The 57,671-nt window shown below is 60.9% G+C and carries 48 protein-coding genes and 1 pseudogene (2 of these 49 only partly in view); 22 read left to right on the top strand and 27 right to left on the bottom strand.

Annotated features, from left to right (window positions below; translation table 11 throughout):
• From NF676_RS02645 to NF676_RS02625, 5 genes are all read left to right on the top strand, one after another.
• Positions 1–44: the 3' end of a gamma-butyrobetaine hydroxylase family protein gene (locus NF676_RS02645; protein ID WP_217864588.1), read on the top strand. It extends 334 nt beyond the left edge of the window; the window shows 44 of its 378 coding nt (coding positions 335–378); its start codon lies off the left edge, out of view; it ends in the stop codon at positions 42–44.
• A 257-nt stretch (positions 45–301) separates the two neighbouring features.
• A complete protein-coding gene (gene phaC, locus NF676_RS02640; protein WP_041477559.1) occupies positions 302–1,981 on the top strand; it encodes a class II poly(R)-hydroxyalkanoic acid synthase in 1,680 nt (559 codons plus the stop codon).
• Positions 1,982–2,196: 215 nt separating this feature from the next.
• Positions 2,197–3,051 carry a poly(3-hydroxyalkanoate) depolymerase gene (phaZ, locus tag NF676_RS02635; protein WP_016772063.1) on the top strand — a complete coding sequence of 285 codons (855 nt, stop codon included), beginning with the start codon at positions 2,197–2,199 and terminating at the stop codon, positions 3,049–3,051.
• A 140-nt stretch (positions 3,052–3,191) separates the two neighbouring features.
• A complete protein-coding gene (phaC, locus tag NF676_RS02630) occupies positions 3,192–4,874 on the top strand; it encodes a class II poly(R)-hydroxyalkanoic acid synthase (RefSeq protein WP_122751640.1) in 1,683 nt (560 codons plus the stop codon).
• Positions 4,875–4,904: 30 nt separating this feature from the next.
• On the top strand, positions 4,905–5,525 hold the full coding sequence (locus NF676_RS02625; protein WP_024011259.1) for a TetR/AcrR family transcriptional regulator: 621 nt from the start codon (positions 4,905–4,907) through the stop codon (positions 5,523–5,525).
• Positions 5,526–5,779: 254 nt separating this feature from the next.
• Here the strand turns inward: NF676_RS02625 and NF676_RS02620 are convergent, their stop codons facing one another.
• The 3 genes from NF676_RS02620 to NF676_RS02610 all read right to left on the bottom strand — a co-directional run bounded on the left by NF676_RS02620 (position 5,780) and on the right by NF676_RS02610 (position 7,600).
• Entirely contained in the window at positions 5,780–6,661 is an 882-nt protein-coding gene (locus NF676_RS02620) for a phasin family protein (protein WP_252877282.1), read from the bottom strand.
• 10 nt (positions 6,662–6,671) lie between these two features.
• Positions 6,672–7,094 (bottom strand): phasin family protein, encoded by a 423-nt coding sequence (locus NF676_RS02615; protein ID WP_016772067.1) that lies wholly within the window; start codon positions 7,092–7,094, stop codon positions 6,672–6,674.
• Between the two features lie 230 nt (positions 7,095–7,324).
• The gene (locus NF676_RS02610) at positions 7,325–7,600 is read right to left on the bottom strand and encodes a polyhydroxyalkanoic acid system family protein (RefSeq protein ID WP_056787308.1); all 276 of its coding nucleotides are present in this window, start codon (positions 7,598–7,600) and stop codon (positions 7,325–7,327) included.
• Between the two features lie 154 nt (positions 7,601–7,754).
• Between NF676_RS02610 and ubiE the strand changes: the two genes are divergently transcribed.
• The 11 genes and pseudogenes from ubiE (at position 7,755) to NF676_RS27680 (ending at position 15,972) form a co-directional block, all read left to right on the top strand.
• Positions 7,755–8,525, top strand: a complete 771-nt coding sequence (gene ubiE, locus NF676_RS02605; protein ID WP_016772069.1) for a bifunctional demethylmenaquinone methyltransferase/2-methoxy-6-polyprenyl-1,4-benzoquinol methylase UbiE — start codon at positions 7,755–7,757, stop codon at positions 8,523–8,525.
• On the top strand, positions 8,525–9,148 hold the full coding sequence (locus tag NF676_RS02600; RefSeq protein WP_016772070.1) for a ubiquinone biosynthesis accessory factor UbiJ: 624 nt from the start codon (positions 8,525–8,527) through the stop codon (positions 9,146–9,148). The genes ubiE and NF676_RS02600 overlap by 1 nt, the downstream gene beginning before the upstream one ends.
• Positions 9,145–10,749: a ubiquinone biosynthesis regulatory protein kinase UbiB gene (gene ubiB, locus NF676_RS02595; RefSeq protein WP_252887190.1), complete on the top strand. Its 1,605-nt coding sequence runs from the start codon at positions 9,145–9,147 to the stop codon at positions 10,747–10,749. The genes NF676_RS02600 and ubiB overlap by 4 nt, the downstream gene beginning before the upstream one ends.
• Positions 10,750–10,869: 120 nt before the next feature.
• On the top strand, positions 10,870–11,271 hold the full coding sequence (hisI, locus tag NF676_RS02590) for a phosphoribosyl-AMP cyclohydrolase (RefSeq protein WP_007899278.1): 402 nt from the start codon (positions 10,870–10,872) through the stop codon (positions 11,269–11,271).
• Complete coding sequence (locus tag NF676_RS02585; protein ID WP_003220849.1) at positions 11,264–11,596, top strand: phosphoribosyl-ATP diphosphatase; 333 nt, start codon at positions 11,264–11,266, stop codon at positions 11,594–11,596. The genes hisI and NF676_RS02585 overlap by 8 nt, the downstream gene beginning before the upstream one ends.
• Before the next feature lie 25 nt (positions 11,597–11,621).
• Positions 11,622–11,903: a twin-arginine translocase TatA/TatE family subunit gene (locus NF676_RS02580; protein WP_016772073.1), complete on the top strand. Its 282-nt coding sequence runs from the start codon at positions 11,622–11,624 to the stop codon at positions 11,901–11,903.
• Between the two features lie 10 nt (positions 11,904–11,913).
• Complete coding sequence (gene tatB, locus NF676_RS02575; protein ID WP_095181038.1) at positions 11,914–12,357, top strand: Sec-independent protein translocase protein TatB; 444 nt, start codon at positions 11,914–11,916, stop codon at positions 12,355–12,357.
• The gene (gene tatC / locus NF676_RS02570) at positions 12,354–13,145 is read left to right on the top strand and encodes a twin-arginine translocase subunit TatC (protein ID WP_252887189.1); all 792 of its coding nucleotides are present in this window, start codon (positions 12,354–12,356) and stop codon (positions 13,143–13,145) included. Before tatB ends, tatC begins: the two co-directional genes overlap by 4 nt.
• The gene (locus tag NF676_RS02565) at positions 13,142–13,849 is read left to right on the top strand and encodes a 16S rRNA (uracil(1498)-N(3))-methyltransferase (RefSeq protein ID WP_041477553.1); all 708 of its coding nucleotides are present in this window, start codon (positions 13,142–13,144) and stop codon (positions 13,847–13,849) included. The genes tatC and NF676_RS02565 overlap by 4 nt, the downstream gene beginning before the upstream one ends.
• A 206-nt stretch (positions 13,850–14,055) precedes the next feature.
• Positions 14,056–15,069 (top strand): annotated as a pseudogene (locus NF676_RS27685) (methyl-accepting chemotaxis protein); the annotation flags it as partial.
• A 30-nt stretch (positions 15,070–15,099) separates the two neighbouring features.
• Positions 15,100–15,972 (top strand): methyl-accepting chemotaxis protein, encoded by an 873-nt coding sequence (locus NF676_RS27680; protein WP_370695128.1) that lies wholly within the window; start codon positions 15,100–15,102, stop codon positions 15,970–15,972.
• 253 nt (positions 15,973–16,225) lie between these two features.
• Here NF676_RS27680 and mdoH read toward each other — a convergent pair whose 3' ends face one another.
• The 15 genes from mdoH to hutC all read right to left on the bottom strand — a co-directional run bounded on the left by mdoH (position 16,226) and on the right by hutC (position 35,998).
• Positions 16,226–18,796 (bottom strand): glucans biosynthesis glucosyltransferase MdoH, encoded by a 2,571-nt coding sequence (gene mdoH, locus NF676_RS02555; RefSeq protein WP_252887188.1) that lies wholly within the window; start codon positions 18,794–18,796, stop codon positions 16,226–16,228.
• Entirely contained in the window at positions 18,789–20,570 is a 1,782-nt protein-coding gene (locus NF676_RS02550; protein WP_162098724.1) for a glucan biosynthesis protein G, read from the bottom strand. The genes mdoH and NF676_RS02550 overlap by 8 nt, the downstream gene beginning before the upstream one ends.
• A 305-nt stretch (positions 20,571–20,875) precedes the next feature.
• A complete protein-coding gene (gene dtd, locus NF676_RS02545) occupies positions 20,876–21,313 on the bottom strand; it encodes a D-aminoacyl-tRNA deacylase (RefSeq protein WP_056787289.1) in 438 nt (145 codons plus the stop codon).
• Positions 21,310–22,281 (bottom strand): prolyl aminopeptidase, encoded by a 972-nt coding sequence (gene pip / locus NF676_RS02540; RefSeq protein WP_056787286.1) that lies wholly within the window; start codon positions 22,279–22,281, stop codon positions 21,310–21,312. The genes dtd and pip overlap by 4 nt, the downstream gene beginning before the upstream one ends.
• Positions 22,282–22,526: 245 nt before the next feature.
• Positions 22,527–23,330, bottom strand: a complete 804-nt coding sequence (gene hutG, locus NF676_RS02535) for an N-formylglutamate deformylase (RefSeq protein ID WP_252887187.1) — start codon at positions 23,328–23,330, stop codon at positions 22,527–22,529.
• 10 nt (positions 23,331–23,340) lie between these two features.
• A complete protein-coding gene (gene hutI / locus NF676_RS02530; RefSeq protein ID WP_252887186.1) occupies positions 23,341–24,546 on the bottom strand; it encodes an imidazolonepropionase in 1,206 nt (401 codons plus the stop codon).
• 244 nt (positions 24,547–24,790) lie between these two features.
• Complete coding sequence (gene hutH, locus NF676_RS02525; protein ID WP_056787278.1) at positions 24,791–26,323, bottom strand: histidine ammonia-lyase; 1,533 nt, start codon at positions 26,321–26,323, stop codon at positions 24,791–24,793.
• Positions 26,324–26,440: 117 nt separating this feature from the next.
• Positions 26,441–27,964 (bottom strand): histidine ammonia-lyase, encoded by a 1,524-nt coding sequence (hutH, locus tag NF676_RS02520; RefSeq protein WP_252887185.1) that lies wholly within the window; start codon positions 27,962–27,964, stop codon positions 26,441–26,443.
• Positions 27,965–28,148: 184 nt separating this feature from the next.
• The gene (locus tag NF676_RS02515; RefSeq protein ID WP_016772086.1) at positions 28,149–28,979 is read right to left on the bottom strand and encodes a quaternary amine ABC transporter ATP-binding protein; all 831 of its coding nucleotides are present in this window, start codon (positions 28,977–28,979) and stop codon (positions 28,149–28,151) included.
• Positions 28,976–29,827, bottom strand: coding sequence for an ABC transporter permease (locus tag NF676_RS02510; protein WP_016772087.1), 852 nt, complete (start codon positions 29,825–29,827; stop codon positions 28,976–28,978). The genes NF676_RS02515 and NF676_RS02510 overlap by 4 nt, the downstream gene beginning before the upstream one ends.
• A gap of 70 nt (positions 29,828–29,897) precedes the next feature.
• The gene (locus NF676_RS02505; protein WP_150638002.1) at positions 29,898–30,866 is read right to left on the bottom strand and encodes an ABC transporter substrate-binding protein; all 969 of its coding nucleotides are present in this window, start codon (positions 30,864–30,866) and stop codon (positions 29,898–29,900) included.
• 71 nt (positions 30,867–30,937) lie between these two features.
• Complete coding sequence (locus NF676_RS02500) at positions 30,938–32,410, bottom strand: purine-cytosine permease family protein (RefSeq protein WP_252887184.1); 1,473 nt, start codon at positions 32,408–32,410, stop codon at positions 30,938–30,940.
• A gap of 148 nt (positions 32,411–32,558) precedes the next feature.
• Positions 32,559–34,247 carry a urocanate hydratase gene (gene hutU, locus NF676_RS02495; RefSeq protein WP_252887183.1) on the bottom strand — a complete coding sequence of 563 codons (1,689 nt, stop codon included), beginning with the start codon at positions 34,245–34,247 and terminating at the stop codon, positions 32,559–32,561.
• Between the two features lie 474 nt (positions 34,248–34,721).
• Entirely contained in the window at positions 34,722–35,291 is a 570-nt protein-coding gene (locus NF676_RS02490; protein ID WP_150741737.1) for a HutD/Ves family protein, read from the bottom strand.
• Positions 35,288–35,998 (bottom strand): histidine utilization transcriptional repressor HutC, encoded by a 711-nt coding sequence (gene hutC / locus NF676_RS02485; protein WP_252883865.1) that lies wholly within the window; start codon positions 35,996–35,998, stop codon positions 35,288–35,290. The genes NF676_RS02490 and hutC overlap by 4 nt, the downstream gene beginning before the upstream one ends.
• Before the next feature lie 146 nt (positions 35,999–36,144).
• Here hutC and NF676_RS02480 point away from each other — a divergent pair, with 146 nt between their 5' ends.
• Complete coding sequence (locus NF676_RS02480) at positions 36,145–37,509, top strand: formimidoylglutamate deiminase (RefSeq protein ID WP_252887182.1); 1,365 nt, start codon at positions 36,145–36,147, stop codon at positions 37,507–37,509.
• Between the two features lie 121 nt (positions 37,510–37,630).
• On the opposite strand, the gene NF676_RS02475 is transcribed toward NF676_RS02480, so the two are convergent.
• Both NF676_RS02475 and NF676_RS02470 read right to left on the bottom strand, forming a co-directional pair.
• The gene (locus NF676_RS02475) at positions 37,631–38,200 is read right to left on the bottom strand and encodes a lipocalin family protein (RefSeq protein ID WP_016772094.1); all 570 of its coding nucleotides are present in this window, start codon (positions 38,198–38,200) and stop codon (positions 37,631–37,633) included.
• A 29-nt stretch (positions 38,201–38,229) separates the two neighbouring features.
• Positions 38,230–38,484 (bottom strand): hypothetical protein, encoded by a 255-nt coding sequence (locus NF676_RS02470; RefSeq protein WP_016772095.1) that lies wholly within the window; start codon positions 38,482–38,484, stop codon positions 38,230–38,232.
• Between the two features lie 282 nt (positions 38,485–38,766).
• On the opposite strand from NF676_RS02470, the gene NF676_RS02465 reads away from it, so the two are divergent.
• On the top strand, positions 38,767–40,659 hold the full coding sequence (locus tag NF676_RS02465) for a methyl-accepting chemotaxis protein (RefSeq protein ID WP_252887181.1): 1,893 nt from the start codon (positions 38,767–38,769) through the stop codon (positions 40,657–40,659).
• 107 nt (positions 40,660–40,766) lie between these two features.
• On the opposite strand, the gene NF676_RS02460 is transcribed toward NF676_RS02465, so the two are convergent.
• The 5 genes from NF676_RS02460 to NF676_RS02440 all read right to left on the bottom strand — a co-directional run bounded on the left by NF676_RS02460 (position 40,767) and on the right by NF676_RS02440 (position 50,298).
• Positions 40,767–41,369, bottom strand: coding sequence for a DUF924 family protein (locus NF676_RS02460; RefSeq protein ID WP_252877273.1), 603 nt, complete (start codon positions 41,367–41,369; stop codon positions 40,767–40,769).
• Between the two features lie 3 nt (positions 41,370–41,372).
• Positions 41,373–42,383 carry a class 1 fructose-bisphosphatase gene (locus NF676_RS02455; protein WP_016772098.1) on the bottom strand — a complete coding sequence of 337 codons (1,011 nt, stop codon included), beginning with the start codon at positions 42,381–42,383 and terminating at the stop codon, positions 41,373–41,375.
• A 270-nt stretch (positions 42,384–42,653) separates the two neighbouring features.
• Entirely contained in the window at positions 42,654–44,018 is a 1,365-nt protein-coding gene (locus NF676_RS02450) for a DUF3999 domain-containing protein (protein WP_252887180.1), read from the bottom strand.
• Positions 44,015–47,596, bottom strand: coding sequence for a DUF2339 domain-containing protein (locus NF676_RS02445; protein ID WP_252887179.1), 3,582 nt, complete (start codon positions 47,594–47,596; stop codon positions 44,015–44,017). Before NF676_RS02445 ends, NF676_RS02450 begins: the two co-directional genes overlap by 4 nt.
• A gap of 251 nt (positions 47,597–47,847) precedes the next feature.
• Positions 47,848–50,298 carry a glycogen/starch/alpha-glucan phosphorylase gene (locus NF676_RS02440; RefSeq protein WP_041477535.1) on the bottom strand — a complete coding sequence of 817 codons (2,451 nt, stop codon included), beginning with the start codon at positions 50,296–50,298 and terminating at the stop codon, positions 47,848–47,850.
• Between the two features lie 259 nt (positions 50,299–50,557).
• Between NF676_RS02440 and NF676_RS02435 the strand changes: the two genes are divergently transcribed.
• Positions 50,558–50,995 carry a YkgJ family cysteine cluster protein gene (locus NF676_RS02435; protein ID WP_252887178.1) on the top strand — a complete coding sequence of 146 codons (438 nt, stop codon included), beginning with the start codon at positions 50,558–50,560 and terminating at the stop codon, positions 50,993–50,995.
• A 216-nt stretch (positions 50,996–51,211) separates the two neighbouring features.
• Here NF676_RS02435 and typA read toward each other — a convergent pair whose 3' ends face one another.
• Both typA and thiI read right to left on the bottom strand, forming a co-directional pair.
• A complete protein-coding gene (gene typA / locus NF676_RS02430; protein ID WP_016772102.1) occupies positions 51,212–53,032 on the bottom strand; it encodes a translational GTPase TypA in 1,821 nt (606 codons plus the stop codon).
• A 139-nt stretch (positions 53,033–53,171) separates the two neighbouring features.
• A complete protein-coding gene (gene thiI / locus NF676_RS02425; protein WP_024011233.1) occupies positions 53,172–54,626 on the bottom strand; it encodes a tRNA uracil 4-sulfurtransferase ThiI in 1,455 nt (484 codons plus the stop codon).
• 327 nt (positions 54,627–54,953) lie between these two features.
• Between thiI and glnA the strand changes: the two genes are divergently transcribed.
• From glnA to NF676_RS02410, 3 genes are all read left to right on the top strand, one after another.
• Entirely contained in the window at positions 54,954–56,360 is a 1,407-nt protein-coding gene (gene glnA, locus NF676_RS02420) for a type I glutamate--ammonia ligase (RefSeq protein ID WP_016772104.1), read from the top strand.
• 329 nt (positions 56,361–56,689) lie between these two features.
• Complete coding sequence (locus NF676_RS02415) at positions 56,690–57,202, top strand: DUF4124 domain-containing protein (protein ID WP_252887177.1); 513 nt, start codon at positions 56,690–56,692, stop codon at positions 57,200–57,202.
• Positions 57,199–57,671, top strand: the 5' portion of a protein-coding gene (locus NF676_RS02410) for a DUF4124 domain-containing protein (protein ID WP_252887176.1). 151 nt of this gene lie beyond the right edge of the window; only the first 473 of its 624 coding nucleotides appear in the window; the start codon lies at positions 57,199–57,201; its stop codon lies beyond the right edge, outside the window. The genes NF676_RS02415 and NF676_RS02410 overlap by 4 nt, the downstream gene beginning before the upstream one ends.

Here is a 57,671-nt window from a genome sequence, read left to right as displayed (position 1 = left end):
AATCCCGCGATCCGAACGAGTCGTTCGTCAAGCTGATGCTCTAGGCCGTGGCTCTCGCTCTTTAGAGGGCATTTTCTAACTTCATCTGTTTGAATGCTCCGCGCATATGGCCCCGGATCGGCCGCTTGCGAAAAAAATTAAACTCGGGTAACCAATGGAGCTGGCAAGTTCCCTGCAGTGCTCTACGACTGTAAAGCAGCTATGCAGAATCAACGGTCACCCGAGCAGTAGTACCCGGCATTGGCTGTGGAAGCGACAGCGTGAAACCGGGTACTCGTCTCAGGACAATGGAGCGTCGTAGATGAGTGACAAGAATAACGATGACCTGAAGTACCAAGCCTCGGAAAACACTCTGGGGCTTAACCCCGTCGTCGGGCTGCGCGGAAAGGATCTGCTGGCCTCTGCTCGGATGGTGCTGAAACAGGCCATCCGACAACCGATTCACAGCGTCAGGCACGTGACCCATTTCGGCCTCGAGCTGAAAAACGTGCTGCTGGGTAAGTCCGCGCTGCAACCGGCCGGTGATGACCGCCGTTTCGCCGACCCGGCGTGGAGCCAGAACCCGCTGTACAAACGTTATCTGCAAACCTACCTGGCCTGGCGCAAGGAACTGCATGCCTGGATCGATGACAGCAGCCTGTCCCCCAAGGACATCGCTCGCGGGCATTTCGTCATCAACCTGATGACCGAAGCCATGGCGCCGACCAACACGGCGGCCAACCCGGCGGCGGTAAAACGCTTCTTCGAAACCGGCGGCAAAAGCCTGCTCGATGGTCTCTCGCATCTGGCCAAGGATCTGGTGCACAACGGCGGCATGCCGAGCCAGGTCAACATGGGCGCGTTCGAAGTCGGCAAGAGCCTCGGCGTCACCGAAGGCGCGGTGGTGTTCCGCAATGATGTGCTGGAGCTGATCCAGTACCGGCCGATCACCGAGCAGGTCCACGAACGCCCACTGCTGGTAGTGCCGCCGCAGATCAACAAGTTCTACGTCTTCGACTTGAGCCCGGACAAGAGTCTGGCGCGCTTCTGCCTGCGCAACAATGTGCCGACCTTCATCATCAGCTGGCGCAACCCGACCAAGGCCCAGCGCGAATGGGGCCTGTCTACCTACATCGAAGCGCTGAAAGAAGCCGTCGATGTGGTCACGGCGATCACCGGCAGCAAAGATGTGAACATGCTCGGCGCCTGCTCCGGCGGCATCACCTGCACCGCCCTGCTCGGCCACTACGCTGCGCTCGGCGAGAACAAGGTCAACGCCCTCACCCTGCTGGTCAGCGTGCTCGACACCACCCTGGACAGCGACGTCGCCCTGTTCGTCGATGAGCAGACTCTGGAGACCGCCAAGCGCCACTCCTACCAGGCCGGCGTGCTCGAAGGCAAAGACATGGCCAAGGTCTTCGCCTGGATGCGCCCCAACGATCTGATCTGGAACTACTGGGTCAACAACTACCTGCTCGGCAACGAGCCGCCGGTGTTCGACATCCTGTTCTGGAACAACGACACCACCCGCCTGCCCGCTGCGTTCCACGGCGACCTGATCGAGATGTTCAAAAACAATCCACTGATCCGTCCCAATGCACTGGAAGTGTGCGGCACGCCGATCGACCTCAAGCAGGTCACCGCCGACATCTTCTCGCTGGCCGGCACCAACGATCACATCACGCCATGGAAGTCCTGCTACAAGTCGGCGCAGCTGTTCGGCGGAAAAGTAGAATTCGTGCTGTCGAGCAGCGGCCATATCCAAAGCATCCTCAACCCGCCGGGCAATCCGAAATCGCGTTACATGACCAGCGAAGAGATGGCGGCGACTGCCGATGACTGGCAGGAAAACTCGACCAAGCACACCGATTCCTGGTGGCTGTACTGGCAGGCATGGCTGGCCGAGCGCTCGGGCAACCTGAAAAAGGCCCCGACGAAATTGGGCAACAAAGCGTACCCGGCAGGCGAGGCTTCGCCGGGCACTTACGTTCACGAGCGTTAACTGACACCACCCATTGTGGGAGAGGGCCTTGTGGCGAGGGGATTTATCCCCGTTCGGCTGCGAAGCAGTCGTGAATCGACTAGCCGCGATCAGTCTGACAAATCGCGGTTTCAGGATTCGGGGTCGCTTCGCAACCCAACGGGGATAAATCCCCTCACCACAAGGCCCGCTCCTACAGGAATACGGGTGGACTTGAAATCTACAGGGCCTCACGCATGCCGCAACCGTTCATATTCCGCACCGTCGATCTGGATGGCCAGACCCTCCGCACGGCGGTGCGTCCCGGCAAGCCTCATTTGACGCCTCTGCTGATTTTCAACGGCATCGGCGCCAACCTGGAGCTGGTGTTCCCGTTTGTCGCGGCGCTCGACCCGGATCTGGAAGTGATCGCCTTCGACGTGCCCGGGGTCGGCGGCTCCTCGACGCCCAACCGGCCGTATCGCTTTCCCGGCCTGGCCAAACTGACGGCGCGGATGCTCGACTATCTCGACTACGGTCAGGTCAATGTGATCGGCGTGTCGTGGGGCGGAGCTCTGGCGCAGCAGTTTGCCTACGACTATCCCGAGCGCTGCAAGAAACTGGTACTGGCGGCCACTGCGGCCGGTGCGGTGATGGTGCCGGGCAAACCGAAAGTGCTATGGATGATGGCCAGCCCGCGCCGCTACATTCAGCCATCCCATGTGATCCGCATCGCGCCGATGATCTACGGCGGCTCGTTCCGTCGCGACCCGACGCTGGCTGCCAGCCATGCGGCGAAAGTGCGCTCGGCGGGCAAGCTCGGTTACTACTGGCAACTGTTCGCCGGCCTCGGCTGGACCAGCATCCACTGGCTGCACAAGATCCATCAGCCGACGCTGGTGCTGGCCGGCGATGACGATCCGCTGATTCCGCTGATCAACATGCGCATGCTCGCCTGGCGCATTCCCAACGCCCAGTTGCACATCATCGATGACGGCCATCTGTTCCTGATCACTCGCGCCGAAGCGGTGGCGCCGATCATCATGAAGTTTCTCGAAGAGGAGCGTCTGCGCGCAGTCATGCACCCGCATCCGACCCCGCTCGGCGGCTGATCGCGGCGGCCTGCTTTATGCAGCACTTTTCAAATCAAGCGCGCGGCAGGACGCCGCGCAGGCAGCAACCGGTAACAGCGTCTATGGTGTTCTGGTTCGGTGAGTGTGTTTTTGCCCTGAAGACGAAGGAGTGTTGAGTCATGCGCGAAAAACCAGCGACGGGCGTGGTGCCCAGCCCCGCCGTGTTTATCAACGCCCAAAGTGCGATCGCCGGTCTGCGTGGCAGGGATCTGCTGTCGACACTGCGCAGCGTCGCCGCCCACGGCTTGCGCAATCCGTTGCACAGCGCAAAGCATGCGCTGAAGCTTGGCGGACAGCTGGGCCGCGTGCTGCTCGGCGAAACCCTGCACCCGACCAATCCGCAAGACAGCCGCTTCGCCGATCCGGCGTGGAGCCTCAACCCGTTCTACCGGCGCAGCCTGCAGGCGTATCTGGCCTGGCAGAAACAGGTCAAGAGCTGGATCGATGAAGGCGACATGAGCCCTGAAGATCGTGCCCGTGCGCACTTCGCTTTCACTCTGCTCAATGACGCCGTAGCGCCCTCCAACACCCTGCTCAATCCGCTGGCGGTCAAGGAGCTGTTCAATTCCGGCGGGCAGAGTCTGGTGCGTGGCCTGAGCCATCTGTTCGATGATCTGTTGCACAACGACGGCCTGCCACGGCAAGTGACCAAGCAGGCGTTCGAGGTCGGCAAAACCGTAGCGACCACCACTGGGGCTGTGGTGTTTCGCAATGAAATGTTCGAGTTGATCCAGTACAAATCGATGAGCGAAAAGCAGTACGCCAAGCCCTTGCTGGTGGTGCCGCCGCAAATCAACAAGTACTACATCTTCGATCTGAGCCCGCAGAACAGCTTCGTCCAGTACGCCCTGAAAAACAGCCTGCAGACCTTCATGATCAGCTGGCGCAACCCTGATGTGCGCCATCGCGAGTGGGGCCTGTCGAGTTACGTCGAAGCGGTCGAAGAAGCGATGAACATCTGCCGGGCGATTACCGGCGCCCGCGAAGTGAACCTGATGGGCGCCTGCGCCGGCGGCCTGACCATTGCCGCCCTGCAAGGGCATTTGCAGGCCAAACGGCAACTGCGCCGGGTCGCCAGCGCGACCTATCTGGTCAGTCTGCTCGACAGCCAGATCGAAACTCCGGCGACGCTGTTTGCCGATGAACAAACACTGGAAGCGGCCAAGCGTCGCTCGTATCAGAAAGGCGTGCTCGATGGTCGCGACATGGCCAAGGTCTTCGCCTGGATGCGCCCCAACGATTTGATCTGGAGCTATTTCGTCAACAACTACCTGCTGGGCAAGGAGCCGCCAGCCTTCGACATCCTCTACTGGAACAACGACAACACGCGCCTGCCGGCGGCGCTGCATGGCGATCTGCTGGACTTCTTCAAGCACAACCCGCTGATCCACGCGGGCGGTCTCGAGGTGTGCGGTACGCCGATCGATCTGCAGAAGGTCAATGTCGACAGCTTCAGCGTCGCCGGCATGAACGACCACATCACGCCGTGGGACGCGGTGTATCGCTCGACCCTGCTGCTCGGTGGCGAACGACGTTTCGTGCTGTCCAACAGCGGCCACGTGCAGAGCATCCTCAACCCGCCGAGCAACCCGAAAGCTGCCTACGTCGAGAACGCCAAACTGAGCAGCGACCCGCGTGCCTGGTACTACGATGCCAGACACGTCGACGGCAGCTGGTGGCCGCAGTGGCTGGAATGGGTCGCCCAGCGCTCCGGCGCCCTGAATGAGACTCGCACCACCCTCGGCAATCCGAACTATCCACCGATGGAAGCAGCACCTGGCACCTATGTGCATGTGCGCTGACGCTCAACCGAAATTTTCTAAGAAGACTGGATGAAAACCCGCGACCGGATCCTCGAATGTGCGCTGCAACTGTTCAACGAAAAGGGTGAACCGAACGTTTCCACCATGGAGGTGGCCAACGAAATGGGGATCAGCCCGGGCAATCTCTACTACCACTTCCACGGTAAGGAACCGCTGATTCTCGGCCTGTTCGAACGCTTCCAGCACGAGCTCGCGCCCCTGCTCGACCCGCCGCCGGACGTTGAACTGGCGCCGGAGGATTACTGGCTGTTTCTGCATTTGATCGTCGAGCGCCTGGCGCAATACCGGTTCCTGTTCCAGGACCTGTCGAACCTCGCCGGGCGCTTGCCGAAACTGGCCAAGGGGATTCGCAATCTGCTCAATGCGCTGAAGCGGACGCTGGCGTCGTTGCTGGCGCGATTGAAGGCTTCGGGGCAACTGGTCAGCGATACCCAGGCATTGGGGCAACTGGTGGAGCAGGTGACCATGACGTTGCTGTTCTCGCTGGATTACCAGCGGATTCTTGATCGTGAGGGAGAGGTTCGGTTGGTGGTTTATCAGATCATGATGCTGGTGGCGCCGCATTTGCTGCCGCCAGTGAAGGTGGCGACAGAGCGAATGGCCCTGCAATACCTTGAGGATCACGACTGACCCGAAAAGCCCCTCACCCTAACCCTCTCCCGGAGGGAGAGGGGACTGATTGGGGGATGTTCGCGAGCTACGCCGACCTGAGCGAGCTTCTTTGAATCGATAATCGACTCGATTTGTTGAGGTCGACGTATGACGCAGGACACCTCGGTCGGCTCCCTCTCCTTGGGGAGAGGGCTGGGGTGAGGGGCCGCTTGGAATGCACAAACAAAAACGCCCGACCTTCACAGGCCGGGCGTTTTTGATTTGCCCTGAAATCAGGACTGACTGGATGGCGTCGACGGTGTCGATGCCGCAGTCGGAGTAGCTGCTGCCGTGGGTGCCGCAGCGGAGTTTGCCGCGTTGGCCAGAGCTGTTGGCGCAGTCGATGGTGCGGCGGCCGGTTTCGGCGCAGCGGCTTTCGGCGCGGCCGGCTTTTTCACTGCTGGCTTTTTCGCCGCAGCCGGTTTGGCCGCAGGCTTCGCAGCGGGTTTGGCGGCAGCAGTTTTCGCTGCTGGCTTGGCCGCTGGTTTTGCTACTGCTTTAGCCGCAGGTTTTGCTGCTGCTTTGGCGGCAACCGGTTTGGCTGCCGCTTTGGCCGCAGGCTTGGCGGCTGCAGTTTTTGCCGCAGCTTTCGCAGCCGGTTTTGCCGCCGCTTTGGCCAGTGGCTTGGCTGCGGTTTTCGCCGCAGGTTTGGCCGCTGCAGTTTTACTGGCAGGTTTCGCCGCAGCGGTTTTCGCCGCTACGGGCTGAGCTTTCAGACCGGTGAGTTTTTCGATCTGCTTTGTCAGCGTATCGACCTTGGCGTTGAGCGCCTTGACCTCATTGCGGCTCGGCACACCCAGGCGCGAAATCGCGCTGTTCAGGCGCTTGTCGAAAGCCCCTTCCAGCTCGTCCCACTTGCCCAGTGCGCGATCTTTCACGCCGCTGATACGCGACTTGGCCGAAGAGGTCGAATCCTCGACTTTCTTGCCGACGGCAGTCTTGGTGAGCTTCTCGGCTTTCTCGCCGTCTTTGACCAATGCATCGAAGAGTTTGCTGCCGTCAGTGTCGATCTTCGAGTACACGCCTAAACCAGCCAGCCAGATTTTGCGGGAGTAGGACTCGACCTTCCCGACCCACGAGCTGCTTTCTTTATCGGTGTTCTTTTTGCCAGCCATCCCGTTCTCCTTAAGATTTTCGCGCGACGCGTTCGAGCAATGCCGTCAGCTCATCGAGCTTAGCAGAGAGTGCCTCAACGTCATGTTTAGACGGAATGCCGATCCGATTCAAGGCGCTGGCCACACGGTTGTCGAAGGCCTTCTCGACCTTGTCGAGCTGAACTTCAACGCGACCCTTGAACGAGCTGACCTGCGTGGCCGCGTCGTCGATCTCGGCGTTGGCCGCGAGGAGTTTTTCGCTGACGGCCTTTTTGCCTTTCTTTTCAACGGTTTGACCGGCGGCGACGAGCTCCTGAAAGTACTCGCTGCCCTCCTGGCCGACCTTGGTGTAGGCGCCCAGGCCTGCCAGCCAGATCTTGCGGGCATAGGATTTGACGTCGCTCAGAGTGGAAGTCGGAGCGTCGATTTTTTTCTTCAAAATGACTTTGGCCATGGTGCACCTCACGCGCAGAAGGTTTGAGGAACTGCCGGACGAGTGTCGGGCTCAGGCACAAAGTAGGGAGAAAAATTAGAAAGGGCACCCTAACCAGCGGGAGCAACTCTAAACAAATGTGGGAGCGAGCCTGCTCGCGAAAGCGGTTTGTCAATCACGGATAATTTGACTGAAAGAACGCTTTCGCGAGCAGGCTCGCTCCCACAGGGGATTGGATTTCAATCTGGAAATCAGGCCAGGGCTTTGTCGAGGGCTTTCTCGATCTCGGCTTTGATCATGCCGCTCATGGCCGACATCATCAGGCCCAGTTCGACGTCGACCCTGATCGAATCGTCCGCCACATGCACTTCACCTTTCACGCCAGAGCGTTTGAGGTTCAGGGTGTCGCCCGACCATTGCGGCTCCAGGCCGTATTGTTCATTGAGCTTTTTGGCCAGTTTGTCGGCCTTTTCGCGGGCGGCTTCCTTGCCCAGGGTGTGGGCGCGCTCAACACTGATTTTGGCCATGGAATGACTCCTGATGATTGAATGGCTTACGTTGAATCTTGACCGCATCTGCGGCAAATCGTCCCGAAGGTTGCCCATCTTACCTTTAGCCATTCCAAGACAAAGCATGGCTTGGGGATTAGAATGTCGCGCATTCTCTTTTGGTGACAGCGATATGACTGATCAGCGCAAAGGCAGCGATGCCGAACCCACCACTCACTTCGGCTTCAAAAACGTTCCGGAAAGCCAGAAAGCGGAAAAAGTCGCTGAGGTTTTCCATTCCGTAGCCGCTAAATACGACCTGATGAACGACCTTCTGTCGGGCGGCATGCACCGTCTGTGGAAGCGTTTCGCGATCGAGCTTTCCGGCGTGCGCAGCGGCAACCGCGTGCTCGACATCGCTGGTGGCACCGGCGACCTGACGCGCAAGTTCTCGAACCTCGTCGGCCCGACCGGCCAGGTCGTGCTGGCCGACATCAACGAGTCGATGCTCAAGGTCGGCCGTGATCGTCTGCTCGATCTGGGCGTTGCCGGCAACGTCGAATTCGTCCAGGCCGACGCGGAAAAACTGCCATTCCCGGACAACCATTTCGACTGCGTGACCATCGCCTTCGGCCTGCGCAACGTGACGCACAAAGAGGACGCGCTGCGTTCGATGCTGCGCGTGCTCAAGCCCGGCGGCCGCCTGCTGGTGCTGGAATTCTCCAAGCCGACCAACGCGCTGATGTCCAAAGCCTACGACGCCTACTCGTTCGCCTTCATGCCGCTGATGGGCAAGCTGATCACCAATGACTCGGAAAGCTATCGCTACCTGGCCGAATCGATCCGCATGCACCCGAATCAGGAAACCCTGAAGTCGATGATGGTCGAGGCCGGTTTCGACCGCGTGACCTATCACAACATGACCGCAGGCATCGTCGCCCTGCACCGCGGCATCAAACCCTGATGTTGCTCACCGGGCTGCTCGCCAGCGTCGAACTCGGCCTCAACCGGGTGCTGCGTCTCGACAGCACGGCGCTGCCGCGCCTGGCGCATCTGACCGGCAAGGTGATTGCCGTCGACTGCCGCAGCCCGGCGCTGCAACTGTTCATACTGCCCAGTGACGAAGGCCTGATGCTGGCTTCGCAGTGGGCAGCGGACGTCGATTGCACGTTGCGCGCACCGGCATCTAGCCTGGTGAAACTGGCCCTGAGCAAGGACAAGACCGCCGTGCTGCATGCACCGGAAGTCGAGCTCGATGGCGACAGCGGTGTGTTGCTGGAGCTGGCCGGCGTGCTGCAGGATCTTGAGCTGGACTGGGAGTACGAACTCTCGCGCTGGCTCGGTCCGGTCGCCACGCAATTGCTCGGCGGCCATCTGCGCAGCCGCGCGCGCTGGTATCAACAAGGATTTGCCAGCCTCAACCAGAATCTTGCCGAATACCTCGCCGAAGAATCGCGCACCCTCGTCGGGCAACGCGAAGCGGAAGCGCGGTTCAGCGAACTGGACCGGATCAAACTTGATCTGGAACGACTCGAGGCGCGTTTCGAGCGCCTTTCCCGATCCCTCGACCCAAGCGATAACGCATGAAGCTGCTTGCCGTCCGCCGTCTGTTGCGCATCCAGCGCGTCGTGATCCGCTACCGCCTCGATGACCTGCTGTTCGATCTGCCACTGCCCTGGTTCCTTCTGGCCGTGCGCTTTTTGCTGCCGTGGCGCTGGCTGCCGCGCAAGCCGCTGGAACTCAATCGTGGTGCGCGCTTGCGTCTGGCGTTGCAGGATCTGGGGCCGATCTTCATCAAGTTCGGGCAGATTCTTTCGACCCGCCGCGACCTGTTGCCGGAAGACATCGCCGATGAGCTGATGCTGCTGCAGGACCGCGTGCCGCCGTTCGATTCGCAAGTGTCGATCAAGCTGATCGAAGAACAGCTGGGCAAGAAAATCAGCGAAGTGTTCAGCCGTTTCGACGTTGCCCCGCTGGCCTCGGCATCGGTAGCGCAGGTGCATGCGGCGCAGCTCAAAAGCGGCGAAGAAGTCGTGGTCAAGGTGATTCGCCCGGGCCTGAAACCGATCATCGCGCAGGATCTGGCATGGCTGTTCATCCTCGCCCGCGCGGCGGAAAAATTCTCCGCTGACGCGCGCCTGCTGCACCCGGTCGACGTGGTGCAGGATTACGAAAAGACCATTTACGACGAGCTCGATCTGTTGCGCGAGGCGGCCAACGCCAGCCAGTTGCGCCGCAACTTCGAGGGCTCGCAGCTGCTTTATGTACCGCAAGTCTATTGGGACTGGTGCCGACCGAAAGTGCTGGTCATGGAGCGCATTTACGGCATTCAGGTCACCGATCTGGCGACCCTCGCTGACCAGCGCACCGACATGAAAATGCTCGCCGAGCGTGGCGTGGAGATTTTCTTCACTCAAGTGTTCCGCGACAGCTTCTTCCACGCCGACATGCACCCGGGCAACATTTTCGTCAGCACCGTCAATCCGTGGAGCCCGCAATACATCGCGATCGACTGCGGCATCGTCGGCAGCCTGACCCCGGAAGACCAGGACTATCTGGCGCGCAACCTGTTCGCCTTCTTCAAGCGTGACTACCGTCGTGTGGCGCAACTGCACATCGACTCGGGCTGGGTGCCGGCGGAAACCAAACTCAACGAATTCGAAGCGGCGATCCGTACGGTGTGCGAACCGATCTTCGAAAAACCGTTAAAAGATATTTCATTTGGCCAGGTGCTGATGCGCCTGTTCCAGACCGCACGCCGCTTCAACATGGAAGTGCAGCCGCAGTTGGTGCTGTTGCAGAAGACCTTGCTGAACATCGAAGGCCTCGGTCGTCAGTTGTATCCGGATCTGGATCTGTGGAACACCGCGCAGCCGTTTCTCGAGCGCTGGATGCGCGAACGCGTCAGCCCGAAAGCCTTGCTGGGCAACGTGCAGAGCCAGCTGGAGCAGATTCCGCACCTGTCGAACATGGCCCGCGATCTGCTCGAACGCATGTCGCAACCCCACGCCAAAGACCCTCCGCCGCCGTGGCACAAACGCAAGGACGACTGGTTCCTGCGCCTGCTCGGCTGCGCGCATCTGGCCGGCGGCGCGATCCTCGCAGCGGGTGGTCCGTTGACCGAGTGGGCGCACTGGCCCGCCGGAATCATGGTGGCGGTCGGTTTGTATCTGGTCGTTCGCCGATAGCACGATTGAGCTGCAAGTTATAAGCTGCCAGCTTCAAGCTTGACGCTACAGGCACGCCGCAACGTGCGTTTACTTGCAGCTCGAAGCTCCTGGCTTGCTGCTGCTTTTCGAGATTTGACGATGAAAAACTGGCTGGACGAGATCAAGTGGGATGCTGACGGCCTGGTGCCGGCGATTGCCCAGGATCACAAGACCGGGCGCGTATTGATGATGGCCTGGATGAACCGCGAAGCGCTGGAACTGACCGCTGCGGAGAATCGTGCAATCTACTGGTCACGTTCCCGTGGCAAGCTGTGGCGCAAGGGCGAAGAGTCCGGCCATGTGCAGACCCTGCATGAAATGCGCCTGGACTGTGACGCCGACGTGATCATCCTGATGGTTGAACAGATCGGCGACATCGCCTGCCACACCGGCCGTCAAAGCTGCTTTTACCGGGTCTTCGAAAACGGCGACTGGAAAACGGTCGACCCGGTTCTGAAAGACCCGCACGCTATCTATTCCGCAGGACACACACATGAGTGACACCCTGACCCGCCTCGCTCAGGTACTTGAAGAGCGCAAAGGCGCAGCCGCCGACAGTTCGTATGTCGCCAGCCTGTATCACAAGGGGCTGAACAAGATTCTGGAGAAAGTCGGCGAAGAGTCGGTCGAAACCATTATTGCCGCCAAGGATGCCGCGATCAGCGGCGATTGCAGTGATGTGATCTACGAGACCGCCGACCTGTGGTTCCACAGCATGGTCATGCTCGCCCAACTGGGGCAGCATCCGCAGGCCGTGCTGGATGAACTGGACCGTCGCTTCGGCTTGTCCGGACACGTCGAGAAAGCCTCGCGTCCGTCCGCCTGAACAACTTTTAGAGAGGAATCGCCACATGGGCATTTTTGACTGGAAACACTGGGTCGTCATTCTGATTGTCGTGGTGCTGGTGTTCGGTACCAAAAAACTGAAAAACCTCGGCACCGACGTTGGCGAATCGATCAAGGGCTTTCGCAAAGCCATGAACGACGACGAAAAACCGGCCGAGCCGAGCGTGACCCCGCCGGCCCAGCCTGTGCCACCGGTGCAGCCGCAAACCACCGCTCAGGCCAACCCGCCGCACACCATCGATGTGCAGGCGCAGAAAGTCGAAGAGCCGATCCGCAAAGACGTGTGAGCACTGACTAATGTTTGGTATCAGCTTCTCTGAACTGCTGCTCGTCGGCCTCGTCGCCCTGCTGGTGCTCGGCCCCGAGCGTCTGCCGGGCGCGGCGCGCACCGCCGGTCTGTGGGTCGGCCGCCTGAAGCGCAGCTTCAACGCGATCAAACAGGAAGTTGAACGTGAAATCGGTGCCGACGAGATCCGTCGGCAACTGCACAACGAACATATTCTGTCGCTGGAGCAAGAGGCGCGGAAGATCTTCAATCCGAACCAGCAGGAGCCGACGCCGGTCGAGCCTGTGGGCGAGCAGACGATTCACAGCGCTGCCGCTCCGACTCCTGCACCTGTTGTAACACCGCCAGGACCGGCGCCGGTTACCACAGACACATCGGTTGAACACGTAGCGCCCTCCGCCGCGCCGACTACACCAGCGCCTCAAGACCCTACACTGCCGCCGCGAGCCCCATGAGCGATCTTCCGGAAAACGACCAGCACATGCCGCTGGTTTCGCACCTCACCGAGCTGCGCACCCGCCTGCTGCGTTGCGTGGCGGCGATCTTCATTATCTTTGCCGGGCTGTTCGCGTTCACCCAGCAGATCTACACCTTCGTCTCGACGCCGTTGCGCCAGTACCTGCCGGTCGGCGCGACGATGATCGCCACCGACGTGTCGTCGCCGTTCCTGACGCCGCTGAAACTGACGATGATGGTTTCGCTATTCCTCGCGATTCCGGTGATCCTGCATCAGATCTGGGGCTTTATCGCGCCGGGCCTGTACAAGCATGAAAAACGCGTCGCGGTACCGCTGCTGATCTCCAGCATCCTGCTCTTCTACATCGGCATGGCGTTCGCCTATTACTTCGTTTTTCCATTGATCTTCAAATTCTTCGCCGCTGCCACCCCGGCCGGCGTGGAGATGATGACCGACATCGCCAGTTACCTCGATTTCGTCATGACGCTGTTCTTCGCCTTCGGCGTGGCGTTCGAAATCCCGGTGGCCGTGGTCCTGCTGGTGTGGATCGGCGTGGTCGACGTCAAATACCTGAAGAAGATCCGCCCGTACGTGATCATCGGCTGCTTCGTGGTCGGCATGATCCTCACTCCGCCGGACATTTTCTCGCAGACCCTGCTGGCCGTGCCGATGTGGATGCTGTTCGAGATCGGCATCCTCTTCGGCGCGCTGGTCAGCAAGCGCGAACGCCCGGACGAAACTACGGCCGACGACCACAACGACCAGCCGCCAGCGACTCAGGCATGAACCTGCTGCTGCTCGAAGAGGCCGACTTCATTGCGGCCGACCGCGTGATCCTGCGCGACCGGCGCCTGACCCACATGCAGGAAGTTCATCGCTCGGAAGTCGGCGACAGCCTGCGCGTCGGGCGCATCAACGGGCTGATGGGTTCGGCCGAGTTGCTGCGCCTCGAAGCGGGCGAAGCGGAGCTGCGCGTCAGCCTCGATCAGCCACCGCCGGCCAAGTTGCCGCTGACCCTGGTGCTGGCCCTGCCCCGGCCGAAAATGCTGCGCCGCGTGTTCCAGACCGTCGCGACCATGGGTGTGGCCAAGGTGATTCTGGTCAACAGTTATCGCGTGGAGAAAAGCTTCTGGCAGACGCCGTTTCTGGAGCCGGAAGCGATTCGTGAGCAGTTGATCCTCGGGCTCGAACAGGCTCGCGATACGGTGCTGCCAGAGATCGTCATCGAAAAGCGCTTCAAGCCTTTCGTTGAGGATCGGCTGCCGGCGATCAGCGCGGGCACCCTCGGCCTGGTCGGGCACCCCGGCCACTTCCCGCCCTGCCCGCGCGCCCTGAACGAACCGGTGACCCTGGCCATTGGCCCCGAGGGTGGCTGGATACCTTACGAAATCGACCTGCTGGCCAAATCCGGCCTGCAACCGGTGCAACTGGGCGAGCGCATCCTGCGCGTCGAAACCGCCGTCACCGCCCTGCTCGCACGCCTGTTCTGACGCGACCCCGATCCTGTGTAGGAGCTGCCGAAGGCTGCGATATTTTGATCTTGTTTTTAAAAGCAAGATCAAAGGATCGCAGCCTCGTTGCACTCGTCAGCTCCTACAAGCCCCTACAGTCGCAGACAAGTGGCGTTACAGATTGCCACCACCCAGCCGATACAACCCCTATAAGTCCAATTAAGTGGTCCGAAGGGAGTGGTCGCATGTACCGTTGGTTAGCCGAGAGTCTTGGAAACGTCAGCGTCAAACGCAAGCTGGGCATCGGTTTCGGCCTGGTGCTGTTGCTGACGCTGTTGATCACGTTCACCGGCTGGACCGGCATGAGCGGCATCATCAGCCGTGGCGACAAGCTCGGCTTCATTTCCAGCCTCAATGAGCTGACCAAAGACCTGCGCCTGGCGCGCATGGACTACGACATGCGTCGTGGTGAACAGGGTCCGGGCGCGGTCAATGAATTGCTCAGCAAACTCGAAAGCGGTTTGCAGTCGGCACGCGGCATGATCGAGCAGCCGTCCGATGTGGCGATGGTCGACCAGCAACTGGCTGCGGTTGCCGAATACAAACGCGCTTTCGGCGAAATGACCCAGGCCACCGTGCACCGTGAAGATGCGCGCAGCAAGCTTGGCGCCAACGCTGACAATGCTGTGGCCAAGGTCGGCGAAGTCGAAAGTGCGCTGCTGCAAGGCGACAGCGTTGCGCAGTACAACGCTGTCATCGAGCTGAGCAAACTGTTGCAGCAGGCGCGCTATCAGGTGCGCGGTTACACCTACAGCGGCAAGGCCGATGCCGAGCAACCGGCGCTGACCGCCATTGACAACGCCTTGAAGAACCTCGAAAGCCTGCCGACCCGCGTGCCAGAGCAGCACATCGCCAACCTGCAGCAAGCCACCGATTCGCTCAAGGCTTACCGCGCCGCTGTCGCTCAGTTCCGTGATTCGCAGGTCAAGAACGCCGCCGCACTGGCCAACATGTCGGCTCAGGGCGACATCCTGATCGCGGCCAGCAAGAAGCTCACCGAATCGCAAACCGTGGTGCGCGACACCGATGCCGCCCATGCCAAGAACATGCTGCTGATCGCCACTGCGCTGGCGCTGGCCTTCGGTCTGATTGCCGCTTGGGCGATCACCCGACAAATCATCATTCCGCTGACCCAGACTCTGAAAGTGGCCGAGCGCGTGGCCGCCGGTGACCTGACCCACAACCTGGTTTCCCTGCGTCGCGACGAACTCGGCCAGTTACAGCGCTCGATGCAAAGCATGACCCAGGGCCTGCGCGAGTTGATCGGCGGTATCAGCGACGGCGTCACGCAGATCGCCAGCGCCGCTGAAGAACTTTCGGCGGTGACCGAGCAGACCAGCGCCGGGGTCAACAATCAGAAGGTCGAGACTGATCAGGTCGCCACCGCCATGAACGAAATGGCCGCCACCGTGCAGGAAGTCGCGCGCAACGCTGAAGAAGCTTCCGAGGCCGCTGTCGCCGCTGACCAACAGGCCCGTGAAGGCGACAAGGTCGTCGGCGAAGCCATCGCCCAGATCGAGCGTCTGGCAATCGAGGTGGGTCACTCCACTGAAGCCATGGGCGAGCTCAAGCGTGAAAGCGACAAGATCGGCAGCGTCCTCGACGTGATCAAGTCTGTCGCCCAACAAACCAACCTGCTGGCCCTCAACGCTGCCATCGAAGCGGCCCGTGCCGGTGAAGCCGGGCGTGGTTTCGCCGTGGTTGCCGACGAAGTGCGCAGCCTCGCCCAACGCACCCAGAAGTCCACCGAAGAGATCGAAGAGCTGATCGTCGGCCTGCAAAACGGCACTCAGCAAGTGGCGACGATCATGGACAACAGCCGCAGCCTCACCGACAGCAGCGTCGAACTGACCCGTCGCGCCGGCGGCTCACTGGAGAGCATCACCCGCACCGTCTCGGCGATCCAGGCAATGAACCAGCAGATCGCCGCCGCTGCCGAGCAGCAGAGCGCCGTGGCCGAAGAGATCAACCGCAGCGTGCTGAACGTGCGCGATGTGTCCGATCAGACCTCGGCGGCGAGCGAGGAGACTGCCGCATCCAGCGTTGAATTGGCGCGACTGGGCACGCATCTGCAGATGCTGGTAGGCCGCTTCAAAGTCTGAGTTGATGCACAACCTCGGTTCGCCTGTAACCGAGGTGATGCCATTCGCGAGCAGGCTCGCTCCCACAGGGAAACGCATTCCAAGGTGGGAGCGAGCCTGCTCGCGAAGGCAGCGGCGCGGTTTGCGCGTCGTAGGTAACGGGCGCGCCAATTCGGCGACGGATGCTTTGCACTGGCTTTAGGTTTGATCGGTGTTTGTTCGCAGCTCAACAGCGGACATAAAAAAACCCCGCTGAATCAGCGGGGTTTTCTCATCAGGCCGGCTGAGCCTGCAGGCTCACCGGTCGCAGCGGCAGCAACGGCGCGTGCGGATCGGCTTTCACCGAAGCGCGCCAGGCGTCCAGCCACTCGGCGTGACCTTCGGCCCAGACCTGCTCGTGCAGGCGTGCCAGTGCGACAGGGTCGCTAAGCAGTTGCAGGCGATCATGGTTGTTCAGCCCGGCCGGGCCGACCTTGATCGCGTGACGCACACGTTCCTGACGCAGCCACTCGATCGGCTCGGCCTGGCCGTGACGCGAGGTCGCCAGCGAGCACGCCAGGGCGTTCTGCTGTGGATCGACCACGGCGCGGACGAAGCCGTCGTTGAGGGCGTGATAGCGGTTCTCGTGGGTGTACTGATCGGTTGCCAGCAAGGCCTGTGGCGGATTGTATTCCTCAGGGATGAGGAACAGGCTCTCGTCACGGGTCTTCAGGCCCAGGCCGACACGGCTGGAGATCACCGATACCGGGATCGACAGCATCAGCGAACCGACGATCGGCACCAGCCACCAGAGGAAGCTCGGGTTCAGCCAGATCACCAGCAGCGCCCACAAGAAGCCCAGCAACGTCTGCGGACCGTGGCGCTTGACCGCTTCGCTCCACGGCGTCGAGTCGTCGTCACGCTGCGGCGAGTTCCAGGTCGCGGCCCAGCCGAGGAACGCGGCGAGGACGAAGCGGGTGTGGAAAATCATCCGCACCGGCGCCAGCAGCATGGAGAACAGCATCTCCAGCAGCATCGACAGGGTCACCTTGAACTTGCCGCCGAACTCTTTCGCGCCCTTGGCCCAGATCAGGATGATGCTCAACAGCTTCGGCAGGAACAGCAGCACGATGGTCGTCGAGAACAGCGCGATGGCCTTGTCCGGATGCCATTGCGGCCACAGCGGATAGAGCTGGCGCGGTTCGAGGAAGTACTGCGGCTCCATCAGCGTGTTCACCGCCAGCAGCGCGGTCGACAACACCAGGAAGAAGAACCACAACGGCGCCGACAGGTAGGACATCACGCCGGTGAGGAACACCGCGCGGTGCACCGGGTGCATGCCCTTGACCAGGAACAGGCGGAAGTTCATCAGGTTGCCGTGGCACCAGCGCCGTTCACGCTTGAGCTCGTCGAGCAGGTTCGGCGGCAACTCTTCGTAACTGCCCGGCAGGTCGTAGGCAATCCACACGCCCCAGCCGGCACGGCGCATCAGCGCAGCTTCGACGAAGTCGTGGGACAGGATCGCACCGGAGAACGCGCCTTTGCCCGGCAACGGCGCCAAAGCGCAGTGGTCGATGAACGGCTTCATGCGGATGATCGCGTTGTGACCCCAGTAGTGCGATTCACCCAACTGCCAGAAGTGCAGACCGGCGGTAAACAGCGGGCCGTACACGCGGGTGGCGAACTGCTGCATGCGCGCATACAGGGTGTCCATGCCCGACGCACGTGGCGCGGTCTGGATGATCCCGGCGTCCGGCGTGGCTTCCATCAGGCGCACCAGACTGGTCAGGCACTCGCCGCTCATCACCGAGTCGGCGTCGAGCACGACCATGTACTTGTAGTCACCGCCCCAACGACGGCAGAAGTCGTCGAGGTTGCCGCTCTTGCGTTTCACACGACGGCGACGACGGCGATAGAAGATCTTGCCGAAGCCCTTGGCCTCGCGGCAGACATCCAGCCAGGCCTGTTGCTCGGCGACGCAGATATCGGTGTCGTTACTGTCACTGAGGACGAAGAAGTCGAAGCGATCCAGATCACCGGTGGCCGCTACCGATTCGAACGTCGCACGCAGACCGGCGAATACACGCGGCACGTCTTCGTTGCAGATCGGCATCACCAGCGCAGTACGCGCATCTTTCGGAATCGGCTCGTTACCCGCGCTTTTCCCGGAGATACGGTATTTATCGTGGCCAGTGAGCAACTCGAGGAAGCCCATCAGTGCGGTCCAGAAACCGGCCGATACCCAGCAGAACAGAATCCCGAACAGAATCAGGATGCTGGTTTGCAGCGCATACGGCAGCACTTGCGTGGCGGTTTGCAGCAGCGGCTGATGCAGGACTTCTTCCAGATCGACGAACGACCAGCCCTGGTACGGCATGATGCCTTTCATGTACCAACCGGCAACGATGGTCTGGCCGAGCATCAGCAGCAACAGAATGTAGCGGCGGATCGAACCGACCGTGCGCCAGCGCGCGGCCGGCAGGACATTGGCGTCCTTCGGTGGCTGCGGCGGGTTGGTGCGCCCGGTCAGACGGCGCCAGCCACGCACCAGGATATTGGTGCGCCATGGCTCCGGCACGACCTTGGTGCGGCGGATCGGCGGGGTCGCCTTGAGGCTGACCCGACCACTGGCGTCGAGCATCAGCATTTCCGCTTCAGCCAGTTCTTCGGCAGTGCTCAGGGTCAGGCGCTTGCCCACCGAAGCCTGGGCGGCTTCGGCAGGGGCGTCGAATGTCGAGGACGACAGGCGTTCATGCAGCTCGCTGAACGACTGGCAACCCGCGAGTTCCGCGCGTTGCTCGTCGGTCATCGGCAGATGCGCCAGATACTCGGACAGAGTCTCTGGCTGTACTGGTGAATTACTCATCGGCAGGCAACTGATAGCTCCAGGTCTCGGTCAGGACTTCTTCAGTCGGCGCCGATTCCGGTGTGGCTGGGGCCGCGTCGGCAGCGACTGGCTGCTTGGCGTCTTTGTTGGCCTTGTCCTTGGCGTCGGCTGCAGGCTTGGCTTCAGCCTGTTTGGCTTCGGCGGCCTTGGCTTCCTTGTCGAGTTTTTCCTGTTGCTTGGCGGCAACCTTGTCAGCCTTGGCGACCGACGAATTGGAGGCCGGGACCGATTTGCCCAGATCCGCGGTGACCACTGGCTGAACCAGGGCGGCACGCATTTCGGTCGCTTTGCTCGGGTCCTTGATCTTCATCCGCAGGGTCAGGCGCCAGCCCTTGGTTTCCGGGTTGTAGCGCACGCTGTTCTCGACCAGTTCGGCGTTGTCACCGACGCTGACCTGACTGCGCACGTCGGCATCCGGCGTCAGTGCCGCCAGCGATGGACCTTCGAAGTCGACCAGATAGGCAACGCTGCCGTCGGGCTGACGGATCAGGTTCGATTGCTTGACGTCACCGGTCGAACGCAGGGTCTGTGCCACCCAGGCGCTATCCGGTGCATGGAGTGCTGCTTCGTCCATGGTCCAGTGCATGCGGTAGGCGAAGTCCAGCGGCTGGCCTGGCTCCGGCATTTTTTCCGGGCTCCAGAACGCAACAATGTTGTCGTTGGTTTCGTCAGCGGTCGGAATCTCTACCAGATCGACAGTGCCCTTGCCCCACTCGCCCTTCGGCTCGATCCAGGCACTTGGGCGCTTGTCGTAGCGGTCGTCGAGGTCTTCGTAGTGGCTGAAATCGCGGCCACGCTGCAGCAGACCGAAACCACGCGGGTTCTCGACGCTGAAGTTGCTCACGGCCAGGTGTTTCGGGTTGTTCAATGGACGCCAGATCCACTCACCGTTGCCGGCATGGATCGACAGACCGCTGGAGTCGTGCAGTTCACGACGGTAGTTGAGGACTTTCGACGGCTGGTTGGCGCCGAACAGGAACATGCTGGTCAGCGGCGCGATACCCAGTTTGCCGACCTTGTCACGCAGGAACATCTGCGCCTTGACGTCGACGATGGTGTCGCTGCCCGGACGCAGGATCAGACGGTAGGCACCAGTGGCACGCGGCGAATCGAGCAGAGCGAAGATCACCAGGTGCTTGTCGCCCGGCTTGGGCTGCTGAATCCAGAACTCGCGGAAACGAGGGAATTCTTCACCCGACGGCAGCGCGGTATCGATCGCCAGACCACGGGCCGACAGACCGTAGGTGTGGCCCTTGCCGACGACGCGGAAGTAGCTCGCGCCGAGCATGGTCATGATCTCGTCTTGCTTGTCGGCCTTGTTGATCGGGTACAGCACACGGAAACCGGCATAACCCAGTTGCTCGGTGGCTTTCGGATCGAATTTCAGATCGCCGAAATCGAAGCGGCTCGGATCGTATTTGATCTCCGAGACGGTATTGGTGGTGATTTCGTTGATTTTCACCGGTGTATCGAAGTGCATACCCTGGTGATAGAAGGAGAGCTTGAACGGCGTCTTCTGATCGGCCCACTCAGCCTTTTCGGTGAGGAAGCGGATCTTCTGGTAGTCCGCGAACTTCATTTCGCGGAATTCGTTCGGCAGGTTGCTGCGCGGGGCTTCGAACTTCTGCCCGGCCAGCTCTTTGGCCTTGGCCGATACGTCGTCAAGATTGAACGCCCAAAGCTGACCGGCGCTGAGCAGGCACAGGAGCGCCGAACCCGCTACCAGAGCACTTCGCATGCGTTTGGCAGACATTTTTGCTGCATTACAGGGACTAACAATCACGAGCAACCCTCGCCGAAAACAGATCAATAAACCAACGGCCAGCTATCTTTATGCCAGGTTGGCGAGCATTGTTCCGACTCCGCCGGGGCAAAATGATTCCCCAATCGGATCCAGACAAGTCTCTACCTAAGTCAAAACGGATCAACGAATGTCGATCCCCGCAGCGCGCGATTATCTAGTAGCCCGGATGACAACGCATCAGGGGTAACAAAGTATTTATCGCGAAAACAGCCTAAAAACAGTCGAAATTTCCGAAAAAGGTGTTTCAGGCACTGTCAGGTCTGTAACAAAAAGGTAACCGGGCCATCGTTGACCAGGTGCACCTGCATATCGGCGCCGAATCTACCTGATGCCACAGTGCCATGCACCTGTTTCGCCTGGCTCAATAAATAGTCGAACAATTCCTCACCCAGTGCCGGCGGTGCGGCCGTGGAAAAGCTCGGGCGCAGGCCGCTTTTGGTATCGGCAGCGAGGGTGAACTGAGAGACCAGCAGCAACCCGCCACCCACATCCGCCAGGGACAGATTCATCTTGCCCTCGGCGTCACTGAATACTCGATAGTTAAGCAGCTTATGCAGAAGTTTGTCGGCGCTGGTACGCGTATCGTCGGGTTCTACCGCGACCAGCACGAGCAAACCCTGATCGATTGCGCCGACTACCTCGCCGGCGACCTCTACCCGCGCGCCGCTTACGCGTTGTAACAGCGCCTTCATGCTTCTTCGAGTGGCAAGTCGAGCAGGCGCTGGGCCATTTTGCTCGCCGCGCGCACCAGCGCATCGGTGATGCCTGGCTCGGACGCGGCGTGGCCGGCGTCGCGGATCACCTGCAATTCGCTGTTCGGCCAGGCCTGGTGCAATTCCCAGGCATTGTCGAGCGGGCAGATCACGTCGTAGCGACCGTGAATGATCACGCCGGGCAGATGAGCGATCTTGCCCATGTCGCGAATCAGCTGGTTAGGTTCAAGGAAGGCATTGTTGGTGAAGTAGTGGCATTCGATCCGCGCAATCGACAGCGCGCGCTGCGGCTCGGAGAAACGATCGACCACCAGCGGGTTCGGGCGCAGGGTCGCGGTGCGCCCTTCCCAGGTCGACCACGCCTTCGCTGCATGCATCTGGGCGATCTGATCGTTGCCGGTCAGGCGTTTGTGGAAAGCACTGAGCAGGTCGTCGCGCTCGTCCAGCGGGATCGGCGCGATGTAGTCCTGCCAGTAATCCGGGAATAGACGGCTGGCGCCGGCCTGATAGAACCATTCGATTTCCTGCGGACGGCAGAGGAAGATCCCGCGCAGAATCAGACCGTGCACGCGCTCCGGGTGGGTTTGCGCGTAGGCCAACGCCAGGGTCGAACCCCAGGAGCCGCCGAACAGCACCCATTTTTCAATGCCCAGGTGTTTGCGGATGCGCTCAAGGTCTTCGACCAGATCCCAGGTGGTGTTGTTTTCCAGGCTGGCGTGCGGGGTGGAGCGACCGCAGCCGCGCTGGTCGAAGGTGACGATGCGATACAGATTCGGATCGAAATAGCGTCGGCTCTGGGCGTCGCAGCCGGCGCCGGGGCCACCGTGGATGAATACGACCGGCAATCCTTCCGGCGAGCCGCTTTCATCGACGTATAGCGTGTGGGTGTCATCGACAGCCAGATCGTGCCGGGCGTGGGGTTTGATCTGCGGAAACAAAGTCTGCATTGCGCGCTCCGTAAGGGGTCGAGGTCATCCCTGGGGGGACTCGTATTATTCTGCCGTTGGGCATCATAAACCCGATTTGCGTCAATGAGCATGCTCCGGGGCCTGATCGTTCCCACGCTCTGCGTGGGAACGCCTCTTGGGACGCTCCGCGTCCAGTGACGCGGAGCGTCACGGGCTGCATTCCCACGCAGAGCGTGGGAACGATCAAACGGACGCCTTCGCGAGCAGGCTCGCTCCCACAGGGGTTAGGCGCTGTAGTGAGATTTTGCCCAGGCCAGATAGCCCTGCAGCAATTCCCTGAGCACCACCCGCGTCGGTTCGGCCAGATCGGCGCGGTAGCGGAACGGTTCGAACTCTTCCATGTAGGTGGACTGGCACAGTTCCAGCTGCACGGCGTGGATGTTCTGCGCCGGATCGCCGTACTGGCGGGTGATGTGCCCGCCCTTGAACCGACCGTTGAGCACATGGGTGAACTGCGCGTGCTGCGCACAGATCGCTTCCAGTTGACTGGCCAGTTGCGCATCACAACTGGCGCCATTGAAGGTGCCGAGGTTGAAGTCCGGCAGCTTGCCGTCGAACAGGTGCGGGATGATCGAGCGGATCGAGTGCGCATCGAACAACAGCGCGTAGCCGAATTCGGCTTTCAGTCGCGCCAGTTCCTCCTGCAAGGTGCGGTGGTACGGCGTCCAGATCTGCTCCAGGTATGTTGCGCGCTCCTCTTTCGACGGCTCCTGCCCCTCCTCAAACAACGGAATGCCGTCGAACAACGTCGCCGGATACAACCCGGTGGTCGCCCCGGCATACAACGGCTTGTCGTCGGACGGCCGGTTGAGGTCGATGACGAAACGCGAATACTCGGCAGCCAGGGTGCTGGCGCCCAGTTCCTCGGCAAAATCGTAGAGCTGCGGGATATGCCAGTCGGTGTCCGGCAAACTCTTCGCGGCGGGGATCAACCCGGCTTCGACCGCCGGGGTCAGACGCACGCCGGCGTGGGGCATGCTGATCAGCAGCGGCACGCGGCCTTGTTTGAAACTCAGAACCTTGTCCACAACCGCCCTCCTAGAAATTCGATTCGACGCCGTGACGCACGACGCGCTTGTCCAGATCGCCACCGAGCCAATAGGCCAGATCCGCTGGACGCTCGATGTCCCACGCCACGAAATCAGCGACCTTGCCGACCTCCAGCGAGCCATGGGTCTGCGCCATGCCCATCGCCTGCGCGGCATGGATGGTCGCCCCGGCCAGAGCTTCTTCCGGGGTCATGCGGAAACAGGTGCAGGCCATGTTCAGCATCAGACGCAACGACAGCGCCGGCGAGGTGCCGGGGTTGAGGTCGCTGGCGATGGCGATCTTCACCTTGTGCTTGCGCAGCGCTTCCATCGGCGGCAACTGGGTTTCGCGCAAGAAGTAGAACGCGCCTGGTAGCAACACGGCGACGGTGTCGGCAGCGGCCATGGCGATGGCATCGTCCTCGTCCATGAACTCCAGGTGATCGGCGGACAAGGCTTTGTAGCGTGCGGCGAGGCTGGAACCATGCAGCGAGGACAATTGCTCGGCGTGGAGTTTCACCGGCAGACCGAGTTGTTGCGCGGCGACGAACACCCGCTCGACCTGCTCCGGCGAAAACGCCAGGTATTCGCAGAACGCATCCACGGCATCGACCAGACCTTCGGCGGCAAGGGCCGGAAGCATCTGCTCGCAGACCAGATCGATGTAATCGTCGGCGCGATCCTTGTACTCCGGCGGCAACGCGTGCGCCGCCAGGCAAGTGCTGCGGACGCTGATCGGCAGCTCTTCGGCCAGGCGCCGGATGACCCGCAGCAGCTTGCGCTCATTGGCCAGATCGAGACCGTAGCCCGACTTCATTTCCACCGTGGTCACGCCGTCGCGCATCAGGCTTTTCAAGCGCTTGGCGGCGCTGGCGAACAGCTCGTCCTCAGTGGCTTCGCGAGTGGCGCGCACGGTGCTGGCGATGCCGCCGCCCTGCGCGGCGATCTCGGCGTAGCTGACGCCTTGCAGACGCTGCTCGAACTCGCCGCTGCGGTTGCCGCCGAACACGGTGTGGGTGTGGCAGTCGATCAGACCGGGGGTGACCCACGCACCCTGCAAATCATTGACCGCCGGGTATTCGCCGGACGGCAATTGAGTGCGCGGGCCGATCCACTCGATCAGCGTGCCGGACGTCACGATCGCGGCATCCTCGATGATCGAATAGGCGCCGTTGGCCATGGTTGCGACGTGGCAGTGTTGCCAGAGGGTTTTCACTGTTGGCCTCCGTTTGGGTTTGTATGGTGAGCAGCCTCAAAAGCCCCTCACCCTAGCCCTCTCCCAGAGGGAGAGGGGACTGACCGTGTTGTTCTGTCGAGATATGCCGACCTGAAATTTCTCAGCCGAACTCACGTTGCGAAAACAATGAAGATCGGCTCCCTTCCCCCTCTCCCCCTTGGGGGAGAGGGCTGGGGTGAGGGGGATCGATTTCACTAACAATACAAATCTCCCCGTAAAGCGCTTACAAACTAGGCAACAACTGCCCAGCAACAAGCTCGGTCAAGCACCGCGAAGCCAGCAATTCAGTCGCCGCATTGATGTCCGGCGCAAAGAAGCGGTCCTTCTCATAGAACGGCACTTCCTTGCGCAAGATCGCCCGCGCCTGTTCCAGCTTCGGCGAAGTCTTCAGGCCGTTGCGCAGATCCAGGCCCTGCACTGCCGCCAGCCACTCCACGGCGAGAATGCCGCGAGTGTTCTCAGCCATTTCCCACAGGCGCTTGCCTGCCGCCGGGGCCATCGACACGTGGTCTTCCTGGTTGGCCGAGGTCGGCAGGCTGTCCACCGAATGCGGGTGGGACAACGCCTTGTTTTCGCTGGCCAGCGCCGCAGCGGTGACCTGGGCGATCATGAAACCGGAGTTCACCCCGCCATTGGCCACCAGGAACGGCGGCAGTTGCGACATGTGCTTGTCCATCATCAGCGAGATGCGGCGTTCGCTCAGCGAGCCGATTTCAGCGATGGCCAGGGCCATGTTGTCAGCGGCCATGGCTACCGGTTCGGCGTGGAAGTTGCCGCCGGAAATCACGTCGCCTTCAGCGGCGAAGACCAAGGGGTTGTCGGAAACCGCGTTGGCTTCGACCGCCAGCACTTCAGCGGCCTGGCGGAACTGGGTCAGGCAGGCGCCCATGACTTGCGGCTGGCAGCGCAGCGAATACGGGTCCTGGACCTTGTCGCAGTTCTGATGCGAGGCGGAGACTTCGCTGCGCTCACCGAGCAGATCGCGGTAGGCCGCAGCGGCATCGATCTGCCCTCTCTGCCCACGCGCGGCATGAATGCGCGCGTCGAACGGCGAGCGCGAACCGAGCACGGCTTCTACGGTGAGACTGCCCAGCGCCACTGCACCGGCAAACAGATCTTCGCCTTCGAACAGGCCGCGCAAGGCAAACGCTGTGGAAACCTGGGTACCGTTGAGCAGCGCCAGACCTTCTTTAGCCGCTAAAGTCAGCGGCGCCAGGCCTGCGACTTTCAGTGCTTCGGTGGCTTCAAGCCATTCGCCCTTGTAGCGCGCCTTGCCCTCGCCCAGCAGCACCAGCGACATGTGCGCCAACGGCGCCAGATCCCCCGACGCACCGACCGAACCTTTCAGCGGAATGTGCGGATAGACCTCGGCATTGATCAGCGCGATCAGCGCATCGATCACCTGCCGACGGATGCCGGAAAAACCACGGCTGAGACTGTTGACCTTGAGCACCATGATCAGTCGCACAAGGTCATCGCTGATCGGCTGGCCGACGCCGGCCGCGTGCGAGAGCACCAGCGAACGCTGCAGGTTTTCCAGGTCTTCGCTGGCGATGCGCGTCGAGGCCAGCAGGCCGAAACCGGTGTTGATGCCGTAGGCGGTGCGGTTCTCGGCGAGGATCTGTTCGACGCAGGCGACGCTGGCCTCGATCTGCGCGCTGGCGCTGTTGTCGAGGGTCAGTGTGACCGGGTTCTGATAGACGTCACGCAGTTGGGCCAGGCTCAGTTGGCCGGGGATCAGGTTCAGCGCAGTCATTAAAATGCTCCTTTTGAGAGTTTGTTATTAACTACCAGTCGCTCCGGAGCATTCCGTTATCCGTCGTTTCTCGTCTTGTGAACGATCCACGCCTTGGCACGCTGGTATGGGTAGTTGTCAGTGCAAATTCGGTAGAACGTTGTGCGGCAGATTCGGGTCTTTCAATACGGTCGCAGCGGCAGCGATATCCGGCGCCAGCCAGCGATCCTGATCGTAGGCGGGGACCGCTTCGCGCAGCAGTTTCCACGCGCGGTCAGTGCCCACGCCAAAGCGCTGTTCCTTGAGGAATTCAAACGCCTGCGCCGCCAGCAGGTATTCAATTGCGAGGATCTGCGTGCAGTTTTCCAGCGCGCGATGCAGCTTCAGCGCGGCGTTGGTGCCCATGCTCAGGTGATCTTCCTGCAGGCCCGAGGTGATGTAGTTGTCGAGTACCGCCGGTTGCGCCAATTGACGGTTTTCCGCACACAGCGAGGCGGCGACGTATTGCACGATCATCATCCCCGAGTTGACCCCGGGATTGGCCACCAGAAACGCCGGCAGACCGCTGACGTGCGGATTGACCAAACGGTCCAGACGGCGCTCGGCGATCGAGCCGATTTCAGCCATGGCAATCGCCAGCAGATCCGCAGCCATCGCCACGGATTGACCGTGCGGGTTGGCCTGCGACATCACCCGGAAATTGTCCGGTGTGCCCAGCAGTAACGGGTTGTCGGTGCAGCCGTTGAGTTCGGCTTCGACCTGTTTGATCGCATGCGCGAGTTGATCACGCGCGGCGCCGTGGACCTGCGGGATCGAGCGGATGCTCAGCGCGTCCTGAGTGCGAATGCCTTTGCTTGCGGCGATCACTTCGCTGCCATCGAGTAATGCACGCAGATTTTCGCCGACCTGCTGCATGCCCGGATGCGGCTTGAGCGCAATGATCTCGGCATCGAAGGCATCGATCTGGCCGCGCTGGGCTTCGAAACTCATCGCACCAATGACATCGGCCCATTGCAACAGCCGCGTAGCATCGGCAATCGCCAGGCAACTGAGGCCGGTCATGCAGGGCGTGCCGTTGACCAGACACAAGCCATCCTTCGCGCCGAGCTGCACAGGTTGCAGGCCCTCTTCGGCCAGCGCCTGTTGCGCCGAAATGATCTGCCCGCGATAACTGACATTGCCAACGCCGAGCAGCGCGATGCCGATGTGCGCCATGTGCGTCAGGTAACCCACCGAACCCTGCGACGGCACCTGCGGGGTGATGCCGCGATTGAGCAGCGCCAGCAGCCCTTCGACCACACGCCGATGCAGGCCGGACTTGCCGTGGCTGTAGTTGTGAACAGCAGCGCAGATGATCGCGCGGGTCTGCTCGTCGCTGAGCACCGGGCCGACACCGCAGGCATGGCTGAGCAAGGTGTTGCGCGAGAGTTGGCTGAGCTGTTCGTCCTGCAGCGAGACGTTGGACAGACCGCCCAGACCGGTGTTGACGCCGTAGGCGCGCTCGCCACTGGCGACGATGCGCTGGACGATGGCCTGAGCATTATCGATGCGCGCCCAGGTTTCGCTGGACAGTTCCAGCAGCGCACCGTGCCGGGCGACGGCGACCACGTCCTGCCAACGCAGAGGGCTGCCTGTGATAACGATTCTTTCAGCCTGGGACATCTCTAACCTCATACCAATTCTGTTGATGCCGGTAACCCAGTGGTGAGGGGATTTATCCCCGTTCGGCTGCGAAGCAGTCGCAAAACCTGTCACAGCGGTCTGCCTGACAGATTTGGTGGCATGGTTTGGGGTGGCTTCGCCACCCAACGGGGATAAATCCCCTCGCCACGACGGCCACTCAGCGTCACACCACCGCCGCGCGCCGCTGCACGAACCGGTCGACATACTCATCGGCCGGCGAGTGCAGGATCTCTCTTGGCGTGCCCACCTGGATCAACCGGCCATCCTTGAGAATCGCGATGCGATTGCCAATGCGCACGGCTTCGTCGAGGTCGTGGGTGATGAAGACGATGGTTTTGTGCAGGGTCTTTTGCAGTTCCAGCAACTGGTCCTGCATCTCGGCGCGGATCAACGGATCCAGCGCACTGAACGCTTCGTCCATGAGGATGATGTCGGTGTCCGCCGCCAATGCACGGGCGAGGCCGACGCGCTGACGCATGCCGCCGGAGAGCTGGTGCGGGTATTTGTTTTCGTAGCCTTTGAGGCCGACGGTGTTGATCCAGTGCAACGCGCGTTCGGCGCAGACCTGCTTGCTTTCGCCACGTACTTTCAGGCCGTAGGCGACGTTATCGAGCACGGTCTTGTGCGGCAGCAGGCCGAAGCTCTGGAACACCATGCTGATCTTGTGCCGGCGAAATTCACGCAGGGCGTCCATGTCGTACTGCAGGATGTCCTCGCCATCGACCAGAATCGCCCCGCTGGTAGGATCGATCAGGCGATTGAAGTGGCGCACCAGGGTGGATTTGCCCGAGCCGGACAGGCCCATGATCACAAAGATTTCACCGGTGCCGATGCTCAGCGACAAGTCGTTCACGCCGACCACGCAACCGGTTTCGTTGAGCACCTGATCCTTGCTCTTGCCCTGGCCGACCATGGCCAGCGCATCCTTGGCGCGGTTGCCGAAAATCTTGAAGACGTTGCGCACTTCGATCTTGCTCACGCTTGCGTTGCTCATTTGCTCACCTCGTGGCGTGGCCGACCGTACGCTTGAGTAATGCGATCGATGACCACCGCGAGAATCACGATCGCCAGCCCGGCTTCGAGACCACGGCCGACGTTGAGGGTCTGAATCCCCACCAGCACGTCTTCACCGAGGCCGCGGGCGCCGATCATTGAGGCGATCACCACCATCGACAGGGCCATCATCGTGGTCTGGTTGATCCCGGCCATGATGCTCGGCAGCGCCAGCGGCAGTTGCACGCCGAACAGTTGCTGCCAGCGGTTGGCGCCGAAGGCATTGATCGCTTCCATGACTTCGCCGTCGACCTGGCGAATACCAAGGTCGGTCAGGCGAATCAGCGGGGGCGCGGCGTAGATCACCGTGGCGAAAATCGCCGGCACCTTGCCCAGGCCGAACAGCATCAGCACCGGAATCAGGTAAACGAAACTCGGCATGGTCTGCATGATGTCGAGCAGCGGCATCAGCACCGAACGCAGGCGATTGCTACGCGCCGAGAGAATCCCCAGCGGGATGCCGATCAGCACCGAAATGATCGTCGCGACCATCATCAGCGCCAGGGTCTGCATGAGTTTGTCCCAGAGGCCGACCGCGCCCACCAGAAACAACAGACCGACAATCACGGCGGTGGTCACGACTTTGCGCGTGGCGTGCCAGGCGATGACACCGACGATTGCCAGCATCAACCACCACGGCGCCGCACGCAGCAAACCTTCGAGACTGACGATGGCCCACAACAGCGTGTCGGAGATATGCCGGAACACGTCGCCGTAGTTGGTCACCAGCGAATCGACCCAACCGTTGACCCAGTCGGCGATGGAAAAGGTAAAGCTTTCGGGAAACATAAGGGACTCTCAATCAAGGGGTTGCGATCAAGCGTCCGGCTGCCGTGGCTGGCAGCCGGGGAAACCTGACCTACAAGGCCGCGTCGATTTTCTTGGCTGCGTCGTCGCTCACCCATGCGTGCCAGACTTCAGGATGTTCCTTGAGGAAGATTTTCGCCAGTTTTGCCGACTCGATGCGTTCCTTGGCCATGCGGCCGAGGTTCTGATTGAGCAGGTCGATCGGCAGGTTGACCTTTTCCAGCACGGCGACCAGTTCCGGGGCTTCGTCGTGGAAGGTTTTCGACAGGCCGACCTTGATGCTGACGGTCTTGTCGACGCCGGGTTTCTCTTCCAGTTTGACTGCATCGATCTGGCCCATCAGCGGGGTCGGCGACCAGTAGTAGAAGAGGATCGGCTCGCCGCGCTTGTAGCTCGACAGCACCGCCGCATCCAGCGCAGGTCCTGTGCCTGGGCGGAAGTTGGTGTAACTGTTTTCCAGGCCATAACTCTTGAGCATTTCGCTGTTGTCGAGCTCGCAGGTCCAGCCGGCCGGGCAGTTATAGAAGCGGCCCTTGGACGGCTCTTCGGCGTCCTTGAACACGGCGGAATACTTGCCCAGGTCAGCGATGTTTTTCAGCTCCGGGGCTTTCGCCTCGAGCTTGCGCTTGGCGTCGCCTTCGATCACGTAACGCGGCACGTACCAGCCTTCGACCGCGCCCACCACCGGTGCACCGACACCGATGACCTTGCCGGCCTTCTCGGCCTTGTTCCAGACCTCGCTACGGCCGACCCACTCTTCGGCGAACACTTGAATATCGTTACTGCTCAGGGCGTTTTCCATGGTGATGGAATTGCCCGGCAGGCTGTCGGTCTTGCAGCCGTAACCTTTCTCCAGCACCACTTGCAGCACGTCGGTCAGGAGCATGCCGCTTTCCCAGTTCAGCCCGGCAAATTTCACCGGTTTGCCCGATTCGCACCAGCCGGCGGCTTGCGTCGCGCCGGCACTGGCCAACAGGCCCATGGACAGCAATGTGGTCAGCAGGGTCTTGTTCGATTTCATTGTCGTGACGCTCCTAATCATGAATGGGCTTACGGCAGTTCAAGAGGCATCCAGCCTGGTCCACGTCCAGATCAGGCCTGCGCCGCAGCGCGACCGGCCCCGCTCGTTTTTGCTTGTAGGGTGCTGTTCTGCTCGACCGGCAGAATCAGGCGATCGGGCACTGCGCTGTGCCATTTCTTTGCGCAGAAGTAATAGACGGCGGCCGGCAGCACCAGGCCGATGATCCAGGAAATGTCGACATCACCGAGGGCGGCCACCAGTGGGCCGGTGTAGAACTTGGTCGAGATGAATGGCAACTGCACCAGCACGCCGAACACGTAGACGCTGATACCGAGCAGGTTCCAGCGGCCGTAGCGACCGTCCGGATCGGCCAGTGCCGGCACGTCATAGCGCTCGCGGGTGATGCAGTAGTAGTCGACCAGATTGATCGCGCTCCACGGGGTGAAGAAGGCGAGCAGAAACAGGATGAACGACTTGAACGCACCGAGGAACGAGTGCTGCCCGAGCAGGGCAATCAGGGTTGCCGCGCCGACGATGAACAGCACGAACACCAGCCGTTGCATGCGGGTAACCGTCAGGTGCCCTTTGAAGCCACTGATGATGGTGGCGATGCACATGAAGCTGCCGTAAGAGTTCAGCGTCGAGATGGTCACCTTGCCGAACGCGATGCTGAAATACAGCAGCGCGGCAGTGGCGCCGGTACCGCCGAGGCCGACGATGTAGGCGACTTCATGGCCAGCGAATTGACCGTTGGCCGACGCGGCGGCAAACACGCCGAGGATCATCGCCACCTGCGCGCCGATCACCGAACCTGCGCCAGCGGCGAAAAAGGTTTTCACCGATGAAGTGGCGCTCGGCAGGTAACGCGAGTAGTCCGCCACATACGGGCCGAAAGCGATCTGCCAGGACGCAGCCAGCGACACCGCCAGCAGAAAGCTGCTCCAGCTGAAATGACGAATCTGCAGGAGCGCACCAACGTCGGTCTGGCTCATCAGCCGCCAGAACAGGAACACGAAAGCGATCACGCCAATCACACTGGCGACGCGGCCGATCCAGTGGATTACCCGGTAGCCAAGCACCGTGACCAGCACGATGACGCTGGCGAAAATCAGGATGCCTACACTGTCGCTGACACCGAACAACTGGCCCAGCGCTTGCCCGGACAGCACCGTTCCGGTGGCGGTGAAGCCGAGGTACATCAGGCACACCAGCACGATCGGAATCGCAGCGCCGTAAACGCCGAATTGCACACGACTGGAGATCATCTGCGGCAGGCCCAGTTTCGGTCCTTGCGCGGCATGCAGCGCCATCACACCACCGCCGAGCAACTGACCGATCAACAGACCGATCAGCGACCAGAACACATCACCGCCGAGCACCACGGCCAAGGCCCCGGTGACGATCGCAGTGATCTGCAGGTTGGCGCCCATCCACAGGGTGAACTGACTGAACAGACGACCGTGTCTTTCCGCTTCCGGGATGTAGTCGATCGAACGCCTTTCGATCAACGGAGTACTGCCTGCACGTTCGTTGTTAACCGCCATGATTCAACCTCTGTGGATTGCTATTCGGGTTCACTGAAATTCCTCTGTGGGAGCGAGCCTGCTCGCGAATCGGTGTATCAGGCACAGCAGTAGCGACTGACACGACGCCTTCGCGAGCAGGCTCTCTCCCACATAAAACCAGAGCGTGTTACCCGCCATTGATCATCGGCAGATTCAGCCCCTGCTCTTTCGCGCAGTCGATGGCAATCTGGTAACCGGCATCGGCATGGCGCATGACGCCGGTAGCCGGGTCGTTGTGAAGCACGCGAGCGATGCGCTCGGCGGCTTCATCGGTACCGTCGCAGACGATCACCATCCCCGAATGTTGCGAGAAGCCCATGCCGACACCGCCGCCGTGGTGCAAAGACACCCAGGTCGCGCCGCTGGCGGTGTTCAGCAGCGCGTTGAGCAACGGCCAATCGGAGACGGCGTCGGAACCGTCCTGCATCGATTCGGTTTCGCGGTTCGGGCTGGCCACCGAGCCGGAGTCGAGGTGATCGCGACCGATCACCACGGGGGCCGACAGCTCACCGCTACGGACCATTTCGTTGAAGGCCAGACCGAGCTTGGCGCGCTGGCCCAGACCGACCCAGCAGATACGTGCCGGCAGACCCTGGAAGCTGATGCGCTCGCGGGCCATGTCCAGCCAGTTGTGCAAATGCGCGTCGTCCGGGATCAGCTCTTTGACCTTGGCGTCGGTTTTGTAGATGTCCTGTGGATCACCCGACAGCGCCGCCCAACGGAACGGGCCGATGCCACGGCAGAACAGCGGACGGATGTAGGCCGGCACGAAGCCCGGGAAATCGAAAGCGTTTTCGACGCCTTCTTCCTGAGCCATCTGACGGATGTTGTTGCCGTAGTCGAAGGTCGGAATGCCTTGCTTCTGGAACTCCAGCATGGCTTTGACGTGCACCGCCATCGACTGCTTGGCGGCTTTGATCACAGCGGCCGGTTCGGTCTTGGCGCGGGCGCGGTATTCGTCCCAGCTCCAGCCGGCCGGCAGGTAACCGTTGAGCGGATCGTGGGCGCTGGTCTGGTCGGTGACCATGTCCGGGCGCACGCCGCGCTTGACCAGTTCCGGGAGAATTTCGGCAGCGTTACCGAGCAGGGCGATGGAAATCGCTTTGCCTTCTTTGGTGTATTTGTCGATGCGCGCCAGTGCGTCGTCGAGGTCTTTGGCTTGCTCATCGACGTAACGGCTCTTCAGGCGGAAATCGATGCTGACCTGCTGGCATTCGATGTTCAGCGAGCAGGCACCGGCCAGGGTGGCGGCCAGCGGTTGTGCGCCGCCCATGCCACCGAGGCCGGCGGTGAGCACCCAGCGGCCCTTGAGGTCAGCGTTGTAATGCTGGCGCCCGGCTTCGACGAAGGTTTCATAGGTGCCCTGAACGATGCCCTGGCTACCGATGTAGATCCAGCTGCCGGCGGTCATCTGGCCGTACATGGCCAGGCCTTTGGCGTCGAGCTCGTTGAAGTGTTCCCAGCTCGCCCAGTGCGGCACCAGGTTGGAGTTGGCGATCAGCACGCGCGGCGCGTTGCTATGGGTCTTGAATACGCCGACCGGCTTGCCCGACTGCACCAGCAGGGTTTCGTCGTCGTTCAGATTAGTCAGGCTTTCAACGATCTTGTCGTAGCACTCCCAGTTCCGCGCAGCGCGGCCGATGCCACCATAGACCACCAGTTCTTTCGGGTTCTCGGCGACTTCCGGGTCGAGATTGTTCATCAACATGCGCAGCGGCGCTTCGGTCAGCCAGCTCTTGGCGGTCAGCGTGTTACCGCGTGCGGCGCGAATCTGCACGTCACGAAACTTGTTGCTGTTCTGGGTATTGTCAGTCACGAAAAAGACTCCTCAGCGATCAATTCAAACCAACCCTGGCAGCGGGCAGCAGCCTGCGCGCTGTGCTGCGCGACAAGCGAATCAGTGGACGCTGCGGAGAGTCTCGACCGACTCATACGCATACGTCTTTACTTGTACATACAAGCATATGCAATCAAGCGGCCAACTTGCTGGAGGAGTGTTCAGGAAAAATCAGGGGTAGGGCTGGAGAGCGCCTGAATCGAGGGTTCTGGCGTGAATGAAATTTTCTTCGCAGTTATTTTGGGGAGGTTGGGATTGGCTACGACAGCGTGGTTTTGCGCCACGCTGGGGCGTTCGGTAACAAGTTGGTGCGTGGAGGGAAACAAGAGTGGGGATGGCTTGTGGCGAGGGGATTTATCCCCGCTGGGCTGCGCAGCAGACCGCTTTTTTTTATCAAGAATGGGGCCGCTTCGCGACCCAGCGGGGATAAATCACCTCGCCACAGGGGTGTGTTCAGTTCTGGAGGAGTTCGATCACGCAGCATGCGGCGTTGGTGGAGACTTCGACCAGCCCGCTGTTGCCGTCCAGCTGCAGGCAATCATGCCGACCGAGCTGTGAAACGCCGTCGCCAACACGCACGTCCATCAGCTCACTGACACTGAACACCAGCAGCGTCGATGCCGAGCTGAAAAACCGCTGCTCACCGTCCAGCCACTGCAATCGCGCGCTGTAACGTTGCGGCGCGTAGATCAGATTGAAGTCGCGAATCGCACCGCCGAGCAAGGTGCAGGACACCTGACTTTCGCCGCTGAAAGCAAACGGGTCCAAGGGTAACAGTGGACGGGTAGCGTCACCGTCGACGCACAGGGTCATGCCGTCGCCCTGCAACACGGTGATCACTCGCTGGTAACCGGCGAATGTCGAGAAACCGCCCGATTCGGTGATGTCGGCAATTGACAGGCGCCAGCCGAAACCGTCCAGGCCAGCGCCGGCATCACGGGTGATTTCCTCGGTGCTGCCGCCGCCGTTTTTCCACGGCATGCGCGGGTAGCCTTCGGCGCGTAAAACCTTTATCTCATTCATTTGTGAAAGCGCCCTTCCAGACGATGGCGGGAACCGGGGTGGATCAAACGTGCCGCCGTCACCGGTTGACGCCCCGACCAAGTCCGCCGACGGATCAGCAGACACGGCTCGCCCTTTTCGATCTGCAGCAACTTGCACTCCGACGGCTCGGCAAGTATGGCTTCGACCACGTGTTCTCCCTCGGTCAGCGGCGCGACCTGATTGAGATAGGCGTAGGGCGTTTGCAGGGTGAAGTCCTGCTTGAGGTATTCCGGCGCGACTAGGGCGTTGACGAAACGGTCTTCGATTTGCACCGGGACGTCATTTTCGTAATGCACGATCAGTGAGTGGAAGACTTTCTGGCCTTCGCGCATGTCCAGCGCCAGCGCGCGTTCGGAACCGGCGGCCTCTTCTTCGAGGGTGATGACCTGACAGGTGTGGCGATGCCCGCGCGAGGCGATTTCGTCGGCAATGTTATGCACCTCGAACAGCGCGGACTGGCTCTTCGGTTCGGCGACAAACGTGCCCACACCTTGCATGCGCACCAGCAGGCCGTCGGCGGTCATCTCGCGCAGGGCGCGGTTGATGGTCATGCGGCTGAAGCCGAGCTGGCTGACCAATTCGCTTTCCGACGGTACGCGGTAGTGCGGCGGCCAGTTACCGCTGTCGATCTGCTGGGTGATCATCTGTTTGACGCGGGCGTACAAGGGCGCCGGACTGTCGCCCATGTTCGCGGCCAACGGAGAAACTGGAGGCGGAGTCGGCACGGTTGATCCCTGTTCATTGGATGAAAGTGACTAGCTTGCCGGAGTTTACCGGGCAGGCAAACGTCTGTATATGTATATACAAATAACACACGATGGGGTGCCGAACGATGTCCGCCTTCTTTGCCGAACGCGCACTGCTGCCTAACGGATGGGCCAACAATGTACGTCTCGAGGTCAGCGCCGATGGCGTGTTGACCCGAATCCAGGCCGATTCCAGCGCAGACGAAGCCGAGCGGCTGCGCGGGCCGTTGCTGCCGGGGATGCCCAATCTGCACTCCCACGCCTTCCAGCGTGCCATGGCTGGATTGGCCGAAGTGGCCGGCAACCCCAACGACAGTTTCTGGACCTGGCGCGATCTGATGTACCGCCTCGTCGGAAAAATCAGCCCGGATCAGCTCGGCATCATCGCCCGTCAGCTGTACATCGAAATGCTCAAGGCCGGTTACACCTCGGTCGCCGAATTTCACTACGTGCACCACGACAGCGACGGCCAGCCGTATGCCGATCCTGCCGAACTGGCACTGCGCATCAGTCAGGCCGCCAGCGAAAGCGGCATCGGTCTGACCCTGCTGCCAGTGCTCTACAGTCATTCCGGATTCGGCGGGCAGACGCCAAACGATGGCCAGCGTCGCTTTATCAACAGCACTGAAAACTATCTGAATCTGCAAGCGCGGTTGCAGCCATTACTGGCGCAGCAAAAGGCGCAATCGCTGGGCCTGTGTTTCCACTCGCTGCGGGCGGTGACGCCACAACAAATCAGCGAAGTGTTGGCGGCCAGTGACAAACAATGCCCGGTGCACATACACATCGCCGAACAGCAAAAGGAAGTCGACGATTGCCTGAGCTGGAGCGGTCGTCGTCCGCTGCAATGGCTTTATGAGAATACTGAAGTCGATCAGCGCTGGTGTCTGGTCCACGCAACCCACGCCAATCCGCAAGAAGTCACGCTGATGGCCAACAGTCGCGCGATCGCCGGGCTGTGCCTGACCACTGAAGCGAATCTGGGTGACGGGATTTTCCCGGCGGTGGACTTTCTTGCCCAGGGCGGGCGCATGGGCATTGGCTCCGACAGCCATGTGTCGCTGAGCGTGGTGGAAGAATTGCGCTGGCTGGAATATGGCCAGCGTCTGCGTGACCAGCGGCGCAATCGCTTGTATGGCGCGCAGCAGCCGATGGTCGGCCGCACACTATATGACGCCGCGCTGGACGGCGGCGCGCAGGCGCTGGGGCAGCAGATTGGTGCGCTGGAAGTGGGCAAGCGTGCGGACTGGATTGTCCTGGACGGTAGCGATCCGTATCTGGCGACGGCTGCGGGGGACGGGATTCTCAATCGCTGGTTGTTCGCCGGCGGCGATCGCCAGGTGCGCGATGTGCTGGTCAATGGTCAATGGGTGGTGCGCGATGGCCGGCATGCCGGCGAAGAGGAAAGCGCCCGAGCCTTCACCCAGGTCCTGCGCGATCTCTTGGGCTGACCCAAAACCAAACTGTGGGAGCGAGCCTGCTCGCGAACGCGGTGTATCAGTCAATATTCATGTCGACTGATACACCCTCTCCGCGAGCAGGCTCGCTCCCACATTTGATTTGTATAGCGGCTTAATTAGACGTCTTGGCCATCTGCCGATCCGACGCGCGCCAGATCAGGCGTGTGGTGTCGTAACCCTGTTGACGCGCCTTGCTCAGCAATTCTTCACGCACTACACCGTTGACGGTCGGTGTGCGTGACAGCAGCCACAAGTACTTGCGACTCGGATCGCCGACGATGGCGGTCTTGTAATCGTCGCTGACATACAACACCCAGTACTCGCCCTTCGCCACACCCGGCACCAGGCGCGAGAACCAGTTATCGAATTCGACCCAGAGCTTGTCGGTCTTGCCCGGCACTTGTGGATAAGCCGTGCCCTTGGCTTCTTCCCACTGCCACTCCGGAGTCAGGCAACGGTTGAGCACGCCGACATTACCGTCAGGCTTGAGGGTGTAATGGGCTTCGGATTGCGCGCAGTGGCGCTGGAAGTACATCGGCAAGCGTGCCAGTTCATACCAGGTGCCCTGATAACGCTTGAGATTGACGCTGTTGACGGTCTTGGGCGCCAACGGGTCGACGCCGGAAGTGGCGCAGCCAGCCAGTACCAGGCCAGCAAAAAGGATCAGCAATAACCGCTTCATTTTTTTCTCCGTGGGCGCGAAGCCCCGGTTTACTTCAGGCCTTGGCCGGAAAACATCAGCACTTTGTCACCGGCGTATTGCACGCTGATAAAGCTGTTCTTGTCGCCCCAAGTGCAGCTGGACATACCGAGCGCGCCCGAGCAATCGGTGGGCTTGCCGAGAAGGGTTTCCACTTCGGACTTGGCCATGCCGGCCGAGAGCTTGGAGTAGTTTTCCTGATTGACCTTGCTGCATGCGGCCAACAGCACGCAAAACGACAGCAGGGCGATAGATCGCAGCGACATGGTGAAACTCCTGGAACGAGGGGGGATGGCATGGTGCCAACCAGAAGCTTAGAAGAGAAAAGTGTCATCTGGTTCCGTGACCGAACGCCTATTTATCAGCCCGCCCGTCCGGCTTTTGTCGGTAAATCAAAAACTTTGTGAAGCCGTCGAGCATTTCGTCGACTTTCCCTGCAAACGCCTAATCTTTGGCGCGGCGCGGTCGAAAATAAGAGCAGCGCAACGCTGCCGAATATGGCAAATTGCCGCCCTTTCCTGACCAGCCCCTTCGCGGTAGTTCATTCGATGACCAGAAACATGAAATTCAGCCACAAGATTTTGCTGGCTGCTGCCCTTGTGGTGGCCGTTGCGTTCGCCTGTTTCATCTTCTTCAACGACTATCGCCAGCGTCAGGCCTTGAGCAGCAGCACCGAGGCGACCATGCAGGAGCTGGGAAGCCTGACCACCAGCAACATCCAGACCTGGCTGGAAAGCCGCATTCAACTGCTGCAATCGCTGTCGCAGCAAGTCGCCGTCGACGGCAACGCGCCCGCCAGCCTCAAGCGCATCATCGACCTGCCCGCCTACACCGGCAATTTCCAGCTCAGCTATTTTGGCGGTGCCGACGGCGTGATGTTCTCGGTGCCGGCCGGCAACCGTGCGCCGGACTACGATCCACGGGCGCGCGGCTGGTACAAAGCGGCCAACAGCGCGCAGCAGACCATCGTCACCGAACCGTACATAGCCGCTTCGTCGGGCAAACTGGTCATCACCGTCGCCACCCCGGTGCAGCGTCAGGGCCAAATGCTCGGCGTGGCCGGTGCCGACATCGATCTGACCAGCGTCAGCGCGATCATCAACTCGCTGAACTTCGGCGGCCACGGTCACGCATTCATCGTCAGCGCCGAAGGGAAAATCCTGATTCACCCGGACAGCAAGCTGGTGCTCAAAACACTGGCCGAGGCTTATCCGAACGGTGCGCCCAAAGTCAGCCCGGGCCTGAAAGAAGTCGAGTTCGACGGCAAGACCCAGTTGATCTCATTCACCCACGTCAACGGCGTGCCATCGGCTGACTGGTACGTGGCGCTGGTGCTCGACAAAGACACCGCGTTCTCGATGCTCAGCGAATTCCGCACCTCGGCACTGATCGCCATGGTCATCGCCGTGTTGATCATCATCGGCCTGCTCGGCATGCTGATTCGCGTGCTGATGCAACCGCTGCTGACCATGGGCCGTGCGATGCATGACATCGCTGAAGGCGAAGGCGATCTGACCAAACGTCTGGTGATTCACGGCAACGATGAATTCGGCGCATTGGGTACGTCGTTCAACCGCTTCGTCGAACGCATTCATACGTCGATCCGCGAAGTGTCCTCGGCCACCGGCCAGGTCAACGAAGTCGCCCTGCGTGTGGTCGCTGCCTCGAACTCGTCGATGTACAACTCCGACCAGCAGGCCAGCCGCACCAACAGTGTCGCCGCCGCGATCAATCAGCTCGGCGCCGCCGCTCAGGAAATCGCCCAGAACGCCGCCCTCGCCTCGCAGCACTCCAGCGATGCGCGCAGCCTCGCGGTCGACGGCCAGCAGGTGGTGGATAAAACCATTTACGCCATGCAACAACTGTCGGCGAAGATCAGCGACTCCTGCGGCAACATCGAAACGCTGAACAGCAACACGGTGAACATCGGCCAGATTCTCGAAGTGATCACCAGCATTTCCCAGCAGACCAACCTGCTCGCACTCAACGCCGCCATTGAAGCCGCGCGTGCCGGTGAGGCCGGACGCGGTTTCGCCGTGGTCGCCGACGAGGTGCGCAACCTCGCGCACCGCACCCAGGATTCGGCGCAGCAAGTGCAGAAGATGATCGAAGAGTTGCAGGTCGGCGCACGTCAGGCAGTAACCATCATGACCGAGAGCCAGCGCGAGAGCGAAAGCAGCGTCGGCATCGCCAACCAGGCCGGCGAGCGTCTGGGCAGCGTGACCCAGCGCATCGGCGAAATCGACGGCATGAACCAGTCGGTGGCCACCGCGACTGAAGAGCAGACTGCTGTGGTCGAGTCGATCAATGTCGATATCAACGAGATCAACACGCTGAATCAGGAAGGCGTGGAGAACTTGCAGGCGACGTTGCGCGCGTGTTCGGACCTTGAGCAGCAGGCGGCGCGGTTGAAGCATCTGGTCGGCAGCTTCAGGATCTAAGCTGCAGCCTCAGGCCTCTTCGCGAGCAGGCTCGCTCCCACAGTGGAATGCATTTCAATTGTGGGAGCGAGCCTGCTCGCGAAAGCGGCATAAGCCGCACTGAAGATTCAGAATCTTGAGCCGGGCCTGGACAGGAACTCCAATTCCTCAGACGTAGACTCCCGCCCCAACACCGCATTGCGATGCGGAAACCGGCCAAACCGGGCAATCACCTTCTGATGCCGCTCGGCATAGTCCAGGTTATCGGCAAACACCGCCCGCTCCGACTCTGGTTGTTCAGCCACCAATTCAATAAATCTGGAAACGGCTTCATTCTGCACCGCGAGGTTTTCGCAGTGTTCGAACACCAGATAAATGAACACACGCTGAATCGGCTTCAACTGCCGATCAAAATCTGCCGCAATGCCTTGCGCGACAAGTTTCTGTGCAAGCAGATCACCGAAAAACGCTTTGGGGGTGTCGCGATAGATCATGCGCGGCAGTTGATCGAGCAGCAGCACCACCGCCAGCCAGCCTTCGGGACATTGCGTCCACTCGGTCAATTCGCCGGCCAGGGCCTGATCGACAAAGACCCCGAAACGCGTCTGCGCTTCGAGGTCTTGGCTGTTTCGCTTGCCGAACCACAACTTGCCCTTTTCGGCCGCTACTTCGTTGGCTGATTCGGCGTGTCCGAACCACCAGTCGAGCAACGGCTGCCAGGGCGCGTGCATGGTTTATTCCTTGTGGTAGGCCGTGGCGCGGGCGACTTCTTCTTTCGAACCGAGGAACACTGCAACGCGCTGGTGCAGGCCTTCCGGCTGGATGTCGAGAATGCGCTGGTGACCGTCGGTGGACGCGCCGCCGGCTTGTTCGACAAGGAACGACATCGGGTTGGCTTCATACATCAGGCGCAGCTTGCCCGGTTTCGACGGCTCGCGGCTGTCGCGCGGGTACATGAACAGACCACCACGGGTCAGGATGCGGTGGACGTCAGCAACCATCGCCGCGACCCAGCGCATGTTGTAATTCTTCTTCAACGGACCTTCTTCACCGGCCAGCAGCTCGCCGACATAGCGCTGTACCGGGGCTTCCCAGTGGCGCTGGTTGGACATGTTGATGGCGAATTCCTGGGTGGTTTCCGGGATGGTGATGTCTTCGTGAGTCAGGACGAAGCTGCCCATTTCGCGGTCCAGGGTGAAGCCTTTGACGCCGTCACCCAGGGTCAGCACCAGCATGGTCTGCGGGCCGTAGATGGCGTAGCCGGCGGCCACTTGCTGGGTGCCTGGCTGCAGGAAGGCTTTCTCGTTCAGCGGCTCGTTCTGGCTCAGGTATTCGTTCGGGCAACGCAGTACCGAGAAGATCGTGCCGACCGGGGCGTTGATGTCGATGTTTGACGAGCCGTCCAGTGGGTCGAACACCAGCAGGTAAGCGCCTTTCGGGTATTTGCCCGGGATCTGGTAGGCGTTGTCCATTTCTTCGGACGCCATGCCGGCCAGGTGGCCGCCCCATTCGTTGGCTTCGAGCAGGATCTCGTTAGAGATCACGTCGAGCTTCTTCTGCACTTCGCCTTGCACGTTCTCGGTGCCCATGCTGCCCAGAACACCACCCAGGGCGCCTTTGGACACGGCGTGGCTGATCTCCTTGCAGGCACGCGCTACCACTTCGATCAAAAAGCGCAGATCGGCAGGAGTGTTGTTGCTGCGGGTCTGCTCAATCAAATAGCGACTCAAGGTAACGCGGGACATGGACGGCTCCGGTGGAATGGGGGGCGGAAAACCCGCGCAGTTTACAGGGAGTCTGAAAACCTAGCGAGCGAAGACGCCGGCTAACGTGCGCCTGGGTGTATTTGCCTGTATGAGACGTGATTGTGGGTGGAGAGTTCAGGTGTCGGGTTTAGCGTAGTTGGAAATGGGGCGGGTGGTGGTTGAGCGATAGCGGCAGTCTGATGAATTTTTGTTGTTTGACCGGCCGCCATCGCTGGCTTGCCAGCGAATGGCGCGCAGCGCCGGCCATGCTCAGGTATTGGCTGGCGGTTTGCGCAACAGGCTGAACGCCATCGCCCCGAGAAACACCACACTGAGCAGCAACACTGCCCACAAGCCGAACTTCTTCCAGTTGGTCCCGGCCACCGCAGCCGTCGTCGCCGTTGAGGTTTGCGTGGCCTTCGCTTCGTCCTGCACCGTCGCCTTGCCCAGGCTCGCCAGCTTTTCTGGCTTGAAATCCGGAATCAACGTTGCCAGCGGCAGGTTCGCCGTTTTCACCGTGGCATTGCCCAAGGCCAGGCTGTACGGCCCTTCGCCCCGGGCGAGGAAAATCACCTGCGTGGCGCGCACCGCGTATTTCAGGTCCGGCGCCTGCTCACCCAACCCGCCGCCGCGCTCATCCACAGTCAGCTTGAGTTGCTGCACGGTCTGCCCGGACAGCGGGATTTCGTTCTGCACCACGTCCTGATTGTTCTGGCTCAGGCGATACAGCAAACCACTGCTCAGTGGCTGCCATGGCAAGCTGCTCTCGCGCCGGCCGGCCAACGTGACTGGCGCCAGACTGTTCGGCTGTTTCAGCTCGATCTGCACCCGCTCGACATTCAGCCCCATCGGCAACTGCCAGATGTATTCCCCGGACTTGGTGCTGCTGCCGGCCACGCTGGGCGACCAGACCAAAGGCAGCGGCAGGTTGCGCGGGTCGCTGCTTTTCAATTGCGCCGACGTCAGGACGGGCGCCGAACCCGGCGACTCCCACAGCAGGCGCACATAGCGCGCGGTCTGCCCCGGCAGGGTCACTTCGTGCTGTTCGATGCGCTCATCGGAAAAGGTCAGCCGTGCCACCTGGCCTTCGCCCCATGACTGCCAGTGCTGCAGATCGTCGCTGGCCTCGATGCTGAAACGCTGGAAACCGTCGCGCTCGCTGGTCCAGTCAAGGATCAACTGCTGCAACGGTGCCTTGATCGCACTGGCATCGAGCAGCCAGCCGCGCAGCACTTCTTCGCCCGCCTCCAGTTGCGAGGACGGTTGCACTTCGACCAAGGTGCCGTTGGTGGTCGACTGCACGCGCACATTCGGCGCACGCTCGCGGGCGTCGGCAGCGTTGTACAGCGGGAACCACTTGACCTCATGCAGCTTGCCGTCGTCGCGGGTCTGCGCCGATTCGCGAGCCAAGGCGTAGGCCTGCGATTCGCCGGCGGCGTTGAACACACGCAGGTCGCTGAGATCGGTCTGGCGCGCCTGCAATTGCGCGCTCAGCGGCAAGTCGAGGCGATACCACGGGCCATTGCCGCTCACCGTCAACGGCACTTGCGTGGCGAAGTCCGCCGGTTTTTCCTGAGCGCCAGCGACCATCACCACGCCCAGCGCCAACCAACCCAGATTCAGCATGCGACTCAAGATGCAACTCCTTCGGTTTCCGGCGCGGGTTTGTCCGCCGCCGGTTCAGCCTCGACGCGTTTGGGTGGCAGCGGCGCAAAGTAGCCGACCACCAGCAGCAACACGCCAACGCCGATAAACGAGACGATCCGGGCGAGGCCGCCACGGTTGCTCAGTTCGACAAAAATCAGCTTGGCCACCACCAGCGCGATCAGCGCCGCGCCGATCAGCCACACTTCGCGGCGATGGCGCAGATGGCCGCCGATCATCAACCCCAGCGCCATCAACGTCCAGACGATCGACAGGCCGGCCTGCACCAGCATCGACGCGAGCAACTGATCAAGCTCGAACGGGATGCCGGCCCAGTGATGCGCCGCGCGGGTGACCAGCGCGGTGCAGAAGGCAAACAGCGAAACCCCGGCGATCAGTTGCGTAGCCTTGTCGGCATGATCCTGACGGATCGACAGCTGCGCGACGGCGCTGCGCGACCAGGCATAAACGCCGAACAGCGCAAACAGCAGACCCAGCTCCAATGGGTTGAGCAGCGGCACGTAAGGCAATGGTTCGGCATTGCCATCGCTGACGCCATTGGCCAGCCAGAACCACGCCAGCATCAGCACCGCCAGCGGTGCCGCTGCGTACAAGCGGTACTCGCGGGCAAATGCGGCCACCGGCCACGGCCACGAACGGGGAGCAGCCATCAGCAACAGATAGAGGCTCGGCAGAATCGCCCAGCCCAGCCACCGCCACGCGTTGTACTGCTCGGCCAACAACAGCAGGCCGTAACGCAACTCCAGCGCCAGCACGCCAATCAACAGCCAGCAACCGAACACATGGGCCGCGCTCAATGCGCGCGCCGGCAACATCGACGCCAAGCGGCGCAGGCTGAAGAAATGCACCGCGAACAGCGCCGGCCACGCCAGCCAGCCGAAGTCGGCAGCCGGGTGATAGCGTGCATGCCACGCGCCGAGCAAGACCAGCGTCGCCGCCGGAATCAGCAAGGTGCAGAGCAACCCCAGCGCCGGCCATTTCAAGCGCAGTGACAGAATCGTCCACAGCGCCATAGTGATCGCCGAGATCAGCAGCAACAATGTGCCTTGCAAGTTCGGCGAAGCGAAACGCAGGATCTCGCTGACCCACGCCAGCGTCCACCAACCGGCGCCCCAGACCAGCAGCACTTGCGACAAGCGCTGCAAACTCAAGGCATCAAAAGCCGTGGCATGGTTGCCCAATTGCAAGCGCCACGCGCCGATCAGCGCGGCCAGCCCCAGCACCAGCGGTGTCCAGAAGCCGCCATGGGCCAACGGTTTCAGTCCTTCGCTGGACAGCGGCCCGAGCCATTCGGGGCCGGCGAGCAGAAACGCTGCGCCGCCGACCACCTGCAACAGCAGCCCGAAAACGAAACTCAGACGCTGTTGCAGGTACAGGCTCAGCCAGATGATCAGCAAACCGCTGGCCGCCCACACCGCGCTCGCGGTTTGCCACGGCAGCACGAACAGCACCGCCAGATTGATCAGCACCAACCCCGCCAGCAACACCACCGACAAGCCGCGCAGCAGGCGCACATCGTCGCGCACCATCTCATTCCGCGCTGCCAGCAGCATGCCGCCAATCAAGGCCAGTCCGATCAAGGACGCATTGAGCAAACCGCTCCAGCCAGCGCTGAACACCGCCGCCGAATCTTCGCCGGCAGTTTGCAGGCGCAGCAGGAACAACGCGCCGCCCAGCAACTGCACGGCGAACGCGGTGAACAGGAATGTGCGTGATTGAATCCGCAAGCCCACGAACAAAGTCGCCAACCCGGCCAAGGCCCAACTGATTGCCGTGCCCTGGATGAACAGGAACAACGGTGCCAGCAGATAAAGGAACGTCAGGCCCAGACACGCCAGCAGCGGCAGGCCTTGCCTTTCCCACGGCGATGTCTGCTCGGGCGTAGCCTTGCGCAGTTGAAGGAAACTGAACAGCAGCGCGGCGCCAAGCATCAGCGCGCCCAGCGGTGCGCCGTCGAGCAGGCTGCTCTCGCCGGGCTGCAACTGGCTGAGAAACGCCAGTGACGAACCCAGTTGCAGCAGTAAGGCAAAGGCCCGGGCAAACGGTCGATGCTGACGCAACCCAAGCCAGAAAATTCCCGCGCCTTCCACGGCCCACGCCGCAGAAGTCCAGCGCGCATCGAGCCCCAGCGGAATCGCGAGACTGGCAAAAATCACTCCCAGCGCCAGGCAGGTTTCACCTAGCAGCATCGCGCGCCCGCCCATCAAAACTTTGGCCAGCGCCATATAGATCATGCCCAGCGCTAACGCACTGAACGCCGCCGCAAATTCCAGGTGCTGGACCAACGCAAACTGCAAACCGAAGCCAATGATCGGCGGGCCGAACAGCATGGTGCCGTCGACATAATCACCCTTGCGGGCCGACCATTGCAGCAACGCCTCGCGGTCAGCGTCCGCCGGGGCATCCGCCATCTCGCGCAATTTGCGCCGGGCGAACAGCAGGCCGATGGCGAGGTACATGAGGAAAAACACAATCAGGAACGGCTCGGTGCTCCACAGCAGTTCCGGCGTGTAGGAACGCAGACCCCAGGCGAAACCGATACCGAAGGTCCCGACAAAACCGATCAGGTTGAGCAGGCGCCAAGCCTTGAACCAGGCGATGGAGAGAATGCCGGCGTTGAGCAAGGCGAAATAACTGAAAAGTGCGACGTGATTGCCTTCGCCGGTAGAAGTCAGAATCGGCGCGGCGAAACCGCCCAACGCTGCCGCTGCGGCCAACCCCAGTGCATCCTGAGTGATCGCCAGAATGGCCGAGAACACCGTCACCGCGACCAGCAAACCGAGTGCAGCGGACGGATCAAGCAACGGATGCAGACGCATCGCCGCAAACACCGTCAGGTACAACACCGCGATCCCGGTGCCTTGCAGCATCAACGCATAGTTGCTATTGCGTCGGCGCAGCCACCAGCCCAGCGCAAGCAAGGCGAACGCCGCTGCCGCAACACCGGCGTAACGCAACTCGATCGGCACCACCATGCCTTCGGTGGCGTAACGCAGTAAAAACGCCAGACCGAAAAACAGCAGCACCACACCGACGCGCAGCACGGTGTTGCCGCCAAACAGCCAGTTGCGCGCAGCGCTGATGCCGCGTTCGATCAGGTTCGGGCCACGGGGTTCGGCGGTTTTTTGCGGTGGTGCAACGGGAGCCGGTTCGGCGCGCCAGGCATCGGCCGGCAGCGGCTGGGTGGTTTCGCGGGCGACGGCGGAGACCGGTTCGAGTTCGGGGGGCAGTTCCCAGATCAGCTCAGGGGTCGGGGCAGCCTGCTCAGCCACGTCGACGGGTGCGGCGACTGGCTCGGCTTCAGGTGGCGGCGCGGGCGCATGCGAGGGCGAACCTTCCAGCACAAACAGCCGCTGGGCCACGCCTTGCAAGGCTTCGCGCACTTGCTCGAGTTGACGCTGTTGCTCCGCCGCCTGCGAGCCGAGGCGCGCAATGCGTAGCGCCTGGCCGATGACCAGCCCCAGCAGCGCACCCAACAGCGCGCCGCTGAATGACTCGTCGAGCAGTCCACCGAGCACCAGCCCGATCAACATGAACATCCATTGCATGGTCGATATCCCTAAGCAGCCCCGGGGCGGGGCGAGTCCGGCGATGGCTTCAGTCTAGGCACAAACCGTGTGGGAGCGAGCCTGCTCGCGAAGGCGGATTGTCAGCCAACATTTCTGTTTAAGTCGACGATCGCTTCGCGAGCAGGCTCGCTCCCACAGGGTACGGCGGTAATTGATGCCTTTAAACCGGCGCTCAGTATATCGATCCGGCCCAACAAACGTTGGGCCTTGCGCAGATTTGTCGGGGAAAGTTACTCCAGCGCTTTCCAGATATCCGTGGCGTACTCGCGAATCGTCCGGTCGGAAGAGAACCAGCCCATCCGCGAGGTATTGAGCACCGCCGAACGCCACCAGTTCTGCGAGTCGTGCCAGTGCGCATCGACACGCTTCTGCGCTTCCCAGTAGGAGTCGAAGTCGGCGCAGACCAGGAAGCGGTCATAGTCGATCAACGAGTCGATCAGGCCGGTATAACGCGAGGTATCGTCCGGCGAAAACACACCGCTGCGAATCGCTTGCAGCACATCGTTCAAACGATGGGAGGCGGCGATGTCGGGTACAGCGCTGAACTCGTGGTTCTGCTTGCGCGCTTCAACCTGTTGCGCACTGAGGCCGAAGATGAACATGTGCTCGGCACCGATGCGCTCGCACATTTCCACGTTGGCACCGTCGAGGGTGCCGATGGTCAGCGCGCCGTTGAGGCCGAACTTCATGTTACTGGTGCCCGACGCCTCGAAACCGGCGGTGGAAATCTGCTCGGACAAATCCGCCGCCGGAATGATGCTTTCGGCCAGGCTGACGTTGTAGTTGGGCAGGAACACCACTTTCAGCAGACCACGCACGGTCGGGTCGTTGTTCACCACCCGAGCAATGTCATTGGTCAGCTTGATGATCAGCTTGGCCTGGTGATAACTCGCCGCCGCTTTACCGGCGAAGATCTTGACCCGTGGCACCCAGTCGACTTCCGGCTCGGCACGAATCGCTTGGTACAACGCCACGGTGTGCATCAGGTTGAGCAACTGACGCTTGTATTCGTGGATACGTTTGACCTGCACGTCGAACATCGCCGCCGGGTTGACCGCGATCCCGAGGCGCTCGTGAATCAGATAGGCCAGCGCCTTCTTGCTGTGCAAACGCTGCTCGGCGAAGGCTTTGCGGAACGCGGTTTTCTCGGCGAACGGTTCAAGTTCGAGCAGGCGCTCTTCGGGATGGTCGAGCACATCCGGGCCGAGAGCGTCGATCAGCATCGAGGTCAGTTCCGGGTTGGCCTGATACAGCCAGCGGCGGAAGGTGATGCCGTTGGTTTTGTTGTTGATCCGCTCCGGGTAGAGCTTGTGCAGTTCGGCGAATACGGTTTTGCGCATCAACTGCGTATGCAGACCGGACACGCCGTTTACGCTGTGGGAACCGAGGAACGCGAGGTTGCCCATGCGCACCCGGCGGCCGTTGTCTTCTTCGATCAGCGACACCGCGCGCAACACGTCGAAGTCGTGAATGCCCTTGGCCCGCAGCGAATCGATGTGCTGCGCGTTGATCAGGTAAATGATCTGCATGTGCCGTGGCAGCATGCGTTCCATCAGCCCGACCGGCCAGGTTTCCAGCGCTTCCGGCAGCAGCGTGTGGTTGGTGTACGACAGCGTGTCGACGGTGACTTGCCATGCTGCGTCCCACGCGACGTCGTAGACGTCGACCAGTTGGCGCATCAGTTCTGCCACGGCGATTGACGGGTGAGTGTCGTTGAGCTGGATCGCCGCGTGATCACCGAGGGTCAGCACCGAGGTGTGCATGTTGCGGTGACGGCGCAGCAGATCCTGCAGCGAGGCGGCGACGAAGAAGTATTCCTGACGCAGGCGCAGTTCTTGCCCGGCTTCGGTGCTGTCGGCCGGATAAAGGACGCGGGAGATACTTTCGGCGCGAGCCACTTCCGCCACGGCGCCCAGGTGGTCACCGGCGTTGAAGCGTTCCAGGTGCAGGTCTTCCATGGCGCGGGCACGCCACAGGCGCAGAGTGTTGACGCTCGCTCCGCGCCAGCCGACCACGGGCGTGTCATAAGCAATTGCGCGCACGGTTTCCGCCGGCGACCAGACCTGACGAGTCTTGCCGGAGGCATCGGTGACGGTTTCGACGCTGCCGCCGAAGCCGATCGGGTACGCCACTTCCGGCCGTTCGAATTCCCAAGGGTTGCCGAAATCCAGCCAGTGTTCGGTCTGCTCCTGTTGCCAGCCATCGACGATCGCCTGACGGAACAAGCCATGCTCATAACGAATGCCATAGCCATGGCCGGCGATGCCGAGGGTCGACATGCTTTCCATGAAACACGCCGCGAGCCGACCGAGGCCGCCGTTACCGAGCGCCGCGTCGGGCTCCAGCAGACGAATGCGCTCCAGATCGACGCCCAGTTCGGTCAACGCTTCACGGGCGACGTCGAGCAGGCCGAGGTTGCTCAGGCTGTCGTAGAGCAAACGGCCGATGAGAAATTCCAGCGAGAGGTAATAAACCCGCTTCTGGCCTTTGCGATAGATCTGTCGGGTGTGGTCCATCCAGTGTTCGACCATGTGATCACGCGCAGCCAGGGCGATGGCTTCGAACCAGTCATGGTCGAAGGCATGATCGGGGTCTTTGCCCACGGCGTAGGTGAGTTTGGTCAGGACGGCGTCGCGGAACGCGGCCACCTCTGCTTCGCGAACTAGTGGTTCTTGAGTCATCAACAGGACCTCGAGCGAGCGGGAATTTTCTGAGCCTAGACGGTCTGACCGGCGGTAACGGCTCTGGTTCGGCAGTATTTGCCCGGACCGTGCGCCAGTGCGACATAACCCTGGCGGATGAACCAATGAATGCAGGGGCCGTGCCGTCCTGTCGGGCAAATTGCAGTCGTTGCGAAAATATCCGGCGAAAGGTTGTTCAAAATTCCACCGCTCCCGGTATGATCGCGCGCCCTGATGCATACACACCTGGTAACTCCCGATGATGAAGCCCAACCTGATCGCCGCCGCCGAGATTGATCGTCTCGATACGTGGGCCAAATACTCGGCGCCGATGTGCGGCTCGTGCATGTCCAGCTGCTGCACGCTGCCGGTCGAAGTGAAGATCAAGGATCTGGTGCGCATCGGCGTCGTCGACGAGTTCGAACTGGGCGATCCGCCAAAGAACATCGCCAAGCGTCTGCAAAAGGAAGGCCTGGTCGAGCGCTTCAATCAGAAGTCGGGGATCTTCACCCTGCAGCGCATGAGCAACAACGACTGCTATTACCTCGATCGTAAAAGCCGCCTGTGCACCATTTATGACAAGCGCCCGGACACCTGCCGCAACCATCCGAAGATCGGCCCGCGGCCGGGGTATTGCGCTTATAAGCCGAAAGAAGTCGAGCGGGTGCAGAATTTCCGGGCCATCGACAAATTTTGATCGCTGGGGAAGTTTTCGGCGGCTGATCGGCCGCTTTCGCGAGCAGGCTCGCTCCCACAATAGAGATCAGTGAACACGGATTTTGTGTGCACCCGAAATCCCACTGTGGGAGCGAGCCTGCTCGCGAAAGGGCCAGTGCAAACACTGCATAAACGCCAGACAAACAAAAACGCCCCCGGTCTCGCGACCGGGGGCGTTTTCTATTCCAGGGCTGAATTACGCCTTGGCTTTCTTCGCAGCGCGGGTACGCTCGCTTTCGTCGAGGATCTTCTTGCGAAGACGGATCGACTTAGGAGTGACTTCGCACAGCTCGTCTTCCTGGATGTATTCCAGAGCCTGTTCCAGGGTGAAGCGAACAGGTGGAACCAGAGCGATGGTTTCGTCTTTACCCGAAGCACGCATGTTGTCGAGCTTCTTGCCTTTGGTTGGGTTGACACCCAGGTCGTTGTCGCGGCTGTTCTGACCAACGATCTGACCGTTGTAGATCTCCTGGCCGTGTTCTACGAACAGCTTGCCACGGGCCTGCAGGGTTTCCAGCGAGTAGGTCAGAGCCTTGCCGGTTTCAACCGAAACTAGAACGCCGTTCTGACGGCCGGACATGTGGCCCGACTTCACTGGAGCGTAACGGTCGAAGATCGAGGTCAGGATGCCAGCACCGTTGGTCAGGGTCAGGAACTGGTTACGGAAACCGATCAGACCGCGAGCAGGGATGTTGTATTCCAGACGAACACGGCCCTTGCCATCCGGCACCATGTTGCTCAGGTCGCCCTTACGCAGACCCATCTCTTCCATGACCTTGCCCTGGGATTCTTCAGGGATGTCGATGGTGACGTTTTCGAACGGTTCCTGCTTCACGCCGTCGACTTCACGGATGATCACTTCAGGGCGGCCCAGGGCCAGCTCGAAGCCTTCGCGACGCATAGTTTCGATCAGTACCGAGAGGTGCAGCTCACCACGGCCGGAAACCTTGAACTTGTCAGCCGAGTCGCCTTCTTCAACGCGCAGTGCAACGTTGTACAGCAGCTCTTTGTCCAGACGATCCTTGATGTTACGGGAGGTCACGAACTTGCCTTCTTTACCGCAGAATGGCGAGTCGTTTACCTGGAAGGTCATGGACACGGTTGGCTCGTCAACGGTCAGCGGCTTCATCGCCTCGACGGTGTTGATATCGCACAGAGTGTCGGAGATGAACAGCTCGTCGAAGCCGCTGATGCAGACGATGTCGCCGGCTGCTGCTTCGTCAACGTCAATGCGGTGCAGACCGTGGTGACCCATCAGCTTCAGGATACGACCGTTGCGACGCTTGCCGTCGGCGCTGATAGCGACAACCGGGGTGTTCGGCTTGACGCGACCACGAGCGATACGGCCAACACCGATAACACCCAGGAAGCTGTTGTAGTCCAGAGCGGAGATCTGCATCTGGAACGGACCGTCACGGTCAACGGCCGGAGGCGGAACGTGGTCGACTACTGCCTGGTACAGCGGAGTCATGTCTTCCGCCATGGCGGTGTGGTCCAGACCGGCAATACCGTTCAGGGCCGAAGCGTAAACAACCTGGAAGTCCAGTTGTTCTTCGGTAGCACCGAGGTTGTCGAACAGGTCGAAGATCTGGTCCAGAACCCAGTCCGGACGCGCGCCTGGACGGTCAACCTTGTTGATGACCACGATTGGACGCAGGCCGGCTTCGAAAGCCTTCTTGGTCACGAAACGGGTTTGCGGCATAGGGCCGTCTTGAGCGTCAACCAGCAGCAGAACGGAGTCGACCATCGACATTACGCGTTCAACTTCGCCGCCGAAGTCGGCGTGGCCCGGGGTGTCCACGATGTTGATGTGGTAGCCGTTCCAGTTGATGGCGGTGTTCTTCGCCAGAATGGTAATACCGCGCTCTTTTTCCTGGTCGTTGGAGTCCATCACGCGCTCGTCGTTGAGCTCGTTGCGCTCCAGGGTGCCGGATTGACGCAGAAGTTTGTCTACCAGGGTGGTTTTACCGTGGTCAACGTGGGCAATGATGGCGATGTTGCGTAGATTTTCGATCACTTGTGTATCTCGATCAGAGGATTCGGTTTGCTGACAAGTCATGGCAGCGATTAGCAGTAGTGTCCGGCATGGCCGTTACAGCTTGACGGCGGTGTCGGGGGGCCGGTGACGCAGGCCACAGGCAAACAGCCCCGGGCACTTAGCTCGGTCGATAAACGCGCACATTGGCATGCCCCTCACTGAGCAAATGGTGGGCATGCAGGCGACTCATCACGCCTTTGTCGCAATACAGCAGGTACTGGCGAGTAGGGTCCAGTTCCTTGAAACGTGCGTTCACTGCATAGAACGGCATCGTCTGTACCTCTATGCCGGCGAGCTCCAGCGGGTCATCCTCGGCGGCATCCGGGTGGCGGATGTCGATGACGATCTGACCGGCCAGCGCTTCGCTGACTTCTTCAATTTGCAAATCCTGGCCCAACTCGTCGATTACCCGATCGATCGGCACCAGTTTGGCGTTGGCGAGCGCGCGCTCGAGTACCGCCATGTCGAATTCTTTCTCTTCGTGCTCAACCCGGCCACGCTTGGCGGCGGTCTTGGGGTTGACCGAAATCACGCCGCAGTATTCCGGCATGTGCCGGGCGAAATCGGCGGTGCCGATCTCGTTGGCGGTGTCGATGATGTCCTGCTTGTGCGCGACGATCAGCGGCCGCAGCACCAGTTTGTCGGTCACGCAGTCGATCACCGACAGGTTCGGCAGCGTCTGGCTCGACACCTGGGAGATCGCTTCACCGGTCACCAGTGCATCGATGTGCAGGCGTTCGGCGATCTCGGACGAGGCGCGCAACATCATACGCTTCAAAACCACGCCCATATGACTGTTATCGACTTTGCCGAGAATTTCGCCCAGCACTTCCTCGAACGGCACACTGACAAATAGCACGCGTTGCGAGCTGCCGTACTTCTTCCAGATGAAGTGCGCGACTTCCATCACGCCCAATTCGTGGGCACGCCCGCCGAGATTAAAGAAGCAGAAGTGCGCCATCAGGCCGCGACGCATGATCTGGTAAGCCGCCACGGTCGAATCGAAGCCGCCGGACATCAATACCAGCGTCTGCTCCAACGCGCCGAGCGGGTAGCCGCCGATGCCGTTGTGCTGGCTGTGAATCACGAACAACCGTTTGTCGCGAACCTCGATACGGACTTCGATTTGCGGTGCTTTAAGGTCGATTCCGGCCGCACCGCACTCGCGACGCAGCTTGCTGCCGACGTATTTTTCCACGTCCATCGAGCTGAAGGCATGCTTGCCTGCGCGCTTGCAGCGCACCGAGAAAATCTTCCCGGCCAGTGCATCGCCGTAGTGCTGTTTGCACTTTTCGGTGATGTCGTCGAAGTCGCCCAGCGGGTACTCGTCGATCTGCAGAAAATGCGCGATACCCGGCATGCAGGTCAGGCGCTCGCCCATCTCTTTCAAGGCTTTGGGGTCGGTAACGCGGGTTTCCAGCTCGAGATTGTCCCACACGCCGTTCACCACCACGGCCGGGTCCAGGTCACGGAGCACGGTGCGGATGTTCTTGGCCAACTGGCGGATGAATTTCGTCCGGACAGGTCGGCTTTTGATGGTGATCTCGGGGAAGACTTTTACGATAAGTTTCATGAAAACAGCGCGCGAACGGCCAGCCGAAAAAGGGGGGCGCGGATTATAGCGGAAATTGCTCAAGGTTTAACCAGTTAATGTGCAGAAGGTTTTGCTTGCACCAAAACAGGTCATTTCTGAATTTAAACGCAACATTAAGGGGCGGGATTTGTCGATTCAGTACCTCGCACGCCTTAATAAGCGTGAATTTGGGGCAAAAAACCCATGCTGGGGCACTGGCATGCAATTTGCTCCCTTGTGAGGCAGGTTGCCTTGGCAGAGTATTCGCGCCGGCATCACCATTATTAAGGGCATCCACTACCCGCCCTAATTCACCCGGAGGACACTATGTCGAAGTCGGTTCAACTCATCAAAGATCATGACGTCAAGTGGATTGATCTGCGCTTCACGGACACCAAAGGCACTCAGCACCACGTGACCATGCCGGCTCGCGATGCGCTGGATGACGACTTCTTCGAAGTCGGCAAGATGTTCGACGGTTCCTCCATCTCCGGCTGGAAAGGCATCGAAGCCTCCGACATGATCCTGATGCCGGTCGACGAAACTGCCGTGCTCGATCCGTTCACCGAAGACCCAACCCTGATTCTGGTGTGCGACATCATCGAGCCTTCGAGCATGCAGGGCTACGATCGCGACCCACGTGCGATCGCCAAGCGCGCCGAAGAGCACCTGAAAGCCACCGGTATCGGTGACACCGTATTCGCCGGTCCGGAGCCTGAGTTCTTCATCTTTGACTCGGTCAAATTCAAGTCGGACATCTCCGGCTCGATGTTCAAGATCTACTCCGAGCAAGGTTCGTGGATGTCCGACCAGGACATCGAAGGTGGCAACAAGGGTCACCGTCCAGGCGTGAAAGGCGGCTACTTCCCGGTTCCACCGTTCGACCACGACCACGAAATCCGTACTGCCATGTGCAACGCACTGGAAGAAATGGGTCAGTCGGTTGAAGTTCACCACCACGAAGTGGCAACTGCCGGCCAGAACGAAATCGGCGTCAAGTTCAACACCCTGGTGAAGAAGGCTGACGAAGTTCAGACCCTGAAATACGTTGTGCACAACGTTGCCGACGCTTACGGCCGCACCGCGACCTTCATGCCGAAGCCACTGTACGGCGACAACGGTTCGGGCATGCACGTACACATGTCGATCTGGAAAGACGGCAAGAACACCTTCGCAGGTGAAGGCTATGCCGGCCTGTCCGATACCGCTCTGTACTTCATCGGCGGCATCATCAAGCACGGTAAGGCCCTGAACGGCTTCACCAACCCGGCGACCAACTCCTACAAGCGTCTGGTGCCAGGCTTCGAAGCTCCGGTAATGCTGGCCTACTCGGCTCGCAACCGTTCCGCTTCGATCCGTATTCCTTACGTGTCGAGCCCGAAAGCCCGCCGTATCGAAGCACGCTTCCCGGATCCGGCTGCCAACCCGTACCTGGCTTTCGCAGCTCTGCTGATGGCCGGTCTGGACGGTATCCAGAACAAGATCCACCCAGGCGATGCCGCCGACAAGAACCTGTACGACCTGCCGCCTGAAGAGGCGAAAGAGATTCCACAGGTTTGCGGCAGCCTGAAAGAAGCCCTGGAAGAGCTGGACAAGGGCCGCGCGTTCCTGACCAAGGGCGGCGTGTTCTCCGACGACTTCATCGACGCTTACATCGCGCTGAAATCGGAAGAAGAAATCAAGGTTCGCACCTTCGTACACCCACTGGAATATGAGCTGTACTACAGCTGCTGATCCGGTAGCGCTGCGTAAAGCGGCGTGACACAAGAGGCCTCCTTCGGGAGGCCTTTTTTATTGCCCGGCGCAACGCATTTTCCATGTGGGAGCGAGCCTGCTCGCGAAAGCGGTGGGTCATTGATCATTCCCACGCTCCGCGTGGGAATGCAGCCCGTGACGCTCCGCGTCACTGGACGCGGAGCGTCCCAGGAGGCATTCCCACGCAGAGCATGGGAACGATCCGTGTTTTGGCTACCAGTCTTTTCAATTCCAGTTATTAACGGTTTTGGCCAACCGCCCCACCTGTCCTATGCTGCTACCCACAGTTTCCAACCCCGGTCGATTTCATGGGTCGCACGCTTCTCTACATTCTGCTGCTGATCGCCCTGCCCGCCGCCGCGCAGATCTACAAGTACACCGACGCCAACGGCAACACGGCGTACAGCAATCAGCCGCCGGACGGCGTGCAGGCGCAACCGGTCGAGTTGCCGCCACTCAATCGGGTCGAGCCGCAAGCACCGAGTGCGCCGCAAGCACCCACCGCAGAACAACCGCAACCACCGCGCAACGCCTATGAAATCCTCGAACTCGCCGGCCTGCCCACTGACGAGGCGCTGCGCGCCAACAACGGCACCTTCACGGTCAACGTCCTGATCAAACCGCGCCTGCAATCGCCGCATCAACTGAGACTGGTGCTGGACGACGAGCCCTATGGCCAGCCGAGCAACGTGCCGGTTCTGCAACTGGTCAACATCGATCGCGGCGAGCATCGCCTGGCCGTGCAAGTGATCGACGGCCAAAGCGTCGTTCAGCAGAGCCCGCCAGCCGTCTTCACCGTGCAACGGGTGCATACGCCATGATCCGCGCGGGGCTGGCACTCATTCTGGCGCTGATGTCGACGTACACCTTGGCGGAGGTCTTTACCTATGTCGACGCGCAGGGCAACCGCGTCTATACCGACCAGCCACGCGCCAACGCCAAGCGAGTGCCGATCGCGACGAGCAATCGCATGGCTGTCCCTGCCAACACCGCAGCGCCGATCACCACAGCGAAAAAATCCGCCGAACCAGCGCCCTTTCACTACGACATGCTGCGCATTCTGATCCCGGAGCCCGATGCCACTCTGCGCAGCAGCGCCGGCGAGCTGATCGTCAGCGTCACCAGCGAGCCCGGCCTGCAAAGCGGCCATCGTTATCGCCTGCTGCTGGATGGCAAGGCCACTGGCGAGCCCGGCGTCAGCCCGGTATTTGCGCTGAGCAATATCGATCGCGGCAGCCACAGCCTTTCGATCGAAATCCTCGACGCCGCCGGGCGTACCGTGGAACGCAC

The organism is Pseudomonas siliginis, assembly GCF_024072275.1.
Taxonomy (GTDB): domain Bacteria; phylum Pseudomonadota; class Gammaproteobacteria; order Pseudomonadales; family Pseudomonadaceae; genus Aquipseudomonas; species Aquipseudomonas siliginis.
Note: the sequence above shows the minus strand (reverse complement) of the source record. Positions and strands in the feature narration are given on the sequence as shown.

What these genes read in the sequence shown, in the direction of transcription:
- mdoH (WP_252887188.1), bottom strand. Translation starts at nt 18,796, where the DNA reads ATGAGTAATTCACCAGTACAGCCAGAGACTCTGTCCGAGTATCTGGCG.
- tatC (WP_252887189.1), top strand. Translation starts at nt 12,354, where the DNA reads ATGAGCGATCTTCCGGAAAACGACCAGCACATGCCGCTGGTTTCGCAC.
- NF676_RS02610 (WP_056787308.1), bottom strand. Translation starts at nt 7,600, where the DNA reads ATGGCCAAAATCAGTGTTGAGCGCGCCCACACCCTGGGCAAGGAAGCC.
- ubiE (WP_016772069.1), top strand. Translation starts at nt 7,755, where the DNA reads ATGACTGATCAGCGCAAAGGCAGCGATGCCGAACCCACCACTCACTTC.
- NF676_RS02455 (WP_016772098.1), bottom strand. Translation starts at nt 42,383, where the DNA reads ATGTCCCGCGTTACCTTGAGTCGCTATTTGATTGAGCAGACCCGCAGC.
- phaZ (WP_016772063.1), top strand. Translation starts at nt 2,197, where the DNA reads ATGCCGCAACCGTTCATATTCCGCACCGTCGATCTGGATGGCCAGACC.
- hutH (WP_252887185.1), bottom strand. Translation starts at nt 27,964, where the DNA reads ATGTCCCAGGCTGAAAGAATCGTTATCACAGGCAGCCCTCTGCGTTGG.
- NF676_RS02580 (WP_016772073.1), top strand. Translation starts at nt 11,622, where the DNA reads ATGGGCATTTTTGACTGGAAACACTGGGTCGTCATTCTGATTGTCGTG.
- NF676_RS02480 (WP_252887182.1), top strand. Translation starts at nt 36,145, where the DNA reads ATGTCCGCCTTCTTTGCCGAACGCGCACTGCTGCCTAACGGATGGGCC.
- thiI (WP_024011233.1), bottom strand. Translation starts at nt 54,626, where the DNA reads ATGAAACTTATCGTAAAAGTCTTCCCCGAGATCACCATCAAAAGCCGA.
- NF676_RS02440 (WP_041477535.1), bottom strand. Translation starts at nt 50,298, where the DNA reads ATGACTCAAGAACCACTAGTTCGCGAAGCAGAGGTGGCCGCGTTCCGC.
- pip (WP_056787286.1), bottom strand. Translation starts at nt 22,281, where the DNA reads ATGCAGACTTTGTTTCCGCAGATCAAACCCCACGCCCGGCACGATCTG.
- NF676_RS02445 (WP_252887179.1), bottom strand. Translation starts at nt 47,596, where the DNA reads ATGCAATGGATGTTCATGTTGATCGGGCTGGTGCTCGGTGGACTGCTC.
- hisI (WP_007899278.1), top strand. Translation starts at nt 10,870, where the DNA reads ATGAAAAACTGGCTGGACGAGATCAAGTGGGATGCTGACGGCCTGGTG.
- NF676_RS02460 (WP_252877273.1), bottom strand. Translation starts at nt 41,369, where the DNA reads ATGCACGCGCCCTGGCAGCCGTTGCTCGACTGGTGGTTCGGACACGCC.
- dtd (WP_056787289.1), bottom strand. Translation starts at nt 21,313, where the DNA reads ATGAAGGCGCTGTTACAACGCGTAAGCGGCGCGCGGGTAGAGGTCGCC.
- tatB (WP_095181038.1), top strand. Translation starts at nt 11,914, where the DNA reads ATGTTTGGTATCAGCTTCTCTGAACTGCTGCTCGTCGGCCTCGTCGCC.
- NF676_RS02600 (WP_016772070.1), top strand. Translation starts at nt 8,525, where the DNA reads ATGTTGCTCACCGGGCTGCTCGCCAGCGTCGAACTCGGCCTCAACCGG.
- hutC (WP_252883865.1), bottom strand. Translation starts at nt 35,998, where the DNA reads ATGGGCGACAGTCCGGCGCCCTTGTACGCCCGCGTCAAACAGATGATC.
- NF676_RS02510 (WP_016772087.1), bottom strand. Translation starts at nt 29,827, where the DNA reads ATGTTTCCCGAAAGCTTTACCTTTTCCATCGCCGACTGGGTCAACGGT.
- phaC (WP_041477559.1), top strand. Translation starts at nt 302, where the DNA reads ATGAGTGACAAGAATAACGATGACCTGAAGTACCAAGCCTCGGAAAAC.
- NF676_RS02500 (WP_252887184.1), bottom strand. Translation starts at nt 32,410, where the DNA reads ATGGCGGTTAACAACGAACGTGCAGGCAGTACTCCGTTGATCGAAAGG.
- NF676_RS02465 (WP_252887181.1), top strand. Translation starts at nt 38,767, where the DNA reads ATGACCAGAAACATGAAATTCAGCCACAAGATTTTGCTGGCTGCTGCC.
- hutH (WP_056787278.1), bottom strand. Translation starts at nt 26,323, where the DNA reads ATGACTGCGCTGAACCTGATCCCCGGCCAACTGAGCCTGGCCCAACTG.
- NF676_RS02505 (WP_150638002.1), bottom strand. Translation starts at nt 30,866, where the DNA reads ATGAAATCGAACAAGACCCTGCTGACCACATTGCTGTCCATGGGCCTG.
- NF676_RS02490 (WP_150741737.1), bottom strand. Translation starts at nt 35,291, where the DNA reads ATGAATGAGATAAAGGTTTTACGCGCCGAAGGCTACCCGCGCATGCCG.
- phaC (WP_122751640.1), top strand. Translation starts at nt 3,192, where the DNA reads ATGCGCGAAAAACCAGCGACGGGCGTGGTGCCCAGCCCCGCCGTGTTT.
- NF676_RS02585 (WP_003220849.1), top strand. Translation starts at nt 11,264, where the DNA reads ATGAGTGACACCCTGACCCGCCTCGCTCAGGTACTTGAAGAGCGCAAA.
- glnA (WP_016772104.1), top strand. Translation starts at nt 54,954, where the DNA reads ATGTCGAAGTCGGTTCAACTCATCAAAGATCATGACGTCAAGTGGATT.
- ubiB (WP_252887190.1), top strand. Translation starts at nt 9,145, where the DNA reads ATGAAGCTGCTTGCCGTCCGCCGTCTGTTGCGCATCCAGCGCGTCGTG.
- NF676_RS02515 (WP_016772086.1), bottom strand. Translation starts at nt 28,979, where the DNA reads ATGAGCAACGCAAGCGTGAGCAAGATCGAAGTGCGCAACGTCTTCAAG.
- NF676_RS02475 (WP_016772094.1), bottom strand. Translation starts at nt 38,200, where the DNA reads ATGAAGCGGTTATTGCTGATCCTTTTTGCTGGCCTGGTACTGGCTGGC.
- NF676_RS02620 (WP_252877282.1), bottom strand. Translation starts at nt 6,661, where the DNA reads ATGGCTGGCAAAAAGAACACCGATAAAGAAAGCAGCTCGTGGGTCGGG.
- NF676_RS02415 (WP_252887177.1), top strand. Translation starts at nt 56,690, where the DNA reads ATGGGTCGCACGCTTCTCTACATTCTGCTGCTGATCGCCCTGCCCGCC.
- NF676_RS02565 (WP_041477553.1), top strand. Translation starts at nt 13,142, where the DNA reads ATGAACCTGCTGCTGCTCGAAGAGGCCGACTTCATTGCGGCCGACCGC.
- NF676_RS02625 (WP_024011259.1), top strand. Translation starts at nt 4,905, where the DNA reads ATGAAAACCCGCGACCGGATCCTCGAATGTGCGCTGCAACTGTTCAAC.
- NF676_RS02615 (WP_016772067.1), bottom strand. Translation starts at nt 7,094, where the DNA reads ATGGCCAAAGTCATTTTGAAGAAAAAAATCGACGCTCCGACTTCCACT.
- NF676_RS02550 (WP_162098724.1), bottom strand. Translation starts at nt 20,570, where the DNA reads ATGTCTGCCAAACGCATGCGAAGTGCTCTGGTAGCGGGTTCGGCGCTC.
- NF676_RS02435 (WP_252887178.1), top strand. Translation starts at nt 50,558, where the DNA reads ATGATGAAGCCCAACCTGATCGCCGCCGCCGAGATTGATCGTCTCGAT.
- NF676_RS27680 (WP_370695128.1), top strand. Translation starts at nt 15,100, where the DNA reads ATGCAAAGCATGACCCAGGGCCTGCGCGAGTTGATCGGCGGTATCAGC.
- NF676_RS02470 (WP_016772095.1), bottom strand. Translation starts at nt 38,484, where the DNA reads ATGTCGCTGCGATCTATCGCCCTGCTGTCGTTTTGCGTGCTGTTGGCC.